This is a genomic window from Actinoallomurus sp. NBC_01490 (assembly GCF_036227085.1).
Classification (GTDB): domain Bacteria; phylum Actinomycetota; class Actinomycetes; order Streptosporangiales; family Streptosporangiaceae; genus Actinoallomurus; species Actinoallomurus oryzae.
On sequence record NZ_CP109433.1, the window covers coordinates 8924044 to 8980514 of the forward strand.

Genomic DNA, 56471 nt, shown 5'->3' on the forward strand with positions numbered 1-56471 from the left:
TGATCCACCCGGCGGTGCCGACGTCCGCCGGCCCGTAACCGGCCAGGGCCGCGATGACCCAGACGACCTTGACCAGCAGATAGAGCGACATGGTCAGTGCGGCCGAGTAACCGGCCACCCTGCGTGCCGTGCTCCACCGCGCGCCGATGATCCGCGCGGACGACCGCGCCTCCGGCTCAGCTGTCACCATTGGAACATCGCCCTTCCCGTGCCCGTCGACCCAGGCGATCCTCCCGCCGGCCGTCCGCGCCCGGATCCCCTCGGCGAGGGGCTTCTCGGCAGACCTCTCCCTCGGAAGGGTGGTTAGGCGATCATGCGCCGGGAGGAGCCATCCGTGGGCTGAGTTCAGTCCGTGCCGGCCTGGGCGGCCGCACGGCGCCGGAGCCACTCGGCGCGCAGTTCCTCGTACGGCCTGCGCAACGGGCGGGGCGTGTTGGGCGGCGCCACGTCGTAGCCGGAAAGGCCGGACAGCGGACGGGGGCCGACGGCCACGCCGGAGTTGACGGCGTTGGTCGGGCACAGGAGCGCCAGACGGCCCACCCCGTCGGCCCAGACGCGCACCCGCCAGACCCGGAATCCGGGATGGACGGTCACGCGTTCGATGTTCTTCCAGGGAATGCGGTGCCGCTTGAACGAGGTCACCAGCTCCACGCCGGAGTCATCCATGACCACGCGGCTGCGGAGCGCGGCGGCCATCAACACGGTCAGGCCGAGGAGCAGCAGCACGATGAGGAGTGCGCCAACGCGCCGGACGGCCGAATGGTCCGGCAGATCGTCGGTGACGAGGAGCCAGGCCGTCTTGCCGGACATCCCGGCGAACGCGGCGACTCCGAAGAGCAGCAGCCCGACCGTACGGCGACAGCGGAGCGTGCGATGCCCTGACATGTCGGTGGATGCTATCAATCGGTGCGGCGGTCGACCCGGTGCTGCCATGCCTGCTGTTTCAGCGGCGAGGGAAGGCGGCCAGTTCGGTGAGCGCCTGGTCCAGGTCGTCGCAGACGCCTTGACGGAGTAGCCGCGTGAACACCGGGTCTCCGGTCGCGGCGAGTTCGCGGACGCCGTCGGCGTGGGCTTCGACGCGTTCCCGCACCACCGTGAGGAAGTCCGCGGTGCCGCCCGGCCAGCCGTACGTGCCGAGGAACCGGTGGAGCCGGTGTGGCCGGGCCGCGAAGTCGGTGAATCCTTCGGCGGCGGCGACGTGGCGGGCGTGCAGTGGCACCCAGCTGAAGGCGGTGAAGGCCAGGTCCCATTCGGGCGTGACGGGGCCGGCGAGGTCCCAGTCGAAGAATCCGGCCAGCCGGCCGTCGTGCCAGGCGGCGTTGTAGGGGGCTGCGTCGTTGTGGCCGATGATCAAGCCCGGCGACCAACGGCCGCCGCCGCGCCAGACGGCGTCCGGTGCCGGGACGAAGTCGGCGACCGCCTCGTGGTAGCCGCGCGCCCAGCGCGCCACCTGGTCGAGCGCCTCCTCGGCGTGCACCCAGGCCGGCCACGGTCTGCGGGTGCCGACGGTCCGGCCTTCGAGGAAGGTGAGGACCTCCCGGCCCTGCTCATCGAAGCCGAGAGGGCGTGGAGCGGCGGTGAACCGTCTGCTCGCCAGGTGGGTGAGCAGCGCGTGCACCGCGGGCGTCCAGGGACCGGCGACACGGCGGACCGTGTCGCCCAGCCGGACGGCACCGCCGGTGTTCCCGCCATCGAGTCGTTCCTCGGCCACGAGGAGATCCTGACACGACCGCCCTCGGCGTGCCGGAGGCTCACCCACCGGCGCGCGACGGCGCGGACGTGAGCGTGTCCCATGCGGCCATCGCGCAGGTGATGACCGCCTCCAGCTCGGCGCGGGTGGCGCCGTCGCGAGCCTGTACGGAAAGGCCCTGCACCACGGTGGCGTAGTAGCGGGCGATGGCGTCGAGGCCGGCGGGCGGCACGGTGAGGTCGCCGTCAGTGACGCCGCGGGCGAGCCGGTCCTTGATGGTGGCGAGCATGTCGCGCCGGAGGTCGGCCAGGAACTCCCGGATCGCGTGGTTCTCCACGGCGCCGGTGGGCGCGGCGAGGACGAGCATGCAGTAGTGCGGGGTGTCGGGACGGGTGATCTCATCGGCGGTGGCGCGCAGCATGGCGTGGATCGCGGCGCGTGTGGTCGGCTGCTCGCGCAGCGCGCGCCTGGGCGGCTCGCCCGAGGTCGTGCCATAGAGCGCCATGACCTTGCGGAACAGCTCCTCCTTGCTGCCGAAGCAGGCGTAGATGCTGGCCGAGGCGATGCCCATGGCCTGGGCCAGATCGCTCAGCGAGGTGCCCTCGTAGCCCCGCTCCCAGAACAGCGCTGCCGGTGCCGGAAGGCTGGGCCGACGAGCAGGCGCTGGGCCTGGTCGTGAACTGGCCGACCGCGCTGGCGGCGCTCAAGGCACTGGGCGGCGTCACCGCCGGGCAGACCGTGCTGATCCACGCCGCGGCCGGCGGGACCGGCCAGGCCGCGGTCACCATGGCCGAACACTTCGGCGCGACGGTGATCGCCACGGCCTCACCGGGCAAGCACGAGGCGGTACGCGCGCTGGGCGCCGACCACGTCATCGACTCGCGCGGCGACGACATCGCCGCCGACGTCCTGCGGCTGACCGACGGCGCGGGCGCCGACCTGGTGCTGGAGTCGGTCGGCGGCGCCACCCTCGACGCCAGCCTCGCCGCGGCCAAACGGGTCACCGGCCGGGGCGTCGTCTACGGCATGGCCGCCGGCGAAGCGGCGATCACCAGCCGGGAGCTGGTCTACAAGCACCAGATCCACCTCATCGGCCTGAACATCGGCACCCTGATCCAGGCCGCACCGCAGATCTTCGGCGAGGTCATGGGCCAGTTGTTCGAGCTCCTCGCGGCCGGTGTGCTCGGCCCCGGCCGGCCCACCGCGTACGAGCTGGCCGAGGGGCCCAAGGCACTGGCGGAGCTCGAAGCGCGGGCCACCGTGGGCAAGCCGGCACTGCTGCCCTGAGCAGCCCCTGCCGCCGTACCGCCAGGCAGCGCGGCCCCCACCGGCGGTTGACGGTACGAAGAGGACCCGGAGACGTTCCCGGTCCCCTTCGACCGTCTTGCCGTGACTGGCCGTTCTGATGCGGGTGGCTGGGGGCCGGGGTCAGTCGATGAGGTTCGTGGCGTTGCGGAAGGCGGTGGCGGCGGTCTTCAGGTCCTCGATCGTGGTGCGCCAGTCGGTGGCCTCGGTCTCGTTCATGTCGACCCAGTTCTGGTCGCCGAACTCGCGGGCGAACTCCGCGATGTGCTCGGCGGTCTCGGCGAGCTTGTTCAGCACGGTGCCGACGCTCATCCCGCCGGCGGATGCCTACCCGCCGAACGATTCACATCGCCGGAACCCTCAACTGGACTCGCTGAGAGCCGGCCGGCCTTCGCTGTCGCGCGAGGCCGCGGCCCGTGCGTAGGCCAAGAAGGCCAGCGCCGTGCGGGTGGGTCGATGTCGGTGCCAGGCCAATACGGTGCGCCGGGCGAGTTTGGGTCGGTGCACGGGGAGGGCGACCAGGTCGGGCCGGGAGAGCACGAGGCCGGTGCCGGGGACGAGGGCGACGCCGAGGCGGCGGGCCGCCAAGTCGATCAGAAGGCTGATGTCGTCGGTCTCGGCGTGGATCAAAGGCGTGAATCCGGCGTTGGCGCAGGCGGTTTCCAGGACGGTTCGCAGGCCGCTGCCGTGGGTGAGGGTGGCCAGGGGCTGGTCTCGGAGTGCGGCCAGGGTGATGTGAGCCCGACTGGCGAGCGTGTGGTCGGGCGCGACGAGGGCCAAGAGCGGTTCGGTGGTGTAGGCGGCGGTGGCGACGGCGGCGGGCAGCGGCTGCCCGGTGACTCCCAGTAGGGCGGCGTCCAAAGTGCCCTTGGCGACCTGTTCAGCCAGGTGTTGCGGATTGGCGGTGCGTAGGGAGATCTCCACGAGCGGGTGGTCGTGGTGGAACGCGGCGAGCACATCCAGCAGGGAGGGCGGCGGAGACTGGATGGTGCCGGTCGAAAGGCGCCCGGCCAGAGCCCCGGCCAGGGAGGCTACAGCGTCGCGGCCGCGGGCGGCGGTATCCAGGGTCTCGCGGGCGAAGGGCAGGAGCATCTCTCCGGCCGCGGTCAGCCGGATCTGCCGTCCGGACCGGTCGAACAGTTCCTGGCCCAGTTCGTGTTCCAGCCGGGCGATCTGTTGGCTGATCGCGGGCTGCGCGACGTGAACCCGCGCCGCAGCGCGGGTGAAGTTCAAGTCCTCGGCCACCGCCACGAAGTACCGAAGTTGCCGCATCTCCATAGCGAAAACTTATCAGTGATCATCAAAATCATATCTTGGACTTTTCGTCGGCCCCGGGCAGATCCTAGAGGTGTCCGCGCCCGACCCGGCTGGCGGGCCTTTCCCGCCTGGCCGCAGTCATCCGGCGTGCCCGGGCGACGAACCGATGAGGAGAACCATGACTTCCCCCGCGACCCCTGGCCGGCGGCGTATGCCCTACATCCGCCGCTGGTGCACGTTCCGATCGGCGCGTCGATCACGGCGGCCGTCCTCGACGCAATCTCCGTGGCCACCGGGTCCGGCCACGGCTCGGCCCGCAACCTGTACGAGGCCGCGACGTGGGTTCTCGTGGTCGGCATGGGCGTGATGTTCGTGGCGGCCCTGGCCGGTCTGGCCGACCGGTCCCGTGTGCTGGAGCGCGGGCCCGCCGCGCGGCGCGGGGTGAATCAGCATGCGGCGATCATGGGAACCGTGATGGTGTTGACGATCGCCGAGCTCACCTTGCGTCGCCAGCAGTATCCCGACGCCGGAGCCACACCGGCGGTGGTGCTCGTGGTCGAGGCGATCACAGTCGCGCTCACGATCTTCGGCCTGCATGTGGGCGGCAAGCTCGTCTACGGGAGGGGCCAGGACCTCGCCGCGGGTGTCATGCCCGCTCCGGCACCGGCGGGCAGCGTCGAGGAACCGGCGGAGCGATGAGCTCGCCGACGCTCACGGGTCGACCGGGGGCGCGGCCGGGTGCCGCGCCCCGCGGCGCCGGGATCGTGTTGTTCATATGCTGTTTCAGCCTGTTTATGACCCAGGTCGACGCCACCGCCGTGAACGTCGCGCTGTCGGCCGTGGGCCGCGATCTCGGCGGCGGGATCAGCGCCCTGCAGTGGGTCGTCGACGGCTACGTGCTGGCGTTGGCCTGTCTGGGGGTGACCGGCGGCGGGCTCGGTGACCGCTTCGGCCGCCGCACCGTCTACCTCGTCGGCCTAGCGGCCTTCATCCTCGCCTCGCTCGCGTGCGGGGCCGCCCCCGATCTTCCGGCCCTGATCGCCGCGCGGGTCCTCCAGGGTGTGGGCGCGTCCATGCTCATGCCGGTGACCCTGGCCATCATCGCCCACACCTTCGACGACCCGGCAGCCCGGACCCGGGCGATCGGCGTGTGGGCCGGGTCCTCGGGGGTGGCGGCTGCGGCCGGGCCGTTGATCGGCGGCGCCTTGGTCGCCGCCGTCGACTGGCGTGCCATCTTCGTCTTGAATGTGCCGATCGGCGCGCTGGGCCTATTCCTGACCCGCCGCTACGTCCCCGAGTCCCGCGCCGGGCGCCCGCGACCGTTCGACGCCGCCGGGCAGGCGCTGTGGATCCTGACAACCGCCAGCCTGACCTACACCCTCATCCACGCCTCGTCCGCCGGCTGGCTGTCAACACCTGGCCTGCTGTTGTTCGGCACAGCGGCCGTCGCAGCAGTCTGCTTCGGTGTCGCCGAGACGCGGTCCCGACATCCTCTCATCGATCCGGCGCTGTACCGGGACCGGGCATTCGCCGGCGCGAGCCTGCTGGCCGTGCTGTTCTACCTGACGTTCAACGGCATCCTGTTCATCGGCTCTCTGCAACTGCAACAGGTCCAGGGCCTGTCCCCAATGCAGACCGGCCTCAGGCTGCTGCCCGCCCCGGCCGCATTGGCCTTGGGCGGCACCGCCGCCGGGCGTCTGGCACCGCGCCTCGGGGCGCGGCCGATCCTGCTGTCCGCCGCCGCAGCCCTGAGCGCCGGCTCAGTTCTGCTCGTCCTCACTGGACAGAACGCCGGTCTGCTGCCCGCCGAATCGGCCTTCCTGCTCCTCGGCACCGGTCTGGGCCTGGCCAACCCGCTACTCACCGACATCGCGATGGTCGCGATGCCCCCGGCCCGCGCCGGCGTGGCCTCCGCGACCGTGGGCACCTCGCGACAACTCGGGTCCGTCCTCGGCGTCGCCGTGATGGGATCGCTGGCCACCGTGCACGGCCCGCGGACCGGCCACATCGCGACGCACACCACCCAGGCGCTCGACCCCAGACCGGGATACCTCGCAGCCACCGCCGCAGCACTCGCCGCAGTACTCGTCACGACCTGGAGCACGCCTCAGCGAACCCAGCAGCAATCCCCATAGCCCACCAGCTACCCGAGCATCGGCCAGCACCCCAGGACTGACACGCGGCAGAAGAGATCATTGACGAACACACGACACGGCCCGCTGGTAATGCTGCTACGACCAGGCGTCATCTGTGTCGTCCCTGCAGGTGGATGAGGGAGCGGGGTAAATGTGGGCCCGGCCCCAGGCGGTGGGCGTGTCATCGGTGATTTGCCTGGGTGGCGGGCTCCGTCGGCAGTGATGGGGTGCCGGAGGAGTCGGACGGCTGGAACAGGGCGCACGCGGCGCTCGCCGCCAGCAGCAGCGTGCCGGTGAGTAGGCCGGCGCGCAGACCGTGCGGGCCGTCAGCCATGGCTCCGCTGATGAGCGGACCGGCGCACTGCCCGATCCCGAAGACGGCGGTGAGGCCGGCGATCGCGGGCGGCCACTGGGTGGGCGGCAGGCTCCGGCGGGCGGCGGCGGTGACGGTAGCGCTGACCGTAAAGAAGCTGCCGAACAGCGCCGCGGAGGCCAGCTCGGCCGCGCCGGTGCCCGAAAGAATAGGGAGGACCGACGCCAGCGCGGTCATGGCCACTGGCACGGCGACGCCGCCGCCTCCGCGGATCCGGCTCAGCGGCGCGGCCAGCGTCAGGCCGATCACGATGCCGACCGCACCGAGGGCGAACCAAAACCATACGAGCTGGTCCGGCGTGCGTCCGTTGCCGCGCAGATAGGCGACGGAGAAGGTCATGTAGGTGATGTAGCCCGCGCCGAACAGCCCGTATGAGGCGAGGAGCGCGCCGACGCGCCGGTGTTCCCACGGCCGCGGGCCGCCGCCCCGGACCGGCCGCGCGAGCGGCATCCGCGTTAGCACCGGGGCGACCAGCGCCAGGCACGCCGCGCAAAGTACGCCGTCCAGCAGCCAGCCCGTACGCCAGTGCCCGGTGACCGCGATGGGTGTGATGAGGAGAGCCGAGACCGCGATGCCCAGCCCGGGCCCGGCGAAGTACAGTCCCAGGGCGCGTGTCTCGCGCTCGGCGGTGAGCCGCGTCAGCACTGCGGCACCCGCTATGAAGGCGACGGCCCCCGCCGCTCCGGCGACCAGCCGGAGGACTAGCAGCGCCGCGACGTCGCCGGTCGCGCCGCACGCTAGGACGGCGAGCGTGGCTACGGCGAGCGGGCCGAGAACGGCGTCGCGCTCGCCGAATACCGTCAGGGCGCGGTCGGCGATGATCGCGCCGATCAGGTAGCCGGCAGAGTTGGCGGCGCTCAGCGAGCCGGAAGTGAGGCTGGACCAGCCGAGATGGTGCTGCATGGCCGGCACGAGGAGGCCGTACGCGAACCGCCCGAATCCGTTCGCGGCGGCCGGCACCAGCATCAGAGCGAGTATCCGCACCAAAGAGCTCTTCATTACCGCCGTTCTCCCCGGTCGATCGTCTGGGGAGGATGCTAGGAGGGTGATGGCCCGCGCTCATGGTCCAATCGGTATATGAATTCTTGGGCCAAGCAGGGTGTGGACTTGCACCTGCACGTGGAGCGGACCGGCGGTACCGGCCTGCGTGCCGGGCTGGAGTATGCGCTGCGCGCTGCGGTACGCGGCGGCCGGCTCGAGGCGGGGACGCGTCTGCCTTCCTCCCGTCAGTTCGCGGCCGAGCTCGGCGTCGCCCGCAACACCGTCGCCGACGTCTACACCCAGCTCGTCGCCGAGGGGTACCTGACGAGCCGCCGCGGCGGGGGCACGTACGTCGCGGGAACGCCGGGCCGCGCCATGGCACCGGTGGCACCGGACGACGAGGAGGCCGCACCGCGGTACGACCTGCGCCCCGGCCGGCCGGACCTCGGCATCTTTCCGCGGGGCGCATGGCTGGCCGCGACGCGGCGTGTGCTGGGCGCCGGGCCGTCCGACGCCCTCACCTACGGTGACCCGCGAGGCCCGTTGGCCGCGCGCCGTACGCTCGCCGCTTACCTGGCCCGCGTCCGCGGCGTGGACGCCGACCCGGACCGCGTGGTGCTGTGCACCGGATACCGGCAGGCGGTCGCGCTGGTGGGCGCCGCGCTCGCCCGGTCCGGCGCCGTGAAGGTCGCGGTCGAATCCCCCGGCCTGCCGGAGGTGTCCGAGGCACTGATCCGAACCGGCCTGGCCCCGGTGGAGTTGCCCGTCGACGACGACGGTGCCCGCACGGACCTGCTCGGCGCGCTCGAAGCGGAGATGGCGGTGCTCACGCCGGCGCACCAGTTCCCGACAGGGGCGCAGCTGTCCGCGGACCGACGCGCCGCCGTCCTCGAATGGTGCCGCCGTACCGATGGTCTCGTGCTCGAGGACGACTATGACGGCGAGTTCCGCTACGACCGCCAGCCCGTCGGTGCCCTGCAGGGCCTCGCTCCCGACCACGTCCTCTACGCCGGATCCGCCAGCAAGACCCTCGCACCGGGCCTGCGCCTGGGCTGGTTGGTCGTTCCGCCATGCCTGCTCGACACCATCCTGGCGGAGAAGCGCCTCGCCGACCGCCACTCCAACGTGCTCGACCACCTGGTCCTCGCCGAACTCATCGACCGCGGCGACTACGACCGACACGTACGCCGGGCCCGCTCGCACTACCGGCGGCGCCGCAACGAACTCGCCCGTGCGCTCACAGGTTGTAAGCCCCCGCGCCGGGCCGCTGGCGTCGCCGCCGGCCTGCACGCGGTGGTGCCGCTGCCCGAGGGCACCCGCGACGCACTCGCCCGCCTGGACCAGGCAAGCGTGGCGGTGAACGATATGAGCCGCTACACCGGCGCACCGAACCCGAACGCCCTCGTCATCGGCTACGCGACACCACCAGGCCACGCCTGGCCAGCCGCTTTGACCGCTCTCATCGCCGCCCTCGACTCGTGACCTAAACCAACACGGCCGACCGGGCGCGGGTCCGCCGGAGCCCGGGCTCGTTGGCGGCCAGCCCGAGCCGGATGGGGGTGATGCACAGCATCACGACCATTTCCAGGTTCAGCCTTCGCTGGGCGGCGGCGGGCCTCAAGGGCGAGGGCTGGGTTTGCACCGCGCGACCGATGCCCGCGGTGTACTCGACCGCCGTTGGCACAAGATCGGCCTCAGCGCGAACGAGCTCGCGCACGTCGGTGGACGACAGTCGGATGTCGACCACGGACCGTCGCCCGCACCGTACGAGGAAGCGATCGGTGCCGACCGGCGTGAATGCCGGCCCATCGTCGCTGCCGGTCAACGGCTCCGGCAGCCGCCAGCGTGACAGCTCCTCGCCATTACACCGGTCGACCAGCCGAACCTTCGTCTCGCCCGGTGCGCCGACCAGCACGCCCTCACCGGCGGGGACGGGCAGCACGGTGTCGAGGCGATCGTCCGTTTCCCGGCGGCGTGCCCCCGTCCGGAGATCAATCGCCATGAGCGGCGTGTAACCGCGCCAGCCACCGACGAGCACGGTGTCCACCGCGGTCACTACGTGCCCGCTCCAACGAGGCAGCTCACTGTTCCACAGCAGGGCCCCTGTCCGAACGTCCAGGCAGGACAACTGGTCGGAATTCTGGGCGATGATCAGGCACTGATCACCACCGTGACAACCGCGCGGGGGTATGTGCCGACGGACACGTCCCAGTGAAGCGGACCCGTCCATCGGTCCACGCCGACAAGCCGGGTGCGGCGCTCATGAACGACGACCTGATCAGACGTCAGCGACAGCCCTTCGGCGGAGCCTCCCTGATGCAGGCTCCGCTCCCACAGGGTCCGATGAAACACCCGGCCACTCCACCAGGCGGAGCATCGTCACCTCAAGGCCTTCAAGCCTCTACGGAACGCCCGGTGCCGGGGACAGCGGCATCGGCGGGAGCGGGTTCCAGGTCACCGAGACGTCGCGCATCAGCAAGGCGCAGTCGAACGTGACGCTGCCCGGCGGGAACCGGTCCTCGTCATCGAAGAACGAGGAACGCACGGCGCGGACCTCGACGGGGTCCACACGCCAGGAGCCGGTGTCCAGTTCCAGTCCGTCCAGGCACCTCTCGTCCCGGCCGGCGGAGAAGCCGACCGACCCGCGGCGGAAGAACTCCGACGCCTCCGTCAGGTCGGTGAACAGCGCGCTGCCCTGGAAGCTCTCGGCCACGCCGACGTCGACGCTCACGCGGGTTGTGCCGTCACGGCTGGTGTAGCCGACATGGAGGTCCCGCGACGTCTCCCGTACGTCGAACGAGGCGCGGTGATGCCTACCGGGGAACAGCCGCCCGCCCACCAGGACATTGACGATCGATCCGCTGTCCCGGCGCGGGATGTAGACCCCGGTCCGGAGCCCCTCCGGACCGTCCCATTCGACCGCGATGCGATGCGCGGCGTTCTCGCTGCGCAGACCGAGTCCGTACGGCACCGAGCGCGGGCGGACCTGACCCAGGCGGATGAGACAGATCCCGGCGACCGCGTGGCCGTCGACCTGCTGGGGTCGCAGCGGGGCCGGTAACAGCCCGGCGACGACCGTCGGGTCGACGCGATAGTTCACCAGGAGGCGGCGCTCGACGACACTCGACAGCCGTGGCCGCCTCATGCCGGTCCCCGTTCGATGGCACGCCGCCTGAGCCGTCGGGAGATGGCCTCCTCGGGACAGACCGCGCTCAGGAAGCGGCCGACACCCAGCGCCAGCCGCTCCTCGACGAGCGAATACATGATCCGGTTGGCGTCACGGCGTTCCCGTACCAGCCCGGCGGCCTTGAGCACCCCCAGATGCCTCGAGACGGACGGCCCGCTGATCGGGAACTTCGCCGCGATTTCACCGGCGGCCAGCTCCCCTGAGCGCAGCTCTTCCAGGATCTGCCGACGCGTTGAGTCCGCCAGCGCCCGGAAGACACTCGCCTCCTGCTCGAGCTCGTCCGTTTCCATACTTGCTATTTAGCACAGGAGCTAAGGAGCGACAAGCCCTAGGAGCATTGATCCAGCACCGGAAACGTCTCGCATCCCACGTTCTTCAGCGTCGCATGCAGTACAACGTCCACAAGGAAAGGCGAAGCGGGGAGCCGATGACTCGTCGGCTCCCCGCTTCGACCAGGCGGTTCATGCCCCTACGGGGCTCAGGATCAGCTGCAGCCGCTGGTGGAGCCGCAACCCTCGCAGACATAGCAGCTGCCCGCCGGGCGCATCTTCGTGCCGCACGTCAGGCACAGCGGGGCGTCGGCGGTGCGGCCCTGGTGGCTCTCGATCAGCTCGGTCGAGGAGTGGGCGCCGGCGGCGGCCTGGGAGGACTTCTCCGGCTTCGGGCGCTCGACCGGGGCCGACTGGGCCAGCGTCTCCGGGTCGACGTCGTCGTCGGTGTGCACCGACGCCGGGTCCTGGCCGGCCGCCTGGGCGGCGCGCTCCTCGGCGGAGAAGATGCCCAGCTCGGCCCGCGTCTCGTAGGGCAGGTGGTCCAGGGCGAGACGGCGGAAGATGTAGTCCATCATGGAGTTCGCCATGCGGATGTCCGGGTCGTCGGTCATGCCCGCCGGCTCGAACCGCATGTTGGTGAACTTCTCCACCCAGGTCTCCAGCGGCACGCCGTACTGGAGGCTGATGGAGATCGCCATGGAGAAGGCGTCCATGACCCCGGCCAGGGTGGAGCCCTGCTTGCCGAGCTTGAGGAACACCTCGCCGAGGCCGTTGTCCGGGTACGTCGAGGCGGTCATGTAGCCCTCGGCGCCGCCGACGGAGAAGCGCGTCACCGTGGCCGGGCGGCGCTTGGGCAGCCGCGTGCGCACCGGGCCGACCTCGACGGGGGCCGCGGCCGGCTCCGCCTTCTCCTCGGCCTTCTTCTTCGCCGCTGACAGCGGCTGGCCGACCTTGCAGTTGTCGCGGTAGATCGCGAGCGCCTTGAGGCCGAGCTTCCAGCCCTGGAGGTAGACCTCCTCGATGTCCTCGACCGTCGCGCTCTCGGGGACGTTGACCGTCTTGCTGATGGCGCCGGACAGGAACGGCTGCGTCGCGGCCATCATCCGGACGTGGCCCATCGGGCTGATCGCGCGCTCGCCCATCGCGCAGTCGAACACCTCGTAGTGCTCCGGCCGCAGGCCGGGGGCGTCGACGACGTGGCCGTGCTCGGCGATGTACTCCACGATCGCCTCGACCTGCTCGGGCTGGTAGCCGAGCTTCTTCAGCGCGCGCGGCACGGTGTTGTTCACGATCTGCATCGACCCGCCGCCGACGAGCTTCTTGAACTTCACCAGCGCGAGGTCGGGCTCGATGCCCGTCGTGTCGCAGTCCATCATCAGGCCGATCGTGCCGGTCGGCGCCAGCAGCGAGGCCTGGGCGTTGCGGTAGCCGTTCCTCTCGCCGACCTTGAGGCACTCCTGCCACTGCCGGGTCGCCTCGGTGTGGATGGCCTTGTCGATCTCGTCGAGCGTGCGGACCTGGTCGTTGGCCGCGGCGTGCTTGCGCATGACCCGCTTGTGGGCCTCGGCGTTGCGCCCGTAGCCGTCGTACGTGCCGACGACGCCGGCGATTTCGGCGGAGCGCCGGTAGGCGACGCCGGTCATCAGCGAGGTGATGGCCGCGGCGAGCGCACGGCCGCCCTCGGAGTCGTACGCGTGGCCGGTCGCCATCAGCAGCGCACCGAGGTTGGCGTAGCCGATGCCGAGCTGGCGGTACGCCCTCGTGGTCTCAGCGATCTTCTCGGTCGGGAAGTCGGCGAAGGTGATGGAGATGTCCATCGCCGTGATGATCAGCTCGGTGAGCTTGACGAAGTTGTCGACGTCGAAGGTGTTGTCGTCGTTCAGGAACTTCAACAAGTTGATACTCGCCAGATTGCACGACGAGTTATCAAGGCTCATGTATTCGGAACAAGGGTTACTTGCGGTGATGCGCCCGGTTTCCGGGTTGGTGTGCCAGTCGTTGATCGTGTCGTCGTACTGGATGCCGGGGTCGGCGCACTCCCAGGCCGCCTTGGCGATCTTGTTGAAGAGGCCCTTCGCGTCGACGGTGTCGATCACTTCGCCGGTCAGGCGGGCCCGCAGGCCGAAGGAGGAGCCGGACTCGACGGCGCGCATGAACTCGTCGCTGACCCGGACGGAGTTGTTGGCGTTCTGGTACTGGACGCTGACGATGTCCTTGCCGCCGAGGTCCATGTCATAGCCGGCGTCGCGGAGCGCGCGGATCTTGTCCTCCTCGCGCGCCTTCGTCTCGATGAACTCCTCGACGTCGGGGTGGTCGACGTCGAGCACCACCATCTTGGCCGCCCGCCGGGTGGCGCCACCGGACTTGATCGTGCCCGCCGAGGCGTCGGCGCCGCGCATGAACGAGACCGGGCCGCTCGCGGTGCCACCGGAGGAGAGCAGCTCCTTGCTGGACCGGATGCGGGAGAGGTTGACACCCGAGCCGGAACCGCCCTTGAAGATGACACCTTCTTCCTTGTACCAGTCCAGGATGGACTCCATCGTGTCGTCCACCGACAGGATGAAGCACGCGCTCACCTGCTGCGGCGACGAGGTGCCGACGTTGAACCACACCGGCGAGTTGAAGCTGAACACCTGGTGGACCAGTGCGTGCGTCAGCTCGTGCTCGAAGATCTCGGCGTCTTCGTCGCTCGCGAAGTAGCCGTGCTTGCGGCCGGTCTCGGCGTACACCCCGACGACCCGATCGACCAGCTGCTTCAGGCTCCACTCCCGCTGCGGCGTGCCGACGGCGCCCCGGAAGTACTTCGAGGTGACGATGTTGGTCGCGTTCACCGACCAGAACTCGGGGAACTCCACACCGCGCTGCTCGAAGTTGACCGAGCCGTCGCGCCAGTTGGTCATGACGACGTCGCGGCGCTCCCACCGGACCTCGTCGTACGGGTGAATGCCGGGCCGGGTGAAGATGCGGCGCATCTTCAACCCCTTGCGGCCGCCCCTCCCGCGCCGTGCCTGGCCGCTCACCGTCTCCGTCATGACCTCCCCCTTCTCAGGCCGAACCGGCCCATTCCAAGGATTACCTCGTACAACACGCAATCGGGCGCCGGTGTTACCGGTCGCGCTCCGCCGCGCGAAGAGTCTCGATTTCCTTCTCGAAGTCGTCGATCGACTCGAACCCCCGGTAGACGGAGGCGAACCGCAGATAGGCGACCTCGTCCAGCTCGCGCAGCGGCCCCAGGATGGCCAGCCCCACGTCGTGCGAGCGCATCTCGGCGGTGCCGGTGGCCCGGACGGCCTCCTCGACACGCTGTCCGAGCTGAGCCAGTGCGTCCTCCGTCACCGGGCGCCCCTGGCAGGCCCGGCGCACCCCGGCGACGATCTTGTCGCGGGAGAACGGCTCGGTGACTCCGCTGCGTTTGGCGACCATCAGGAGTACGGTCTCCTGGGTCGTGAAACGACGACCGCACTCGGAGCACGACCGGCGCCGCCGGATCGCCGCGCCGTCGTCGGTGGAGCGACTGTCGATCACCCTGCTGTCGGGGTTGCGGCAGAACGGGCAGTGCACGGTCGATCCCCCTCCCCCGGCGTTACGTCTCGATTACAGCGGCTTCACTGCGTAACCACAACCTGTGGTGAACTACATCCGTGTAACTACTAGATGTTGTGGTCTACCGTACGGCTCCGCAGAGGCCTCCGCAACCTCGTCGGCAACAGGAGCACGAAGAGCCCGCTCACGTCACGGCGACGTCGGCGTGTCGCGCCCTCGCCCGGCGAGGGGAACCGGCGAGCGGCGAGGCCGTCAGCGCGCGGGAATGTAGACCTTCTGGCCCGGATTGACGACGGCGCCGGACAGGGCGTTGAGGTCGATGATGCGCTGCACCGTGACGCGGGGGTCGACCTCCGGCCGGGCGCGTACGGCGATGCCCCACAACGTGTCGTGCGGCCCCACGACCACCGACTCACGGGCGACCGCCGGCCCTCTCTCTCCGCCCGACGTGGCACGGGCGCCGTGCCGCGCCCCCGTCCAGAAGCCGGCGAGGAGCACCAGGGCCACGGCACCGACCACGACGACCCGGCCGCGCCGGGTGAGCCGCACGGGCGCGGCGGGATGAGGCCGAGCGGATGAGTTCATGCCTCCCCCTTCGTCGGAGGAGAGACCCGACACACGTGTTCGTCGATTCGCTCGCTCATGTCGATCTCCCCTCGCCGAGTCGAAAGAGATTTCGATCGAACATCAGTACGAGTTGTACCGCGAGAGCCGACGAATTTCCAGGACATCTTCGAACAGGTGTTTGATCATTTAGCGCGAAGGCGCTAACGTCCGTGTACAGGAACGAAATACCGGCGACAGCGCGTCACCGGAGCACAGTCATCCAGCGGAGACATAGATGAGCAAGGTTCGGGAAATGCCCGACGGCCCGCGCGACGAGTCGGGGCTGACGGCACGCCAGCGCAAGGTTCTGGAGGTGATCCGCGACTCCGTCCAGCGCCGCGGTTACCCTCCGTCGATGCGCGAGATCGGCGAGTCGGTCGGGCTGACGAGCACCTCCAGCGTGTCGCACCAGCTGCGCGCGCTGCAGCGCAAGGGCTTCCTGCTGCGCGACCCCAACCGCCCGCGCGCCGTCGTGGTCCGCATGCCCGGCTCGGCCGCCGTACGGAGCGAGCCGGAGTCGTACGAGACGGCCTCGGGGCAGGAGACGGCGACCCGTCCCGCGCCCGCGTACGTGCCTCTCGTGGGCCGCATCGCCGCCGGTGGCCCGATCCTGGCCGAAGAGGCCGTGGAGGACGTCTTCGCACTGCCCAAGCAGCTCGTGGGCGAGGGCACGCACTTCCTGCTCAACGTCACCGGTGACTCGATGATCGAGGCCGCGATCGCCGATGGCGACTGGGTGGTCGTCCGCCAGCAGCCGGTGGCCGAGAACGGCGACATCGTCGCCGCCATGATCGACGGCGAGGCGACGGTCAAGACGCTGAAGCGCCGCGACGGCAAGGTGTGGCTGATGCCGCACAACCCGGCGTACGACCCGATTCCGGGCGATGACGCGACGATCCTCGGCCGGGTCGTCGCGGTGCTGCGCAAGATGTGATCGACGCGTCTCCGGACTGTGCACGGTGAGGGCGCCCCGCCATGGGGTGCCCTCACCGCATTTTGATGTCGCCTTTGCGGGCATTCGCCCCGCCACGGCGTGCGTCCGGTCTCGCAGCGCCGCCGACAGGCGGGGCTGCGAGACGGGCACTACGCCGGGACGATGTTGACGATCTTGGGAGCGCGGACGACGACCTTGCGGATGCCGCGGTCGCCGAGGGCGGCCTGGATCTTCTCCGACGCCAGCGCCAGCCGCTCCAGCTCCGTCTCGCCGATCTCCGGAGAGACCTCGAGCCGGTCGCGGACCTTGCCCGCCACCTGGACCACACAGGTCACCGACTCCTGGACCAGCAGGGCCGGCTCCGCCGTCGGCCAGCCGGCCTTGGCCACGGAGCCGTCGCGGCCCAGGCGCTCCCACATCTCCTCGGCGGTGTAGGGCGCCACCAGTGACAGCATCACCGCCAGCGTCTCGGCCGCCTCGCGTACGGCGGGGTCGGCCGGGCCCGCACCGGAGTCGATCGCCCGTCGGGAGGCGGTGGTCAGCTCCATCATGCGGGCCACCGCGACGTTGTAGCGGTGCGCCTCGACCAGCCGGGTGACCTCGTCGATCGTGCGGTGGGTCACCTTGCGCAGCTCGCCGTCGCCCGAGGCCGGGGCGGCGCCGGGCACCGAGGCGACGTCCGCGGCCACCCGGTGCGCGCGGGCCAGGAACTTCACCGCGCCGGACGGCGACACGTCGGCCCAGTCGATGTCGTCCTCGGGCGGCCCGGAGAAGATCATCGTCAGGCGCACCGCGTCGACGCCGTACTCGGCGATCTGCTCGCCCAGGTCGACCAGGTTGCCGGTCGTCTTGGACATCGCGGAGCCGTTGAGGATCACCTGGCCCTGGTTGACCAGCCGGGTGAACGGCTCGACGCAGTCCAGCATGCCCATGTCGTACAGCACCTTGGTGAAGAACCGGCTGTACAGCAGGTGCAGGATCGCGTGCTCGACCCCACCGGTGTACTGGTCGACCGGCATCCACCGGCGGACCTTCTCGACGTCGAACGGGCCCTCGGTGTAGTCCGGCGAGCAGTAGCGCAGGAAGTACCACGAGGAGTCGACGAAGGTGTCCATCGTGTCGGTGTCGCGCTTGGCCGCGCCGCCGCACTTGGGGCACGCGACGTTGACCCAGTCGGTGGCCGCCGCCAGCGGCGAGACGCCGCGCGGCGCCAGGTCCGCGCCGCGCAGGTTGTCCGGCAGGCGTACGGGCAGCTGCTCGTCGGGGACCGGGACCTCGCCGCACGCCTCGCAGTGGATGATCGGGATCGGCGTGCCCCAGAAGCGCTGCCGGGAGATCAGCCAGTCGCGCAGGCGGTAGTTGACGGCCGCCTTGCCCAGCCCGCGCTCCTCCAGGATCTCGGTGATCCGCGGGATCGCGGCGGACTTGGTCAGGCCGTCCAGCGGGCCGGAGTTGACCAGCTCGCCCTCGCCGGGGGTCGCGACACCGGACTCGGCGGGGTCGGCCTCGCCGGTGTGCACGACCACCCGCACCGGCAGGTCGAACCGGCGCGCGAAGTCCAGGTCGCGCTGGTCGTGCGCGGGCACCGCCATGATCGCGCCGTGGCCGTACTCCGCCAGGACGTAGTCCGAGGCCCACACGGGCATGCGCTCGCCGTTGACCGGGTTGATCGCGTAGCGGCCCAGGAAGACGCCGGTCTTCTCGCGGTCGGCGGCCAGCCGCTCGACCTCCGACTCGCGCGCCACCGTCTGGCGGTACGCCTCGAACTCGGCCCGCTGCGCGGGCGCGCAGATCTCGTCGGCCAGCGGGGCGTCGGCGGCCACCACGAAGAACGTCGCGCCGTACAGCGTGTCGGGCCGGGTCGTGTAGACGGTGACCGGCTCGTCGCGGCCCTCGATCTCGAACACGACGTCGGCGCCCTCGGACCGGCCGATCCAGTTGCGCTGCATCGTCAGCACGCGCTCGGGCCAGTCGAGGCCGTCCATGTCGGCCAGCAGCCGGTCGGCGTACTCAGTGATCTTGAAGTACCACTGGGTCAGCAGGCGCTTTTCCACCAGGGCGCCACAGCGTTCGCAGTGGCCGGCGATGACCTGCTCGTTGGCCAGCACGGTCTGGTCGTTGGGACACCAGTTGACCCGGCCGCCCCGGCGGTAGGCCAGGCCGCGCTCGTAGAAGCGCAGGAACAGCCACTGGTTCCAGCGGTAGTACTCCGGGTCGGAGGTGTGCAGCCGGCGCGACCAGTCGAAGGAGATCCCGTAGCGGTGGAACGACTCGGCCTGCGTGTCGATGTTGGCGTACGTCCACTCCGCCGGGTGGGAGTCGCGCTTGATCGCGGCGTTCTCGGCGGGCAGGCCGAAGGAGTCCCAGCCGATGGGGTGCAGGACGTTGAAGCCGTGCTGGTTCCAGTAGCGGGCGCTCACGTCGCCGATGGCGTACGCCTCGGCGTGGCCCATGTGGAGGTCGCCGGAGGGGTAGGGGAACATGTCCAGCGCATACTTGCGAGGCCGCTCATCACCGGGGTCCTCGCCGGCGGTGAAGGGTTTCAGCTCCTCCCACCGGGCCTGCCATTTCTCCTGAATCGCCCGTGGGTCAAAGTTCTCGTCGGCGCCAGTCATCGTTCCTCGTCTGATTCGCACGGCTTCGGCTCCACGAAACTGTGCCCCTTAGAAGGTCTCTCCGCATGAGAAGGCCCCTCGCACAGGAGGGGCTGCCGCGTCGACCGATCGGTTACGTCAACGCGGCCGGCTAAGGAGCAGCCGAGAGCGCATATCCCAAGACTAGCGCAGGCGCAAGCAAGAACCGTCGTGCTTTGACGCCACGGGTGACGCCGCCCTTCCTCACGGGCCAGCTTACTTTTAGGAAGGTTTCCAGTAAATTTCCGAGCAGGGTCCCCGCCAGGACTCCCCATCCGAGGAGGTCACCCATGCACGGAAAGCTCGCCCTGGCCGTCGCCGGCGCCGCGGCCGTGGCGGTACCCCTGCTCACCGCCACCCCCGCCTTCGCCCACGGCTACACCACCTCACCGCCCAGCCGCAGCTACCGCTGCGCCCAGCACCAGGTCACCGACTGCGGTCCGATCCAGTACGAGCCGCAGAGCGTCGAGGGCCCGAAGGGATTCCCCCAGGCCGGCCCGGCGGATGGTCAGATCTGCAGCGCGAACCACACGGAGTTCGCCCAGCTCGACGACCCGCGCGGCGGCGCCTGGCCGGCCGCCTCGATGACGAGCGGCGCCTCGTACGGCTTCTCGTGGACCTTCACCGCCATCCACGCGACCACGTCGTTCCGCTACTTCATCACCAAGACCACCTACGACCCGACCAAGCCGCTGACCCGGGCCGCCCTGGAGTCCACGCCGTTCCTGCAGGTGAACTACGGCGGTCAGCGGCCACCGAACCCGCTCACCCACACCGGCACGCTGCCGGCGCGGCACGGCCGCCAGCTGATCCTCGCCGTCTGGGACATCGCCGACACCGGAAACGCCTTCTACTCCTGCGCCGACGTCGTCTTCAGCTGACCGCTCCGCTGCGATATCAATGGGAACCTCCCCATTGATATCGCAGCAGGAGGCGCCGATGCTCAACCTCTCGGTCGTTCTGGACGACGCCGCACGCGACAACCCCGACCACGAGGCGCTGGTCTTCGGCGACATGCGTCTGTCCTACGCGTTCGTGAACCAGATCGCGAACCAGGTCGCGAACCTCCTGCGCGCCCGCGGTGTGCGGCCGGGCGACAAGATCGCACTCGCCTGCCCCAACCTGCCGTACTTCCCGATGGTCTACTTCGGGGCCCTCAAGGCCGGCGCCGTGGTCGTGCCGCTCAACGTCCTGCTGAAGCGCCGGGAGATCGCCTACCACCTGGAGGACTCCGAGGCGAAGGCCCTGTTCTGCTTCGAGGGCACGCCGGAGCTGCCGCTGGGCGAGGCGGGCTGGGGCGCGTTCGGCGACGTGCCGGGCTGCGAGCACTTCTTCCTGCTGCCCGCCACTCCCCTGGCGACCGAGGTGCCGTACGGCGAGTCGATCTGGGCCGCGCTCGCCGGGCAGTCGCAGGAGTTCGAGACCGCGCGGACGGACGCCAACGACACGGCGGTGATCCTCTACACGAGCGGCACGACCGGCCGGCCCAAGGGCGCCGAACTCACCCACCAGAACATGCTGCTCAACGCGATGGTCTGCGACAGCATGTTCGAGACGGCCGGCGACGACGTCTTCCTGGCCGCGCTCCCCCTCTTCCACGCGTTCGGCCAGTCCGTGGTCCTCAACACGGGCTTCCTGCGGCACGCCACGATCGTGCTGATGCCGCGCTTCGAGGCGGGCGCCGCGCTCGACCTCATGCTCGCGGAGAAGGTCACGTTCTTCGCCGGGGTCCCCACGATGTACTGGGGGCTGCTCACGCACGAGGGCGGGCACACGCAGGAGGACCTCGAGCGGATCGCCGCGTCCCTCTCGACGGCGTCGAGCGGCGGTGCCGCCCTGCCGCTGGAGGTCCTGAACCGGTTCGCCGAGCGCTTCGGGGTGAACATCCTCGAGGGGTACGGCCTGTCGGAGACCTCGCCCGTCGCCTCCTTCAACCGGCCCGACCGCCCGGCGCGCGCGGGCTCGATCGGACGGCCGATCTGGGGCGTGGAGATGAAGCTCGTCGACGAGGACTGGAAGGACGTGGGCGACGGGCCGGGCGAGATCGCCATCCGCGGGCACTGCGTCATGAAGGGGTACCACCGGCGCCCGGAGGCCACCGACGAGGTGCTGCGCGACGGCTGGTTCCGTACCGGCGACATCGCCCGGCGCGACGAGGACGGCTATTACTACATCATCGACCGCTCGAAGGACATGATCATCCGCGGCGGGTTCAACGTGTATCCGCGGGAGATCGAAGAGGTGCTGATGACGCATCCCGACGTCTCGCTCGCCGCCGTCGTCGGGATCCCGCACGACACCCACGGCGAGGAGGTCAAGGCGTACGTCATCCCGGTGCACGGCGCCACGATCAGCGAGGACGCGCTGGTCGCGTGGGCCCGGGAGAACCTCGCGAACTACAAGTACCCGCGCGTCGTGGAGTTCCGCGACGAGCTGCCGATGACCGCGACCGGGAAGATCCTCAAGCGCGAGCTTCGCTAATTCCGTACGCTTACGACCCGTGAAGACCTTGATTGCCGCCGCTGCCGTGTTCGTCCTAGTGGCGGCGGCGGCGACCGTCTTCCTGTTGAACCGCCACACCGACAGCGGCCCGGACGCCTTCGCCGGGGCCTACCCGTTGGTCACCGCCGACCCGACCGGCGTGCCCGCGCTGTCCTGGCGGCCCACCGGCACGCCGGCGGGCCCCCTGCCGACCTTCCGCGGCTCCGGATCGCCGGTGACCGGGACGATCACCGACCGGCAGAGCGGGATCTCCTACGCCCTGCTGGGGTCGCCCTGGAAGCGGCTCACCTCCCGGCTGAGCTCGGCCCACACCTCCGGCGAGGAGGTCGACAGCAGGCGCAAGGACTCCAAGCACTTCTGGTACGCCGCGGTCTACGTCGGCCCGCTCGACCCGAAGCTCGCCGTCGCCGGTCCGCAGCGGCTGCGCGCCGCCGCCGAGCTCACCGGGAAGGAATTCGTCGACGAGCTGTACAGCGACGACGGCCGGCGGCAGGAGCTGGCCGGCGCCGCGATGACGGTCGACCACCGGGCCGCCTGGGTCAGCGCGTTCCGGATGACCCACACGGCGGCCGGTGACCGCGTGGAGAAGGGCCAGACCGAGGTCGTCGTCGCGGTCGACACCGGCCGCCGGATGCCCGCGATCGTGGAGATCACCATCCCGAGCAACCAGCCGAACCTGCTGCCCGACATCAACCACGTGGTGCGCTCCCTCCACGTGGTGCGCTGAGTCCCCGGCCGGCCGAGTCCTACAGCTCGTACGGCAGGCGCTTGATGCCGTTGATGAAGCTCGACAGCAGGCGGTCCGGCGGCGCGGTCGAGCGGATGCCCGGCACGTGGCGGAACAGCTCGCGGAACATCACGCCGACCTCGCGGCGGGCCAGGTGGGCGCCCAGGCAGAAGTGCGGGCCGGGCCCGCCGAAGCCGATGTGGGGGTTCGGGTCGCGGGTGATGTCGAACACCTCGGGGTCGGTGAACACCGCCTCGTCGCGGTTGCCGGACCAGTAGTACAGCAGGAGCTTGTCGCCCGCCTTGAACTCGTGCCCGTTCAGCTCGGTGTCGCGCGTCGCCGTACGGCGCATCCAGATCACCGGCGAGGCGTAGCGGACGATCTCCTCGACCGCGCTGGGCAGGCGCGTCTCGAAGTCGGCCAGCAGCAGCTCCCGCTGGTGCGGGTGGACGGTGAACAGCTTGAGCCCGTGCGCGATCGCGTTGCGGGTCGTCTCGTTGCCCGCCACGACGAGCAGGATGAAGAAGGAGCCGAGCTCCTGGTCGGTCAGCGACTCGCCGTCGATGTTGGCGTTGACGAGCGCGGACACGAGGTCGTCGGAGGGGTTCTCGCGGCGGTGCCGCCCGAGGTCCTCGACCAGGTCCTTCAGCGTCTGGCCGGCCTGGAGCAGCTTGAGGGCGTACTCCTCGTCGTTCTCGGGGAGGAACTCCGCGTCGCCGCCGCCGAGGATGATGTTGGAGTTGTCGAAGACGGTCTTGTAGCCGCTCTCGGGGATCCCCATCATGTCGCAGATGATCTTGAGGGGGAGCCGCGCGGCCACGTCGGCGACGAAGTCGCCGGAGCCCTTCGCGACGATCTCCTCGATGATCTGGTCCGCGACCGCCTGGACCTGGTCCTCGAAGCGCTGGATCATGCGCGGCGAGAAGGCGCGGGAGACGATCCGGCGGATCTTGGCGTGCCGCGGGTCGTCCATGTTGATCATGGAGCCGAAGTACTCGTTGAGGTCCGGCGGCATGTCCGTGATGTTGATGGCGCCCTTGCCCGAGCAGAAGTCCTGCGGGCGCCGGGAGGCCTCCACGATGTCCGCGTGCCTCACGAGCGCGTAGTAGCCCGGGCCCGTCGGCATGATCGTCTGCTCCGGCTCGCGGAAGAACGCCGGGTGCGGCAGCTGTCGCAACGTGCGGAAGGCCTCGTGCCGCTCGCTCAGCGGACGGGCCCAGAAGGCCCAGTCGGTGAGGTCGATCTCCGACGGTTCGAGCGCGCCTGTGGTCACGGCCTGGTCAACTCCCCCAACTAGAATCCCGTTCGGGTCTCATCCTGCCAAGCCGGAACGAGTGGGGACAAGTGCCTCGCGAAGATCCGCCGCGGGGACGTTCGTACGGGCGCGTCCACGGGGACGGCCGGGCGGCCGCCGGCGGAGGGCCGGCGGCCGCCCGCGCTCAGCCCGCGAAGGGCGGCTCGAAGGAGGGGCGCAGCGGCATGCCCGAACGCCCGTCCTCGTGGAGCTTCACGCCGAGCACCTGGTGCAGCTGGATCCAGTTCAGGTCGAACCCGAGCCGCGAACCGGCCATGTAGAGCCGCCAGACCCGTGCCGTGCCCTCACCGACCTCGGCGACCGCCTCGTCCCAGTGGTCGTCGAGGTTGCGGCACCAGCCGGTGAGGGTCTTGGCGTAGTGCTCGCGGAGGTTCTCCTCGTGGCGTACCTCGAAGCCGGCGTCGTGCATCCGCGAGACCAGGTGGCCCGGGCCCTCCAGCTCCCCGTCGGGGAAGACGTACCGGTTGATGAAGCCGTCCTTCTTCATCGCCGGGCCCGTGTCGTCGGGCCGGGTGATGCAGTGGTTCAGCAGCCGGCCGCCGGGCTCGAGCTTGCCGTACAGGAAGGAGAAGTAGGACTCCAGGTTGTCCTTGCCGATGTGCTCGGTGAGGCCGATCGAGCTGACCGCGTCGAAGCCGGTCTCGGTCACGTCGCGGTAATCCAGGTGGCGGACCTCGGCGAGCTCGGACAGCCCGGCCTCGGCGATCGCCTTCTGCGCCCATTCGGCCTGCTGCTTGGACAGCGTGACGCCGAGCGCCTTGACGCCGTACTCGCGTGCGGCGTGCATGACCATGCCGCCCCAGCCGCAGCCGACGTCGAGCAGGCGCATGCCCTTCTTGAGGTCCAGCTTGCGCGCGACCAGGTCGAACTTGTGGAACTGCGCCTGTTCGAGCGTCGCGTCCTCGGTCGGGAAGCAGGCGCAGGTGTAGGCCATCGAGGGTCCGAGCACCCATTCGTAGAAGGTGTTGGACACGTCGTAGTGGTGGGAGATGGCCTTCGCGTCCCGGCGCTTGGAGTGCCGCAGCCCCGCGAGGAACGGCAGCCGCTCGACGCGCACCTCCTGCGGCGGCGGCTCCAGGCGCTTCAGGGCGGCGGCGCGCAGCAGCGGGTCGCCGAGGATGCCGCGCAGCAGTGTGCGCTTGTCCGCCCAGGTCAGATCGCCCATCGCCGACTGCATCCGGGACAGCGCCGTGTACATGTCGCCGTCGACGTCCAGGTAGCCGGAGACGTACGCGCGTGCCAGCCCGATCGCACCGGGGGCGTGGGTCAGATAGGAGACCGCGTACGGCGACGCGACGGTCACCGTCACGTCGGCGTCGGCCGGTCCGGCGCTGCTGTCGTCATAGGCCAGGAACCGTACCTGCGCGTCGCGGCCCACGACGCGCTCGAATACCTCCGCGAGCCTCATGTTCACCTGCCTCGTACCGTTTTGTCGTAAAGATCGAGCAACCGCCCGCCGGGGTCGTAGGTCTCCTTCAGCCGTCGGTAGGTGTCCCCGTCGTAGTGGCGCCAGAAGTCATCCCGCGTGTAGTACGCGGTGGAGTAGAGCGACTTGTGCCCCTCGAGACGGGCGACCTCGCGCTCGATCAGGCGGTTGTGGTGCTCGGGCAGGCGGCCGGGCGGGATCGGCACCGTGCCCCAGAAGCCAGCATTCACGTACGTTCGTCCCGGTTCGAGCGGATACAGCGGCCATGACTCCTGTGCCCGCAGCGGGCAGAGCCACACCGGGCTCATGCGGATCTCGCGGCCGAAGAAGTCCAGGAACTCCGGAAGCCGCTCGACCGGCACCTCGACGTCCTGGATGACGTCCTCGCGCGGAGGCCGGCCGAGCCAGCGGTCCACCCGGGCCGACATCTGCGTGCGCTTGTCGAGGGCGACGAGGCGGCGGTAGACGTCGGAGCGCTTCTTGGCGGCGGGCCAGACGCGGCGCACGAGCGGGTTCTGCACGCCCAGCGCCCGCGAGCACCAGAACCAGTCGGTGTCCCAGCGCCACAGGTAGCCGTGGGTGGTGAGCACGTCGGTGGGCGCGGTGGTGGCGTTCAGCCAGCGGGGCGTGATGCTGCGGTCCTGGATCGACCGGTAGTAGATCTTCTGCCCCGTGTAGTCGGAGACGTGGCGCGCCGTGTCGGCGAACCGGCCCAGCGTCAGGTAGAGCTCGTCGCCGCCGAAGACGACGCCGTCGACGAAGTCGTAGTCCGGCGCCAGCTTGTCGATGGCGTCCGTCAGCTCCCGCGCCGAGCCGAACCGCACGTGCCACAGCTCGACGAACGGCTTCACCGGCTGGAGCCGGATCGTGAGGCGCAGGGTGTAGCCGAGCGTGCCGTAGGAGTTGGGGAAGCCGTAGAACAGGTCGCGGTGCTCGTTGTCGCGCGTCGCGGTGACGATCTCCCCCGCGCCGGTGATGACCTCCATCTCCAGGACCGACTCGTGCGGCAGGCCGTGGTGGTAGGAGGAGGACTCGATGCCGAGCCCGGTGACCGCGCCGCCCAGCGTGATGGTCTTCAACTGCGGGACGACGAGCGGCATGAGCCCGTACGGCAGCGTCGCGTCGACCAGGTCCTCGTACGTCGTCATGCCCTGGACGTCGGCGGTGCGACGCTCCTGGTCGACGCTCAGCACCCGGTTGAACCCGCTGACGTCGAGCCCCGGCGCGCCCGCGTCGTCGCGGAAGCGGAACAGGTTGGAGGTGCGTTTCGCCAGGCGTACCGGGGTTCCTTCGGGAATCGACCGGTAGGACCCCAGGAGTTTTTCGGTTGCCGCACGGTGACCATTCACCGGACGATCGTCTCATCCCGCGCGCCGCGGTCGAAGACCGGCCGCGTGTGATGTCCCCGGTTCGCGTGTAATGTCCGGATCATCGGCACGCATGGGGGTGTGGCAGTGGCAAAGCTCTACGACGCCATCGACCAACGACTACGAGACTTCATCGAGGCTCAGCCGATGTTCTTCGTCGCGACCGCGCCTCGCGACGGCGGCCACGTCAACGTCTCTCCAAAGGGCTACCAGGACACCTTCGCGGTGATCGACGAGCGGACCGTGGCCTACCTCGACCTGTACGGCAGTGGCGCGGAGACCATCGCCCACCTGCGCGACGACGGGCGCGTCACCGTGATGTTCTGCTCGTTCGCCCGGCAGCCGAAGATCCTGCGGCTGTACGGCACGGGGCGCGTGGTCCGGCCGGACGCCGACGGGTGGGACGCCCTCATCGGCCGCTTCGGCGACGGCCACGCGGGCACCCGGGCGATCGTGGTCATCGACGTCGAGCGCGTGGCCGACTCCTGCGGGTACTCCGTGCCGTTCATGGAGGTCGTCGGTGAACGGCCCCTCCTCGACGACCAGCACCGACGCCGCCCGGCCGAGCAGTGGCCGCTCCGCGTGCGGCGCAACGCCGAGAGCATCGACGGGCTGCCCGCGCTCGAACCCGACCACCCGGCCCCCGGTCAGCGCACGATGCGGAGCGTGAACGGGTAGCGGAACGGCGTGCCGGCGAGCGCCAGGAACGCGGCGACCAGGCCGACCGCCCAGGCGACGGCGTAGGCGACCGCACCGATGCCGAGCGTCACCACGGTGACCGCCAGGAGGGTGAGCTGGAAGTTCAGCGCCGCGGCGATGTGGTGCCGCACGTACGGCGAGCGCCGGGCGCGCGTGCACATCATCACCAGCGGGCCGACGAACAGCGTCACGGTGCCCAGCACGTGGGCGAGCGCGGCGAGCAGGCGCTGCTCCGCGGTCGGGTCGGCCAGGTCGTCCGGCGCCGGCACCGGCGCGGGCGGCGGCGCCAGGTCCGACAGCACCGCGGCGAGGTCGTCGCGGGTCTTGGCGGTCATGGCGAGATGCAGCCGCAGGTCCAGCTCGGCGTTGTCGAGCCGCCCCTCGGCGTACGCCTGCTGGAGCCGTTCGACGACCGGATCGCGTTCGGCGTGGGAGACGCGCAGCGCTCCGGGGTGCACGGGAGTGGTCATGTCCCCGATCCTGCGCGCACCCGCGGGGGAAGACCATCGGGGATTCCCCCGACTCGCCCCTGAGGCCACCCCCAGCTCCCCTTAGGCTGGCGCCGGTGACCACCGAACGCCCCGACGTGCCGCTGATCGCCGACGAGCGCACGATGCTGCGCGCCCACCTCGACTACCACCGGGCCACCCTCGCCTGGAAGTGCGACGGCCTGGACGACGACGGGCTGCGCGCGCGGGCGTCGAAGCCCTCGGCGCTCTCGCTGCTCGGGCTGGTCCGCCACATGGCCGAGGTGGAGCGCACCTGGTTCCGCAAGACCGTGAACGGCGAGCACGACCTGCCCAACGTCTGGTCCCACGCCGACGACTACCAGACCGCCTACGACCCGTCCGGCTGCACCCGCGAGGAGGCCTTCGCGGCCTGGCGGGCCGAGGTGGAGCACGCCCGCCGCATCGAGCGCGCGGCCCCGTCGCTGGACCTGGTCGTCCGCCAGCCCCGCTGGGATGAGGACGTCTCGCTGCGCTTCGTCATGCTGCACCTGATCCACGAGTACGCGCGGCACAACGGCCACGCCGACCTCGTTCGCGAGGCCGTCGACGGCACCGTCGGCGCGTGACCTCGCGGACGAGCCTGACTCGTCAGTGCCCGCGGAAGTAGACCCTGCCGGGTTTCGGCGGGTGCGCGGCGAGGAGTTCGGGCACGGTCACGAACGTGAAGCCGCGCTTGGCGAGGCCGCGCAGGATCTTCGGCACGGCCCGCACCGTCGTCGGGTGGATGTCGTGCATGAGGATGATGTCCCCCCGGTGCGCCCGCGAGATGGCGCGGTGGGCGACGATCGCCGAGTTCCGGTCGCGCCAGTCGTCCGTGTCGACGTCCCAGATGATCTGGGCGAGGCCGAGCCGGCGGGCGACCTTGCCGACGTGCCGGTCGGTCGCCCCGTACGGCGGGCGCATGAGGTGGATCGGCTGCCCGGTCGTCCGGGTGATCGCGCTCAGCGTCCGGGTGAGCTGCGTGCGGATCCGCTTCTCCGGCAGCGTGCTGAGGTCGGGGTGGCTCCACGTGTGGTCGCCGATGGCGTGTCCCTGGGCCAGTTCCTGGCGTACGACCGCCTCCCGGCCGCGGATGTTCCCGCCGATGAGGAAGAACGTGACCTTGGCGTGACGGGCGGCGAGCATGCGCAGCAGCCGGGCCGTGTACGGACCGGGCCCGTCGTCGAAGGTCAGGGCGACGCACTTCACCTTGCGGCAGTCGACGGGCGGCCGGCTGGGCACGGGCCGCGCGTGCCGGGCGGGAGGACGGCGGGCGTTCGGCGGTGGACCGCTCGCCGCGGCGGGTACCCGGGTGGCGTTCGCGTGGACGGGGCCGAGGCCGCTGAGCCAGCCGAGGAGCAGAACCCCGGCGACCGCGCCGGCGATGAGCCGCGCACGGCCTGCAGGAATGACAAACCGCATCAGAGCCCCCGTAAGCGCTTTTGTCGCAACAGCGCACTGATTATCGCTGGCATCCATTACTAATGGCGAGTTGCGCGGGTCTCAGCCATTACGCCGCCGGGAACCGCGACGGCGGCAGCGACGTTGAAGACGTGACCGATGACGGGTACGGGGGCAATGGCTTTTGAGGAGGGCCTCGATGAAGTGGGGCGATCGCTTCGGGATTCGCCGCCGGCGAGGTGCCGGCAAGGTGACCACCCTCGACCGTGAGGCGACCGACGCCGACATCGAGTCGCTGATCGCCTTCGCCCGCAGCCGTACGGGGGTGGAGTTCTACGTCGAGCCCGAGACGTTCGCGACCGACACGACGGCGATGGCGATCGCGGCCGACGGCGAATGGACCCGCCGCCGCGTGGGCTCGCCGAGCGTGATCCAGAAGGTCGCCCGCGATCTCCGTCTGCCGGTCTACGACGTGCAGATCACCGGCTATCCGCAGCGGATGCGCGACTTCAACGAACGCCGCCGTCGCCAGGGCGGCGCGTCACTGTGACGGTGAGACGCAACGGGGACGTGCGGCGGTAATGGGCGTCCGGGGTCCGCGGCAGCGGTAGCGTCTGTCGTCGTGCCCGACGACCTCCTCGACTCCGCTTCCGGCGAGACCGACCTGCCTGATCTGCCCGATGTCTCCGCCCTGCTGGCCGCCGCGGTCTCCGGCGTCGGCGGCGCCGAACGGCCCGGCCAGGTGAAGATGGCCGACGCGGTCGCGCACGCGATCGAGTCCGGCGAGCACCTCGCCGTCCAGGCGGGCACGGGAACGGGCAAGTCCCTCGCCTACCTCGTGCCGGCGGTGCGCCACGCGGTCGCCGGCAACGCGTGCGTGGTCGTGTCCACCGCGACGATCGCCCTCCAGCGCCAGCTCATCGACCGTGACCTGCCCCGGCTCGCCGAGTCGCTGAAACCGCTGCTCGGCCGCGAGCCGGTCTTCGCCATCCTCAAGGGCCGCCGCAACTACCTGTGCCGGCACCGGCTGCAGGTCGACGCGCCGGAGGACCCGGAGGAGATCCTGTTCGACCCGCAGACCGTGTCGGCGGCCGGGCGGCAGGTGCAGCGCATCCACGAGTGGGCCGAGACCACCGACACCGGCGACCGCGACGAGCTGGTGCCGGGCGTGAACGAGCACGCGTGGCGGCAGGTCTCGGTGAGCGCCCGCGAGTGCCTCGGCGCGCAGCGGTGCCCGTTCGGCACCGAGTGCTACGCCGAGCTGGCCCGCGACCGGGCCGGCGACGCCGACATCGTGGTCACCAACCACGCGCTGCTCGCCATCGACGCCCTGGAGGACTTCCAGGTGCTGCCCGAACACGACGTCGTCATCGTCGACGAGGCGCACGAGCTGGTCGACCGGGTCACGTCGGTGGCCACCGCGGAGCTGTCCGCGCAGGCCGTGGAGATCACCGCGCGCCGCTGCGGACGGCTCATCGAGGAGGACCTCGCCGACCGGCTCAAGGAGACCGGCGAGGCGCTGGCACCGGTGCTGGCCGACCTGCACCCCGGCCGCATGGACGTGCTGCCGCAGGCGGCGGGCCTGTCGCTCGCGGCGGTCCGCGACGCCGCCCACGCCTGCGCCACGGCGCTCCGTACGACGCTGCAGGGGGCCGGCGACGACGCCGAGCGGATCGGCGCGGGCCGCGCCGCGCTGAGCTCGCTGGAGGAGATCCACGACACGGCCGTGCGCCTCCTGGAGTCGTTCGCGGGCGACATCGCCTCGCGGCACGACGTGGTCTGGCTCGACAAGCCGTTCACCGACGACTCCCGGCGGCCGGTCGCCCTGCGCGTCGCGCCGCTCGGCGTCGGCGCGCTGCTGCGCGAGCGGCTCTTCCGCCGGCGCACGACGGTGCTGACCTCGGCGACGCTGTCGCTCGGCGGGTCGTTCGAGCCGCTCGCCCGCCAGTGGGGGCTGCCGGCCACGCCGGAGGAGTCCACCGGTGAGGACAAGCCGATCGTCTGGTCCGGCCTCGACGTCGGCTCGCCGTTCGACCACGCCCGCAGCGGCATCCTCTACATCGCCCGCGGGCTGCCCTCGCCGGGCCGCGACGGCCTGCCGGAGGCGTACCTCACGGAGCTGAGCGAGCTGATCGAGGCGGCCGGCGGCCGCACGCTCGGCCTGTTCTCCTCGATGCGCGCGGCCAAGCAGGCCGCCGAGGAGTTGAAGGGCCGCATCGCGCAGCCGCTGCTGTGCCAGGGCGAGGACGCGACGTCGCAGCTGGTCAAGCGCTTCGCGGACGACGACGCCACATGCCTGTTCGGCACGCTGTCGCTGTGGCAGGGCGTGGACGTTCCGGGCCCGTCGCTGCGTCTCGTGGTGATCGACCGGATCCCGTTCCCACGCCCGGACGACCCGCTGTCCTCGGCGCGGCAGCGGGCCATCGCGGCGCGCGGCGGAAACGGCTTCATGGCGGTCGCCGCGACGAACGCCGCGCTGCTGCTCGCCCAGGGCGCCGGGCGCCTGCTGCGCAGCATGGACGACCGCGGCGTGGTCGCGATCCTCGACCCACGCCTGGCGACCGCGCGGTACGGCTCCTTCCTGCGCGCCTCGCTGCCCCCGTTCTGGACGACGTTCGACTCGGCGACGGTGAAGGCCGCCCTGCGCCGTCTCGACGCCTCGTAGGGCGGGCTCCCCCGGCGCCGGCGCGAGGCGTTGGGTCAGAACCGTGTGTGCTTGTCGGTCTTGGCCGTTCGCCTGATCAGCTCGGGGGTGTTCGTTCCCAGGTCCGCACCGGTCAGATCGGCGCCGCGCAGGTCCGCACCGGTCAGGTCGGCACCGCGCAGGTCGGCGCCGGTCAGGTGCGCTCCCTTGAGGTTCGCGCCCGACGGCTGAAGGGCGCCCGACGTGAACTTGGCGCCCGTCAGGTCCGCGTCGTTCAGGAGCGCGTCCGTGAGATCGGCGTCCGTCAGGGTCGCGCCCGTCAGATCCGCGCCGATCAGGTGGGCACGGGTCAGGTTCGCGTCGTGCAGGTTCACCCGGGGCAGGCTCATCCGATCGAGGTTCTTGGCGTGCAGGTCGGCGGAGGTCAGGTCCACCGTCTCGGTCAGGCCCGGGAAGCGGTTACGGCCGATCACGGTGAGGGCGGCCTGGACGTCGACGGCCAGGCGCAGCGAGGGCGACCCCGCGGGCGGGTGGTCCTGCGCGTGGGTGCGCACGTACGCGGCCAGCACGTCGATGATGGTGCGACGGTCGCGCGACGAGTCGGTCATCAGCCGCTCCAGCGCGTAGATGCCGCCCAGCCTGACCTCGGGCTTGTCGGATCCCAGCTGCTCGATGGTCTTGGTGTAGCGGTCGGTGATCTGGCCTTGCTCGGTGACCCGGAGCGTGCGCGATGTGTACACCAGGCCGGCCGCGGTGAAGACCACACCGGCGATCACGACGACGCCGGCCGCGGACCGCATCAGCGTCTCACGCGCCGAGTTCACCGCCCTCACGCGGTCCTTGGCGGACAGCACCTCTTCTTCCCCGTCGGGCAGGAGGAAGCGCTCGTTCGCGAGCCAGCGCGACACGGGTCCGAGCAACAGCACGGCGGACACCAGCACGACGGTCATACCGACGCCGACGATGAGTTCCGAACGCGCCACCCAGTGGTCCGTGACGTCCAGCCGCAGCGCCACCCACCGGGTCGCCACGACCGCCACGACCACAACCGCCGCGATGACCAGCCCTGGCCGTACGACGCGCCACAGGCGGGACCGCCGGGGTACAAGACGGGCTATAACCTCCCACACCTTCCGCATGCCACCATTGCACCGGTCCACTACGTATCGCATGCGCCTTTACACGGAGCATGACCGGTTGTGGTCGTTCGGCACCGGCCGCCCGTCAGGGCACCGCGTGCTCCTCGCGGAGGACGCGGCGCAGGACCTTGCCGAGCATGTTGCGCGGCAGGGTGGGGCGCAGCTCGATGAACGCGGGCACCTTGTAGCCGGCGAGGTGCCGGGCGGCGTACGCCCGGATCTCCTCCGGGCTCGGCGCGGGCTCGCGCGGGATGATGTACGCGGTGACCACCTCGCCGTGCGCGGAGTCGGGCACGCCGACGACGGCGGCCTCGGCGACGCCCGGGTGGGCGGTCAGAACCTTCTCGATCTCGGACGGGTAGACGTTGAAGCCGTCGACGATGACGACGTCGCGCTTGCGGTCGATGAGGGTGAAGTAGCCGTCCGGGCTCATCACGGCGATGTCGCCCGTACGGAACCAGCCGTCGCGGGAGAGGGTCTCGGCGGTCTCGGCGGGCTGGTTCCAGTAACCGGCGAAGATCTGCGGGCCACGTACGATCAGCTCGCCCGGGTAGCCGACGGGCAGCACGCGCTGCGGGTCGCGCTCGTCCACGATGCGCGCCTCGGTGCCGGGGAGCGGCGCCCCGACGGAGATGTGGCGGGCGTTCCCGTCGAGCGGGTTGGCCATGACGACCGGGGACGTCTCGGTCATTCCGTAGCCTTGGACGACCTGGCCGCCCGTCCCGGCGCGGAACGCGTCGACGGTCGTACGGGCGAGCGCCATGGCACCGGACACGCACGTGCGGATGTTGCCGACGCCCGCCTTCTTCGACTCGGGCGCGGCGGCGAGCTGCTGGTAGATCGGCGGAACGCCCGGGAAGAGCGTGGGCTTGTGCTTGCGTACGGCGTCCAGCACCAGGTCCAGGTCGAACCTGGGGATCAGCACGACCATTCCGCCGATGAGCATCGTGCAGGTCAGGCAGAACGTCAGGCCGAAGACGTGGAACAGCGGGATGACGGCGAGGTTCACGTCGTGGCCGGGGCGGATCGCCGGATCCCACGAGACGGTCTGGTGGGCGTTGGCGACGAGGTTGCGGTGGGTGAGCATCGCGCCCTTGGGGCGGCCGGTGGTGCCGCCGGTGTACTGCAGGACCGCCAGGTCGCGGATCGGGTCGACCGGTGTCTGCTGGGGGTTGTCCGGCCCCTCGCTCAGCAGGTCGTCGAACCTCAGGACCTCGGCGTTCTCCGGCACCTCGGTGCTCAGCTCGGCGAGGAGCCTGCGCGCCTTGGCGATGGGCAGCTTCAGCAGCTCACGCTTGACGAACGGCAGGTAGTCGGTGAGCGAGGTGACCACGACCTGCTGGACGTTGGTGCCGGGCATGGCCTCGACCAGCGTCTCGTACGCCTTGTCGAAGACGATCACGACGCGTGCCCCGGAGTCGGCGAGCTGGTGGCGCAGCTCGGACGCCGTGTAGAGGGGGTTGGTGGGGACGACGATGGCACCGATTCTCAGGACCGCGTAGAACGCGATGACCTCCTGGGGGCAGTTCGGAAGGATCACCGCGACGCGCTCGCCCTTGCGGAGCCCGATCCGCCGCAGCGCTCCGGCGAGCCGGTTGACCGCGTCCAGCAGCTTGGCGTACGTCATGCCGCGCCCGAAGAACATGAGTGCCTTGCGGTTCGGGAACCGCTCGGCCGACGCGTCGAGCAGGTGCGTCAGCGGGACGTCCGGCACCTGGACGTTCGCCGGCACGCCCTCGGCGTAGAACCGAAGCCACGGCCGTTCATCGTAGGGAGTGCTCATTCGTCGACCATTACTCCCGGGGACAGGCGAAACATTCCCGTTACCTTGGCACTAAGCACACTCTCATGCACAGTCATTGCCCGACCCCGCATACGGGTCATTTCGCACGTCAGGTCCGTCGCCGAGGTGCGCCACATGGCTCTGACCTGCGCTTTCTCGAAGTTATCCACAGGGGTACCTCGGGGCTGTCCGTTCGCTTCCCGCCACGGCACGCTCGTTCCCATGAACCCGAACACCCTCCGTCTCCGCTCCCCCGCCGACGTCGTCTGCGCGATCCCCTATCTCGTGGGCTTCCACCCGTCCGACAGCGTGGTGGTGCTGGCGTGCGACGGCACCGCCGGCGCGTGCGCCGTGCGGCTCGACCTGACCGCGGCCGATGAGTTACTCGAGCACGTCGCCGGCCTCATCGCCCGCCGGGGGCCCGACGGCGTGATCCTGGCCGGCTACGGCCCGCCCGGCCGGGTCACGCCGATGGTCGAGCGCGTCCGCGACCGCCTGCACGACCAGGGCGTCCGGGTGCGCGACGCGCTGCGCGTGGAGGACGGCAGGTTCTGGTCCTACCTGTGCACCGACACCGGGTGCTGCCCGCCGGAGGGCACGTTCGTGGACGTGACGGCGAGCCCGGTCGCCGCGGCCGCCATCGCGGGCGGCCTGGTCGCCCTGCCCGACCGGGGTGAGCTGGAGCGCATGCTGGCCCCGGCGGGCGGCCCCGCGGCGCGCGCGGCCACGGTGCGCGCCGAGCAGCGGCTGAAGGGCTGGGCCGAGTTCGAGCGCGGCGCCGAGCGGGTCGCGGCCCGCATGGCCCGCGAGGGCGTGCCCCTGGTCCGCGACGTCATCGACCGCGCCTGCGCGGACGGGAGGATGCCGGGAGACGAAGAGACGGCCTGGCTCGGTCTGCTCCTGGCCGGCACGCGCGTCCGCGACGAGGCGTGGGTCCGGATGACCGAGCCGCACCTGCGGACCCACATGATGCTCTGGCGGCACGTCCTGACGAGGGTCGCCGAGCCCTACGCCGCCGCCCCGGCGAGCCTGCTGTCCTTCGCCGCCTGGCGGGCCGGCGAGGGAGCCCTGGCCAACATCGCCCTCGACCGCGCCCTGTCGGCCGACCCGGCGTACTCCATGGCCCTGCTCCTGCGGGAGCTGTTCCTCAGCGGCCTGCCCCCGTCGTCCGTCCCCCTGAACCTCACCCCGGACGACCTCGACGCCCCTGCCTGACGGCCCACCGCGCCGGGCCGGCGAGGAGGCCGAACGTAACGCGAAACGGAAATATGCCTGGTCCAGGCCTGCTTACTGCGGGCCTGACGACAGCGACACGGCGAAATGAACTCTTCGTGGGTGAGGCCTTTCTGGCTCGGCGCGGACCGCGACGTCCACACCGGCCAGAAAGGCCCTCGCACCGAACGTGAGGCCTCCAGACCGAAACCGGGCGTCCGCCACTGCACCCGGCGGCGCCGAGGCCGGCCGGCGTCGCAGCGAGCCGCCGAGGGCAGGCGTCGCGACCAGCCGCCGAAGGCAGGCGTCCCGACCAGCCACCGACGGCAGGCGTCGCGACCAGCCACCGACGGCAGGCGTCGCGACCAGCCACCGACGGCAGGCATCCCGACCAGCCACCGACGGCAGGCATCCCGACCAGCCACCGACGGCAGGCATCCCGACCAGCCACCGACGGCAGGCATCCCGACCAGCCACCGACGGCAGGCATCCCGACCAGCCACCGACGGCAGGCATCCCGACCAGCCACCGACGGCAGGCATCCCGACCAGCCACCGACGGCAGGCATCCCGACCAGCCACCGACGGCAGGCATCCCGACCAGCCACCGACGGCAGGCGTCGCGGCGAGCCGCCGACGGACCGCCTTGAACCGAGCGGCGGCCGACGCCCAGCAGGCCCGCCGGTCCACGCCCTTCGCCCGGCCATCACCCGATCACGCCGCCGGTCAGCACAGCACGCTGCCGGCAGACCGACCCGGCCACGAACGGCGGCCGGCACCGACCCGGTCCACGCCATTCACTCCGACCGTGCGTTCGGTCCGGCGGCGTTCCACCGAGCCGTTCAACCGGCGGACCGGCGGACGCCGAGACACCACAGCCGGCTGGAAGGGTGGAAGAAAGACCTTGGGTCCATCGCCAGAAATCGCCACCGTGCCGGCTCCCGGGCCCTTCGCCAGTGGCCCGTCGGCCGCCGCGCCTCGCCGACGGCGGGCAGTCGGTCCCGGCTTGCACGCGTCAACGCGTATGGAGACATGCACTCGAACTCGCCCGTGGCTTTGTGCCGCGCGTCGAGCGGCAGGTCACGCATCCAGACCTGCCTCAAAGGACCGTGCGTAGCGAGCGGTGTCCGCGCCACGAGGCAGGGGCAGAAGCCTGGTCTCGGTCGTCGCCCAGTGAGAAGGCGGCGACGGACCACCCAGGCACCGCGCAGTAGCCGGGAACGCGCCCATGGCACGCCGGTCCGACCACGGCGACCCCGCGAACATCCCAGCGCACGCATCGGCAGATCACCCACACCCGCCGCAGATGATGCCGCGCACCGACCGCTCACCCGCGCACGGCTTCTCAGCGGTCGGTGTCGAGGAGGTCGGCCGCCAGACCGCGTGCGTAGGCCTCGTCGGTGTCGGGGATGGAGAAGACCACGCGAAAGTAGATGGGGGCGACGATCCGGTCGAGCACCTGTTGCAACGACGGTGGCGTCTCGCCCCGCTCACGGGCCGCGTCGAGGATCGGCTCGAAACGGCCGCTGACCCGTTGCAGGCATTCGCGTAGGCCGGCGCGGCGCTCGTCGACGTCGGCGGCCACCTCGGCACGGAAGAACGCGACTCCCCCCGGGCGGGACAGGTCCGCCAGCGTCCACGCCGCGTGGTTCGCCAGGTCCTCACGCAAATCCCCGGCGGACCCCGGGGCGGCGCTGGCCCGTTGTGCGGCGATGTCGGCCAGGAGCGCGGGGAGCGTGCCCCAGCGCCGGTAGATCGTGCTCGGGTTGACCCCGGCATGCTCGGCCACCGCCGGGATGGTCAGCTGGTCGGCGCCGCGCTGGGCGACCAGCTCGGCCGCGGCCCGGTGCACGGCCGTCCGTACGCGGGCACTGCGGCCCCCCGGCCGCCTCGCTCGGGCGTCGGCGTTCACGTCGGCCATGTTAACGCACATCGCTTTGCTTTAGTGCCTGCCTCCTTGATAGCCTCGGCCTTAAAGCATTGATCTTTGCTTTAACGGCCTGACCGTGAGGAGACACCCATGACCGGCGACACCGCCTACGCCCTCGGCAAGCAGTTCCACGCCGCCCTCGCCGCGGGCGACTGGGCGGCGATCCGGTCGCTGCTGCACCCCGACGCCACCTGGACCCTGCCCGGCGACAACGCCGTCTCCGGCACCGTCGCCGGCGCCGACGCGGTCGTGCGGCACGCGCAGAAGATCGCCGGCTACGGTCTCAACTTCGAACTGCTGCACGTCCTGGTCAGCCGCGAGAACGTCGCCCTGTCCCTGCACAACACCGCCCGCCGCGACGACGCGGTGCTCGATGAGTACCTGTCCACGGTCTGCCGTCTGCGCGACGGCAAGATCGCCGGCATCGAGACCTACCTGTCCGACGTTCCCGGCATGAACGCCTTCTTCGTCTGACCCGCACGCCCACGAGGCGACCCGACCGGCGGTTCGCCGGGCATGTCCGATGCGTCCCTGGCGAGTTTCCTGAAGACTCGGGAACGGAGCCGAAAAAGGCTTTGATTCGAGCCTCGGCCGGAGCCGACACTGGCCCAATGACCGAGCGGAGCGAGGGAATCGAAGACGCGCCCCTGTGGTCACCCTCCCCGACGAAGGAGGGCTCATGACCGTACCGATCTACCCGCCCAAGCCGCGGCCCGGCGACAGGGTGGCGATCGTGTCGCCGTCGGCGGGTCTGCCGGAGATCCTTCCGATGCCGTACGAGCTGGGGCTGCGGCGGCTGCGGGAGGACTTCCGGCTCGAGCCGGTCGAGTACCCGACCACCCGGCGGATGGGCGCCTCGCCGGTGGAGCGGGCGGCCGACCTGCACGCGGCCTTCGTCGATCCGGACATCAAGGCCGTCATCGCCAGCATCGGCGGCGACGACCAGATCACCGTCCTGCGGCACCTCGACGCCGACCTGATCAGGGCGAACCCGAAGCCGTTCTTCGGCTACAGCGACAACACGAACCTTCTCACCTACATCGCCGGTCTCGGCATCGTCGCCTACCACGGCGGCTCCGTCATGGGCGAGTTCGGGCGGCCCGGTGCGATGCACTCGCTGACGACGGTCTCGCTGCAGGCGGCGCTGTTCACCTCCGGCGAGTACGAACTGCGCGAGAGCACGGTGTACGGCGACGTCCAGCGCGACTGGGCGGACCCCGCGACGTTCGAGTCGCCCCCGGTGATGCAGGCCTGCGACGGCTGGCGGTGGCACAACGCCGACCAGGTCGTCGAGGGGCTGACCTGGGGCGGCAACCTGGAGATCCTGTCCTGGCTGATGATGGCCGACCGCGGGATCAGACCGCCCGAGGCGTACGACGGCATGATCCTGCTGATCGAGACGAGCGAGGAGCTCCCGTCCGCCACCGAGGTGTACCGGATCCTGCGCAACATGGGTGAGCGCGGCATCCTCGGCCGGTTCGCCGGTGTCCTCGTCGGACGCGCGAAGGCATGGTCCTTCGAACGCCCGAACACACCCGACGAGAAGGCCGTGTACGCCAAGGAGCAGCGCGAGGCGATCCTGCGCGCGACGGCCGAGTACAACCCCGAGGCGCTGATCGTCTTCGACGTCGACTTCGGCCACACCGACCCCCAGGTCATCATCCCGGTCGGCGGCTGGGCCCGCGTGGACGGCCCGGCCCGCAGAATCACCGTCCGCTACTGAGCACACCTCTTCAACGAACCGACGGCCCGGCGCGCCGGTCCCCGCCGAGAATCGACCCGCTCGACCCGTCCCGCGGCCCCACCCACCGGCGAGCTCCGGTGGTCGTACCACCCGCACCCATGTACGCCGTCAGGCGCGCCTGGTCTGCAGGAACTCTCCCAGCCGGCCGATGGCCTCCTCCAGGTCGTCGGCGTGTTGCAGCGTGACGACACGGAGGTGGTCGGGGGTGGGCCAGTTGAACCCGGTTCCCTGGACGACGAGGATCTGCTGGCTCTCCAGCAGGTCGAGGACGAAGCGCTCGTCGTCCTCGATCGGGTAGACGTCCGGGTCGAGCCGGGGGAAGACGTACAGGGCGCCGGCCGGCTTCACGCAGCTCACGCCCGGGATCTCGTTGAGCAGGCGGCAGGCGCGGTCGCGCTGTTCGCGGAGGCGTCCGCCGGGCAGGACCAGGTCGTTGATGCTCTGGTAGCCGCCGAGGGCCGCCTGGATCGCGTGCTGGCCCGGGACGTTCGGGCACAGGCGCATGTTGGCCAGCATGTTGAGGCCCTCGATGTAGGACTCGGCATGCTCCTTGGGGCCCGAGACCACCATCCAGCCGGAGCGGAAGCCGCAGACCCGGTACGCCTTGGACAGCCCGGAGAAGGTCAGCGACGGCAGGTCGGGCGCGAGCGGCGCGATCGAGACGTGCTCGGCGTCGTCGAACAGGATGCGGTCGTAGATCTCGTCGGCGAGGATCAGCAGCCCTTCGCGGCGCGCGAGCTCGGCGACTCCTTCGAGCAGCTCACGCGAGTAGACGGCGCCGGTCGGGTTGTTCGGGTTGATGATGACGATGGCCTTGGTGGCCGGGGTGATCTTCGCCTCGATGTCGGCGAGGTCGGGCATCCAGCCGTTGCCCTCGTCGCAGAGGTAGTGGACGGGCGTACCGCCGCTGAGCGACACGGCCGCCGTCCACAGCGGGTAGTCCGGCGCCGGGATGAGCACCTGGTCGCCGTTGTTGAGCAGGGCCTGCATCGCCATCACGATCAGCTCGGACACGCCGTTGCCGAGGTAGACGTCCTCGACGTCGAGGCCGGCGAACCCCTGCTGCTCGTAGTGCTGTACGACCGCTCGCCGGGCGGGCAGGATCCCCTTCGAGTCGCTGTACCCGTGGGCCACCGGCAGGTTGCGGATGACATCCTGAAGGATCTCGTCCGGAGCCTCGAACCCGAACGGAGCCGGGTTCCCGATGTGCAGCTTGAGAATCTGGTGCCCCTCGGCCTCCATCTGCATGGCGCGCTTGAGCACCGGTCCACGGATGTCGTAGAGGACGTTGGCGAGCTTGTCCGACTGGCTGACCTGCATGGCGACCACCCTAACGGGCTCCCACCGACAGGCGGCAGCGAATTACCGCCGGCCCCCTTCACGGAGGAATCCGCCGGTCAGCACGCCGCCACGGTCGAGGCGGTGGCCGGCACGAGTGGGCCGTACGGGCGAGCGGGCCCGTCCGTACCCCGTCCTCACCATCGGACCGCTGTGCGGCGGTTCACGCGGTGCGCAAGGCGTCCGTGGGTGACAGGCGGGCCGCGCGCCGGGCGGGGTAGAGTCCGGCGATCGCGCCGACCACCAGTGCGATCCCCGCGCCGCCCCACAGTGCCTGTGCCGGGACGGCCATGTCCCAGCCGTGCGCGTACGCCATCCCGGCGGTCACGCCGACGCCGATGGCCAGGCCGGCGAGGCCGCCCAGTGTGGACAGCACCAGCGACTCGGTGAGGAACTGCGCGGCGATGTGCGTTCGCGTCGCCCCGAGCGCCCGGCGCAGGCCGATCTCCGAACGCCGCTCCAGCACCGCGATCACCATCACGTTCGCGATGCCGATCGCGCCGACGAGCAGGGCGATCCCGCCGAGGCCGAGGAACAGGGAGTTGTCGGCCTGCTTGACGGCGAGCCGGGCGGTGAGCGCGTCGGACGGCCGGGAGACGTTCACCTGGTACGGCTGCGCCGGGTCGGCGGTGGCGGCGAGCAGACCGGCCGCCTCGGGCACGTGCTCCGGGTCCGTCCGTACGTAGATCCGGCTCGGGTGGCCGTCGTAGCCGAGCAGCCGGGCGGCCGCCGCGAAGGACACCAGCGCCGACCGGTCGATCTCCGGGGCGAGCGGGAAGGGCCGCAGGATCCCGGCGACGGTGAACCAGTGGCCGCCCAGCCAGACCCGGCTGCCAGGGCCGACGTCCGTGACCCCCAGAGTGGCGGCGGCATCGTGGCCCAGGACGGTGACCGGATAGGGGCCGCCGTCCAGGAACCGCCCGGCCAGCACGGTGCCGCCGAGCGTGACCGGCAGGGTCCGGTCGCAGGCGCGTACCGCGAGGCCGCCGGTCTGCCCGGCCGGCACATGGTCGTTACGGAACACGTCGGCGCCGGTGAGCTGGGCGGTGGGCGCGACGCTCTCCACGTACCGGATCTGGCGGATCATGGGGGACGCGGTGGCCGGCAGCGCCGCCTCACCGCCGCTCAGGCCCTGCCCGTTCGCCACGGTGAGCAGGTTGGTGCCGAGCCGGTCGATCTGGGCCAGCAGGGCGGACTGGCTGGAGCGGGTGACGCCGAGCACGGCGACCAGGGAAGCGATGCCGATCGAGATGCCGAGCGCGGACAGGACCGCCCGCATCCGCCGGGATCGCAGCCCCAGCGTGCTGGTCGGCAGCAGGTCCCGGGGGCGCAGGACGCTCCGGTCGGCCGTCGCGGCGCCGCCTGTGCGTGCGCGGTTCACCGCACCACCCGGCCGTCGCGGATCTCGATCGAGCGGCGGCACGCCGCGGCGACCTCCTCGTCGTGCGTGACAACGACGAGGGTGGTGCCGTCGTCGTTCAGCTCGCGCAACAAGTCCATGATCTCCTTCTCGGTGCCCGAATCGAGGTTGCCGGTCGGCTCGTCGGCGAACACGATCGCGGGACGTCCGACGACGGCGCGGGCGATGGCGACGCGCTGGCGTTCCCCGCCGGACATCCTGGTGACGCGGTGCCGCATCCGGTGGGCCAGGCCGACCCGGGTGAGCGCCTCGGCCGCGGCCCGCCTCCTGCGGGCGACCGGGACGCCCCGGTACAGCAGCCCGGCGGCGACGTTGTCCAGCGCGGTCAGCGCTTCCAGCAGGAAGAACTGCTGGAACACCACGCCGACCCGATGCGCCCGCAGCCCGGCGAGCCGCCGGTCGCCCAGGCCCTCGACCGGGCGTCCGTCGATGCGCACCGAGCCGCTGGTCGGCCGGTCCAGGCCCGCCATCAGGTGCAGGAGCGTCGACTTTCCCGAGCCGGACGCGCCCCGTACCGCGAGCATCTCCCCCGGCTCGACGGTCAGGTCGATGCCCTTCACGGATTCGACGGGCGGCTCGCCCGGATAGGTCTTGCGCACCTCGCGCAGCTCAAGAACCGGCACCGGGCACCTCCACGTGCGCGCCCTCGGTCAGCCCCGCGCCGGAGACCTCGACCACTCCGTTCGTCTCGTCGAACAGGCCGGTCTCGACCGGCACGTGGCGACGCGTCGCGCCGTCCACCACGACGACCTCGTACCGGCCGCCGGGCAGCGCGCGCAACGCGACGATCGGCACCGCGAGGACGTTCTTGTGCTCGTCCGAGGTGATCTCCACCTGTACCTGCGCCTGGTCGAGGTAACCGTGCAACGCGCCGTCGACGGTGACCGTCGCCGGCACCACCGACTGTGAGCCGCCGCCGGACGAACCGCCGGACGAGCCGCCGCCCGGCGAACCGCCGGACGCCCCGGAGTCGCCGTTGCCGGACGAGGACGCGACCGCGCTGACGGCGGTGACCGTGCCCCGGCGTGAGGTGCCGTCCGGAAGCGTGACGATGGCGTCGTCGCCGACGTGGACCTTGGGGGTGTCGGCGGGGGACAGCTGGACGGTCACCACCCGGCGGTCGCTGCTGCCGTGCACGACGAGCAGCCCGGGATGCACCGGAGTCCCGGCCTTGACGTCCCGCCCGGTGATCCGCACGGCGCCGGGGGCGAACGCGATCTGGCCGAGCGGCACGGTCCCGGTCACCGGCAGGTGTGCGTCGTCCTGCCAACGGCGTACGGCCCAGTACGTCGCGTACGAGAAGTGTCCGTCCACGGTCAGCGCGTCTCCGTAACCGAGGGCCGCGAGGTTGGTCTCCAGTTGCCGGACGTCCGAACCGTCGCTCATCCCCAGCCGGAAGGTCCGCCACACGGCCCGTGTCCCGTACAGCAGCGGTACCCGTCGCCCGTCGACCTCGTACGCGGCGTCGCCCCGCCTGACCACCTGGCCGACCGCCGGTAGCCGGGTGATCGTGCCCTGCCCGGCCGCGACGAGGTCGTAGGCGCCCGCGTGGCCCAGCGTGCCGTTGGCCGGACTGCGCTGGGCCACATCGGTACGGGTGACCGGGGCGGCGGCCGTGGCCGGGGCGGTCGCCGCCGGCTCCGGGCCGGCGGCGGACCCGTCGAACAGCGCCCGGCCCGACACGGCCGCCACGCCGATCAGCACGAGCCCCCCGGCGACCGCCGCCTGGCGTCTCCGCTTCACCTCAGCCGCCCGAGATGATGATCTGTCCGCCGGCCATGTACTGCCGGCAGGCCGCCAGCTGTGTCTTGAAGACCTGCTTGCCCGCCCGCAGCCGCTGCGGCAGGTCGAAGCTGCCGTCCGCCTTCGGGTCGGGCCAGTCGGACAAGCCGTGCGCGCGCATGCACTGGGCGAACCGCCGCAGCTTCGTCATGTCCGCCGCGGAGGCCGCGGGGCGGCGGCCCGGCAGCCGGTTCGCGATCGACTTGCAGGCGGTCATCGCCGACTGGGGCGGTTTGCGGGTGTTCGCCGGCGGGCCCCAGCTGCCGCTGGGATCCTGGACCGGGTCGGGAAAGTCCGGCACACCGTGCCGGCGCAGGCAGGCGGCGAGCTGCCGCCAGAGCGCCGCGTCGTTCCCGCGTGCGCCCCCCTGCGTGCCGGACGTGGCGGGGGTGGACGAGGCGGAGTGGGCGTGGCCGCCGCCGCATCCGGTGAGCAGCGACGCCAGTGCCAGACCGGCGAGAGCCATCCGAAGTGTCATGCCGTTGATGGTCGGGCGGACGCCCTGCTCCGGGCTCCCCCCGAATGTGGCGACTCGCACCACCACTTTCGGGGGCACCGTGACCGCGTCCCGGCCTGAAAGCATTCGGCCGGCGGGCCGGTCGACGCGTGGTTTCATGGTCCGGTTCGCGGCGGACGTTCAGGCGGTGGAGATGTTCTCTCGGTCAGGTCTGCGCTTCCGGATGGCCGTCTCGTACGTGGCCCTGTCCACGGTGGTCGTACTCGCGGTCGAGGCGGTGCTCCTCGCGATCTTCGTGCCCCGGCTGCGGTCGGCGGACCGGAAGGTGAAGTTCGTCGTCGGCCAGTCGGCGACCGACGCGGTCATGCAGCGGGCCGAGACCGAGGGAGCGACGCTGAGCGCGGCGGCGGAGCGGCTCGCCGGCCGGTCCCGGCTCGGCGATCGGAAACTGCTCGTCATGGTGGCGCGGCAGCGGTTCGCCTCCTCCCGCGCCGGCGTGGCGGGTGAGACGGAACTGGTGGCCACGCCGGGCGGCGAGGTCGTGGGCGGCTCGGCCTCGCCTCGCCCCGGCTCCACGTTGCCGGTGAGCATCGCCGGGGCGACGCCCCGCTCGGGCACCACCAAGGACCCGCACCGGCCCGTCGACTGGGCGATCGCGCCGATCACGGCATACCGTCCCGACGGGTCGCAGCATGTCGGCGCCCAGGTCATCGGCGTCGTCTACCTCCAGCGTCCGCTCTCCGGCACCGTCGTGAAGAGCGGGCGTGATCCGGCGGCCGCGGTCGACACCACGTTCGGCGGCGTGGGCGGCGTGCTGTTGCCCGGTTTGATCATTCTGGGGTTGCTCGTGCCGATGGGCGCGCTGTTCGGGCTGTTGAGCACCGGACGGCTGATCCAGCGGATCCGGCGGCTCGTGGCCGGGATCACGTCGATGGCCGACGGCGACCTGTCGGCCCGGATCCCGGTGTCCGGCGGCGACGAGGTCGGCCGGCTGGAGGACGGGTTCAACCGGATGGCCGAGCGGCTGGCCGCGGCCGTACGCGCGGAACGGGCCGCGGCCCGGCAGGCGGAGCGCACCCGCATCGCGCGTGAGCTGCACGATTCGGTGTCACAGGACCTGTTCTCGGTCAACCTGCTGGCGGGCGGGCTGCGTGAGGCGATCGCCGACGGCGAGTTGCGCTGCCAGGCGGAGTCGCTGGAGCGCACCGTCGGGCGCACCATGCGGGAGATGCGGGCCATGCTCCTCGAACTGCGGCCGATCGACCTGGAGGACGCCGGGCTCGTGCCCGCGCTCGAACAGCTCTGCCGGGCGTACGAGGCGCGGCTCGGCGTCCGCGTCACCACCGACGTCGGGCCGGTGCGACTGCGGCCGGAGGCCGAGCACGCGGTCCTGCGGCTGGTGCAGGAGGCCCTCGGCAACGCCACCCGGCACGGCGACGCCGAGACGATCGAGCTGAGCCTGACCGGCGACGGCGGCCGGGTGGAGGTCGTGGTCCGCGACGACGGCCGCGGCTTCGACCCGGCGCGGGCCGGCGAGCGGCACGGCATGGGGCTCGGGCTGATGCGCGACCGGGTGACCGAGCTCGGCGGCACGTTCCAGGTGGTGAGCGCACCGGGGCAGGGCACGGTGGTACGGGCGCGGATACCGGAGGTGGCGGCGTGATCCGGGTGCTCATCGTGGACGACCACGAGGTGGTCCGGCAGGGGCTGCGCTTCGTGCTCGACCAGAAACCGGACATCGAAGTCGTCGGGGAGTGCGCCGACGGTCGTTCGGCGGTCACCGCGGTCCGGCGCCTCGACCCGGACGTGGTGCTGCTCGACCTGGTCATGCCGGGTCTGGACGGCCTGGGCGTACTGCGCGCACTGCGAGAGCCGCCGGTGCGCGCCGCGGTGATCGTGCTCACCTCGTTCCTGGCGGAGGACCGGGCGCTGGAGGCGGTACGGGCCGGGGCGCTGTCCTACCTGTCCAAGACCGCGGCGACCGGCCAGGTGGTGGAGGCGGTACGGGCCGCCGCGACGGGCGGGAGCGTGCTGGACCCGGGAGTCGCGGCCTCGCTGGTGCAGCGCGTCCGCGAAGGCCCGGACGACGGGCCGCTGGGCGTGTTGTCCCGCCGGGAGCGCGAGGTGCTCGCGAAGCTGGCGCGCGGGCGGTCCAACCGGGAGATCGCCCGCAGCATGTCGATCAGCGAGGAGACGGTGAAGTCCTACGTCTCGGCCGTGCTGACCAAGCTCCGCCTCCAGGACCGCACCCAGGCGGCGATCTTCGGTCTCCAGCAGGGCGTCGTGTCACTGGACGACGCCCTGCTGGACGACGGCGCTTGAACCGGGCGGTCTCCGCGGACGTTCTGTCTCAGTCGCGCTCCTGCCAGGTGCACAGGCAGACCCGGTTGCCTTCGGGATCGGCGAGTACCCAGTAGCTCGGCGCCTCCGCGTCGCTGACCAGCGTGCCGCCGGCGGCGAGCGCCGCGTCGATGCGCGGCCGGGCCTGCGCGGGATCCACCCACACGTCCGGATGCCAGCGCTGGCGGGGCTCCTCGCTGCCGGACTCCTGGAACCAGACGGCCGGCAGGCCATCGGACGGATCGCGGAGTTCGTCACCGAAACCGGGCCCGGACAGGTGCTCCATCGCCAGCACCGCCGCCCAGAACGGGAGGATCTTCTCGCGGGCCGGGGTGTCGAGGGCGAGTTCGAGCCGCGAGACGTCCACGGACTCCACTCGCGCGCCCGCGCCGGCCGCGATCGAGGAGATCGTCCGGGCCAGCCGAACGTCGCGGCCGGTGACCCCACGCGCGTCGTGGCTCGTCAGGCGGACGTCGACGTGGCTGTAGCGCAGGTCGAGGTCGGGGTGATGGTTCATCTCCTCGGCCGCCGCACCGATGGCGTTGACCACCGCCAGCCCGGTCGCGAAGTCACCGGTGTGAATGCGTGCCTGCAGGCCACCGAGCAGATAGGCCCACCCGGCAAGCTCCTCGTCGGCGATCTGCCGCCCGGTCAGCCTCGTCATCCGCGCGCCGTCGCAGGCGAGTCAGAAGGGGAGAGACGCGACGGGCGCTCCACGGGGACGCTCTCGCCACGACTGAGCCGCATCGTTTCGGACACCCACGCCACCTCGACGCACGCCTGGTCACTGATGCCGCCGCTACGGGAACTCTTACGCCATTGGGGGATCATGTGTATCTCTCCAGATACTGCTCGATGATGGCGCGCGAACCATCCTCAGATGCGGCTTTCGCGCCGATACAGTCGAACTTTACTGCGAACTCCTTGACCTCGCCGGTCCCCTCGATCAGGCGTCCACCGTTCTGAGCTCCGGAGTAGGCCACGTCCCGCGCTTCCAAGCTGATGACCTGGAACGGGCCATCGATGCCGAGGTGCGGCCCGGATGACGTGGAGATGACCCGCACGCTCACGTAAGGCGAGCGGGAAAGCTGGAGGAGGTGCTCCAGTTGCGCCTTCATTACCTTCGCTCCGCCCACGGGAAGGGCCAAGACGCTCTCGTCCATCAGCGCCCAGACATACGGTGGATCCTCACGGCCGAAGATGCCCTCCTTACGAGCGATCCGTTCGGCCACCGCCGTGTCGAAGTTCTTCGGGTCGATCATCGCCAGCAGCGCGCGGATGTACTCGTCTGTCTGCAACGGGCCGGGGATCGCCTGGCCGTGGTAGATCTTGATCGCGAGAGCCTCGGCTTCATAGTTGCTGTACTGACGGAACCAGTCGGGATTGTGGGCCGTGCGGGCGTACCAGAGCAGGAGTTGGAAGAGATAGCCGGATTCCCACGTACGGTCGAGGGTGTAGGCCTGCCTGTCGTCGATCTTCCGGCGGCCGGCCTCGATGTTGGACACCGTCGAGGGGGCGGCGCTGATGATCCTCCCCATCTGGTTGAGCGAGAGACCGCGCCGCTGGCGCTCGTACCGTAGCTCGTAGGCCAGGAAGTGCCAGAGGGAGTGTTTCGGATTTACAAGATCTCTGCTGACCAGCATGGCGACCTCCATCGTTATCGACCACTTTCGACTCGATCGAATGTAGACCGAAAAATGCGCTCCCGATCGAGCAATCGACAGCTCCGGAGACCTTTCTTATTGCACATGATCCGCCAATTGCGATACTAGCGATTTATCACCAAGGCGGATGGAGCGATTCCGAAGGTGCGGGAGAAGGCGGCGGTGAACGACGCCGGTGAGGAATAGCCGAGCCGGACCGCGACCTGGGTGACCGTGTGTTCGCGTAGGAGGGGTATCGCGGCCACGAGCCTGGCGCGGGTCCGCCAGGCGGCCGGGCTGGTTCCCAGCTCGCGGTGGAAGCGCCGGGTGAAGGCGCGTTCGCTCATCGCGAGGCGGCGTGCCCAATCCCGGTTGGTCAGCCGGACGTCGGGACGGGCGAGGTATTCGCGGCACAGCTCGGCGAGCGCCGGCGTCGAGGGCAGGTCGACGTGGAGCGGCAACGACCCCAGCGACGCGATCTCATGCAGCAGGAGTGCTGCGATCGTGCCCTCGCGGCCCGCGAGATCGTAGTCGGCGTCGAAGTCCACCGCGGCGAGCAGGAGTTCGCGCAACAGCGGCGTGACCTCGACGACCGTGCACGCCCGCGGCCACCATGGCACGGCGTCCGGCTCGATGTAGAGGCTCCGGGTGCTCACCTCCAGCATGCGGACGCGGTGTCGGGTCCGGGCCGGGATGAGGACGGCGCGCTCGGTCGGCACCGTCCACGTCCCGTCGGCGGTCTCCACGATCATCACGCCCGTCGCGCCGTACAGGAACTGCGCCCGCCGATGCTCATGCCAGTCCAGGAGGTGCCCCGGGACGTAGTCCGTTCCGATGGGCAACACGGTTCGCGCGGCTCCGTCGACGGAGTCGATCGGCACGTTCCTCACGCATCGAGCCTAAAGGCCGAGTCTCGAAGGAAGATGGTCGGGCTTCGATTGCCTGCCCAAGCGAGGCCCTGCTGGACTGATGGACCGTGAACGTCTTCGTGCTGGTGGTGATCGGGCTCGTCACGGGTCTGACCACGGTGTTGTTCGGTTTCGGCGGCGGCTTCGTGACCGTCCCGGTGATCGTGTGGGCCGACGCGGGCCTCGGGGCCGACGCGGCCCACGTCGCCGTCGCCACGTCCACCGTGGTGATGGTCGTCAACGCGGGAGTCGCGACAGCGGCGACCGACCGGGGCACCGTGGGATTGCTGCGCCGCAGCAAGGCACTCCTGCTCCTCCTCTTCGTCGGCGGCGTCGGCGGAGCGCTGGCCGCTCGATGGGCTTCCGGCCCGGCCGTCCACTGGGTGTTCGTGGCGTACCTCGCCGCCACGATCATCGATCTGCTCGCGCGCCCCGGGTTCCTCCGTCGGTACGCGACCGCACGGTCGGGTCAGCGAGGCGCGGCCGCCGGCATCCCCGCCGCGCTCGGCATGCCCATCGGCGCGATCGCGGCGTTCGTCGGCGTCGGCGGCAGCGTCATGACGGTCCCGTTGCTACGCCGCTCCGGGCACGGCATGCGCACGGCGACATCCCTGGCCAACCCGCTCACGTTCGCCATCGCGGCACCCGCGCTGGGCGTCTTCCTCCTCGAGGGCACGCGGCTCGACGCCTCCGCGGCGGTCTTCCTCCTCGGCTCGGTCGACCTCGGCGCCGCGGCCGCTCTTCTCATCGGCGCGCTTCCGATCATCCTCGTCCTGCGCCGCCGGCCACCACGGATTCCCGACGGCCTGCACGCCTGGAGCTATCTCACGCTTCTGATCATCGTCACCGCCGCGATGGTCGCCGCGCCGTGAGATCCGGGCTGGTCCGGCCACCGCCCATGTCTCTGAACCGCATGGGACACGACCGCGATCTGACAGCCGCGGCCCTCCGTTGGGCATGAGACTGCTGGACTCTGTGTCCAATTGTGATCCGGGCAACATACAAGCAGGCTTGATTGCATGTTTTGTCGCGCCTACCGTCGGAGGCGTGTCAGTAAGCAGTCGCCGACGTCACGGCCAGCACCGGCACGCGGCTTCCCGTACGCAGGAGGAGCGGCGCGCCGAGACCCAGGGGCGGTTGCTCGACGCCACCATGGAGTGTCTCGCCGAGCTGGGCTGGTCGGGCACGTCGACCACCGAGGTCGCCCGGCGCGCGGGTGTGTCGCGCGGGGCGCAGCAGCACCACTACCCCACCAAGATGCTGCTGGTCGCCGCCGCCCTCGAGCATCTCCTCGAACGCCAGCGCCTCGCGTACGAGCGCGCGTTCGCCGAGCTGCCCGACGGCCGGCGCAACGTCGAAGGGGCGCTCGACCTGCTCTGGGAGACCTTCCGGCAGGCGCCCTCGCTCGCACTCATGGAGCTCGCCATGGCCGCGCGGACCGACGAGACCCTGCGGGAGCTCAGCCTCGACATCAACGAGCGCGTGGTGCAGGTGATCCTCGAGACGTTCAACCGGCTGTTCCCCACGTCGCTGGACGCGCAGGCCGCGAACACGGTGATCCGCACGCTGTTCGCCACGATGATCGGCCTGACGCTGCAGAACTCCCTGGACGACGACGCCCACGGACACCAGGCGGCGGTACTGACACAGCTCAAGAGCTTCGCCCGTCTGCTCATCCCGGCCGACTCAGGGGAGTGACAATGCCCAATCCGACGAGCACGACGCTGGACGAGGAAGTCCGCGAGAAGGTCCAGGACCGCAAGGCCTACGTCGGCGTCATCCAGCGCCTGTCGAAGGCCTCCGTGGACAAGCACTGGGAGGCGTACGCCGACATCCCGTGGGAGGACCCCGACTTCAAGGTCGACCCGGACGACCCCCGCTGGATCCTGCCGCCGATCGACCGGCTCGGCGCCACCGAGTGGTACCGCGGCCAGCCGGAGCACATCCAGGCCCAGATCGGGCTGTGGCGCGTCGCGACGATGATGAAGATCGGCCTGCAGTTCGAGAACCTGCTCAAGCGCGGCCTGCTCGCCTACGCGTACAAGCTGCCGAACGGCTCCCCCGAGTTCCGGTACGTCCTGCACGAGACGACCGAGGAATGCCATCACGCGATGATGTTCCAGGAGTTCGTCAACCGTACGGGAATGCCGATCAAAGGCATGCCGCGCAGCCTCGACATCCTCGCGCAGGTCGCGCCGCACATCCCGCGGATCTCCACCGAGCTGTTCTTCGTGTTCGTGCTCGGCGGTGAGGATCCGATCGACTACTTCCAGCGGCAGAGCATCAAGGGCGGTCACATCAGGCACCCGCTGCAGGACAAGATCCTGCGCATCCACATCGCGGAGGAGGCGCGGCACATCTCCTTCGCCCGGCACTACCTCAAGCACCGGGTGCCGCGCATCAACCCGGTACGCCGCAAGGCGCTCGGCGTTATGTCCCCGCTGATCCTCGGCCTCATGGCGCGCATCATGCTCGCGCCACCCGGCACGATGGTGCGCCACTTCGGCATTCCCAAGGACGTCATCCGCGAGGCGTACGGCAAGAACGACGCCTGGAAGGGCGAGATGAAGAACTGCGTCGCCAAGGTCCGCGAACTCGCCGCCGAGATCGGCATGGTCGACGGCGTCAGCCGCCGGCTCTGGCAGGCCGTCGGCCTCTGGGACGAACCGCAGCAGAAGAAGACGAGAAAGGCGGCGAAGTGACCCGCATCGCCGTCATCACGGGTGGCGCCTCCGGCATCGGCCGCGCCATCGCGACCGCTCTCGTCCTGCGGGGTGACAGCGTCGTCGTCGCCGACCTCGACAAGGAACGCGCGGAGAAGGTCGCCGCGCGCCTGTCCGAACGGGGCAAGGCCGAGGCCGCCGCGCTCGACGTGACCGACGCCGAGCAGGTCGCCGCGCTGTACGGCGACGTCGCCGAGCGGCACGGACGGCTCGACCTGGTCTTCAACAACGCCGGCATCGCGGTCGGCGGCCGTACCGACGAGCTCACCCTCGACCACTGGAACAAGACCCTGGACGTGAACCTGCGCGGCGTCATCCACGGGGTGCACGCGGCGTACCCGATCCTGCTGAAGCAGGGGCACGGGCACATCGTCAACACCGCCTCGCTCGCGGGCCTGGTGCCGGCGCCGCTGATGCTGCCCTACACCACGACCAAGCACGCGGTGGTCGGCCTGAGCCTCGCCCTGCGCGCCGAGGCGGCGGCCTCGGGCGTACGGGTGAGCGTGATCTGCCCCGGCTTCGTGGACACCCCCCTGCTCGACAACGCCAACCCGGACCTGCCGGCCACCGAGGCGGGAACCCACGCACGCGAGGCGGCGCTGAAGGTGCAGCGGCGCCTGTACACCCCCGAGGCGCTGGCCCGCGACGTGCTGCGCGGCGTGGAGAAGAACCAGGCGCTGATCGTCGCCCCGGCCTCGGCCCGCGCCGCCTGGCGTGGTGTCCGCATGTCGCCCGAAGGCGCCGTACGGATCGCGGGCCGCAGCATCGGCCGCCTCGGCCCGGCGGGCAACGGCACGCAGAGTCACTGACCGACGGCCCGCGCCCTTCTGCCACCTGGTTCACGCCGCCGCGTCGCCGGGGCCGCGGCGGCGTTAGCCGCACCTGGCAGATCGGCGTGGCCGGGCGAGAAGTCACGGACGAGGAACCATCGGTTCCGTTCCGTCAATCGATATGGCGAAAAAATGACCCAATCTCCCCGTGCTCAAGCTCACACCGAGATGTCCACTTCTGGCCCTCAGTTCCCGATTTTTGCATCTTTTTCATAACGACTATTGCTTCACGTTAAGAGCACCGAAATCCTCTCGTCGCGGCCTTATGCGCCGCTGACGAAAGGACTGGTGGATGTCACGAGACGGACGACGCCGTCGCGCTCTGACAGCCGCAGCCGTGGCACTGCCGCTCGTGGCAGCGACTCTCTCGGCTACCGGCACAGCGCAGGCGAGCGACCGGCATACGGTGGCGGGGACCAAGCCCACGTGGGCTGCCTCTTCCGTCGACCGCGGCAAGACCGACAGCAAGCAGCGGGTCGACGTGAAGGTCTGGCTGACCGGCCGCGACCCCAAGGGACTCGACGCCTACGCTCTGGCCGTCTCCACGCCGGGTAACGCGCTGTACGGCAAGTACCTCACCCCGCAGCAGTTCAACCAGCGCTTCGGGGCGAGCCGGCAGCAGATCAACGCTGTCACCTCGTGGATCCGCAGCTCGGGCCTGTACGTCGACCTCGCCGGCTCCAACAGCCACTACCTCCACGTGACCGGTCACGTGGACAAGGCGACGAAGGCGTTCGGCACCGAGTTCCGCAACTACGCGGCTCAGGGCACGGTCGCCCGCGCGCCGGAGAGCAACGCCACCGTCCCCGACTCGGTGGCGTCCTCGGTTCTCACGGTGACCGGTCTGGACACCGGCAAGCACCTGCGCACGCACGGCGACACGCTGCCCCCGCCGGAGCCGAACTACAACGTCGCCGAGCCCTGCGCCCAGTACTGGAACCAGAAGGTCGCGACGGACAAGCCGACCGCGTACGGCAAGCACCAGTCGCGGGCGATGTGCGGCCTCCTCCCCCAGCAGCTGCGCGGCGCGTACGGCTCCACCGCGAGCGGGCTGACCGGCAAGGGCGTGACGGTCGCGATCGTCGACGCCTACGCCGCGCCGAAGATGGAGGAGGTCTCCAACCAGTTCTCCAAGAAGTACGGCAGCCCGGCGTTCGCCAAGGGCCAGTACCGTGAGGTGCTGCCGTCGACCTTCGACCTCGTCGACGAGTGCGGCGCGGCCGGCTGGTACGGCGAGGAGGCGCTGGACGTCACCGCCGTGCACGCCATGGCGCCCAAGGCCAACGTCGTCTACGTCGGCGGCCAGAACTGCGCCGACGGCCTGGACGACGCGCTCACGAACATCGTCGACAACCACCTGGCCGACATCGTCAGCAACTCGTGGGGCGACCTCGCCGAGCACTACACCCAGGCGATGATCAACGCGGAAGAGTCGATCTTCAAGCAGGGCGCGATCGAGGGCATCGGCTTCTACTTCTCCACCGGTGACTGCGGCTACGAGGTGCCCGGCACCCCGTGCCAGGCCCGGTACGGCGACGCGGCCTCGACGAGGCGTCAGGCCGACCTGCCCGTCTCCGACCCGTGGGTGACCGCGGTCGGCGGCACGACCCTCGCGGTCGGCAAGCACAACGACTACGAGTTCGAGACGCACTGGAACGTCCAGTACGACAGCCTCGCGGCGAACGGCAAGAGCTGGAGCTACCCGCCGCCCGGCAGCTACCCGACGACCTACTCGGCCGGCGGCGGTGGCGGTACGAGCGACCTGTTCACCCAGCCGGGCTACCAGCGCGGCGTCGTGCCCCGGTCGCAGAGCACCAACCTGCCGGACGGCACGACGGCCAAGCAGCCGATGCGCACCATTCCGGACATCTCCGCGGTGGGCGACTCCGGCACCGGCATCCGGTACCCGGAGTGGAACCAGCGTTCGGACGGTTCGTTCGGCTACACCGAGAGCCGTGTCGGCGGCACGAGCCTGTCCTGCCCGATCATCGCCGGTCTGCAGGCGCTGGCCCAGCAGGCCCAGGGCCGTCAGCCGATCGGCTTCGCCAACCCGGCGATCTACCTCCGGGCGGGCACGAAGGCGTACCACGACGTGACCGACACGCCGCTCGGCGAGAACAGCCCGGTCGCGTACGTCCGTACGAACTACACCGACCCGTACGCGGCGACCGGTCCGCTGCAGTACATCCTCGTCACCTCCGGGAACAAGGGCATTCCGGCGCAGGACGCGCTGAACGCCGTCCGGGGCTATGACCGAGGCACCGGTGTGGGCAGCCCGACCGCCGCGTACATGCGGTCCTTCCGGTAGGGAACAGCCCGTTCCATCGAACGGCGCGGGGCCGGGTGCGACGACCTGTCGCATCCGGCCCCGCGCCTTTTCGTTCGCGCCTTTTCTCGCGGTGTCACTCCGGCAGGCCGATGAAGCGGCCGAGGCCCCGCATCGCGTAGTCGAAGGTCGCGGTCAGGTCGGAGAGGACGTTGTTGTACTGCCCGAACAGCTCGAAGCTCACCGCGCCGAACAGCCCCGGCCAGGCCGTGGCCGCGCGGGCGACGACGTCGTCGGGCACGCCGGGCATGACCGCCTCTCTGATCCTGGCGGCGTCGGCGGCGAACGACGCCGGCGCCGGCGGGTAGCCGCCCGGCGGGTCCAGTACGCCCGCGCGGAAGGCGTCGCCGACCAGCCGCCCGAAGACCTCCGCGGACGTCGACGCCGGGGCGATGGTGTCCTCCGGCGCGCGGTAGCCGGGCACGGGCGAGCCGTACAGCAGCGCGTACTCGTGGGGATGCGCGAGGGCCCAGTCGCGCAGGCCGTGGCAGAGCGCGAGCCAGCGCCCCAGGAAGTCCGCGCGGTCGCGGGCGGCCTCGGCCTCCTTCACCGCACTGCCCGCGGCGTTGTAACCGTCGATGATCAGTGCGGTCAGCAGATCGTCGCGGCTCGGGTAGTAGCGGTAGATCGCCGAGGAGACCATCCCCATCTCCCGGGCGACGGCCCGCAACGACAGGCCGGCCGCGCCGTCCTTGGCCAGGTGCCTGCGGGCGATGTCGGTGATCTCCGCCATGAGCTCGGCGCGCACCCGTTCCCGTGCCGTACGGCTCGCGTTCATGCCTCGACCATAACAGAGCATCGCAACGAAACGAGAGCGCCGCTCTTGGTCATGGCGGCCGGTGGCGTCCGGTCCACGACCGCTCGGCCGATGATCGAACGCGCTCGTTCCGGGTAGGGCCGGACGCGAGGAACGACGACGCACGAGGAGGCAGTCCGATGGAGACCGAGGGCCGGCGCGACGACCAGGCGCCCGAGGAGCAGAAAGACCGGAACGACCGTGGCGCCGCATCGGAACTGTCCGACCGCGCCGCCGAGTCGGTCGGCCGGCGCTACGACGCCACCAAGGAGATTCACCACGAGCCGCGCGACGACTACACCGACGACGACGCCTCCGCCGGCTGATCGGACTACACCGTCAGTGCGCGACGCGTCCCGTGGCGGGGCCGCACCACCGGCGTAGCGCCGTGCGTACGCCGGTCCGTGCGCCGGGTCCGTCCGCGGCCCAGGCGATGTAGCCGTCGGGGCGTACGAGGACGGTCGTGCGGGTCGGGCCGCCCGCGGTGGCCAGGTCGACCCGATCGCGCCAGGCGGCGATCGCCGAGCCGTCGGTGCCGGGTGGGACGACCAGCAGGAAGCGGCCGGGGCGCAGCGCGCGGTACAGCCTGCGGGGGGCGTCGCCCGCCAGCGGGATG

56 protein-coding genes (2 of these 56 only partly in view) are annotated in these 56471 nt (G+C 70.7%); 23 read left to right on the forward strand and 33 right to left on the reverse strand.

Annotated features, from left to right (window positions below; all coding sequences use genetic code 11):
* From OG417_RS41150 to OG417_RS41165, 4 genes are all read right to left on the reverse strand, one after another.
* Positions 1–187 carry the 5' end (the start) of a hypothetical protein gene (locus OG417_RS41150; RefSeq protein ID WP_329240857.1) on the reverse strand. The gene continues 803 nt to the left of window position 1, outside the view, so 187 of the gene's 990 nt are visible here — the first part of the coding sequence; the start codon lies at positions 185–187; the stop codon falls past the left edge of the window.
* A gap of 158 nt (positions 188–345) precedes the next feature.
* On the reverse strand, positions 346–885 hold the full coding sequence (locus OG417_RS41155; RefSeq protein ID WP_329240860.1) for a PH domain-containing protein: 540 nt from the start codon (positions 883–885) through the stop codon (positions 346–348).
* Between the two features lie 58 nt (positions 886–943).
* Positions 944–1711: a phosphotransferase gene (locus OG417_RS41160; protein ID WP_329240862.1), complete on the reverse strand. Its 768-nt coding sequence runs from the start codon at positions 1709–1711 to the stop codon at positions 944–946.
* Between the two features lie 40 nt (positions 1712–1751).
* Positions 1752–2315: a TetR/AcrR family transcriptional regulator gene (locus OG417_RS41165; protein ID WP_329262976.1), complete on the reverse strand. Its 564-nt coding sequence runs from the start codon at positions 2313–2315 to the stop codon at positions 1752–1754.
* Between the two features lie 8 nt (positions 2316–2323).
* Here OG417_RS41165 and OG417_RS41170 point away from each other — a divergent pair, with 8 nt between their 5' ends.
* A complete protein-coding gene (locus OG417_RS41170; RefSeq protein ID WP_329240866.1) occupies positions 2324–2977 on the forward strand; it encodes a zinc-binding dehydrogenase in 654 nt (217 codons plus the stop codon).
* Positions 2978–3118: 141 nt separating this feature from the next.
* On the opposite strand, the gene OG417_RS41175 is transcribed toward OG417_RS41170, so the two are convergent.
* Complete coding sequence (locus OG417_RS41175) at positions 3119–3307, reverse strand: hypothetical protein (protein ID WP_329240869.1); 189 nt, start codon at positions 3305–3307, stop codon at positions 3119–3121.
* Positions 3308–3355: 48 nt separating this feature from the next.
* The gene (locus OG417_RS41180; protein WP_329240872.1) at positions 3356–4273 is read right to left on the reverse strand and encodes a LysR family transcriptional regulator; all 918 of its coding nucleotides are present in this window, start codon (positions 4271–4273) and stop codon (positions 3356–3358) included.
* A 126-nt stretch (positions 4274–4399) separates the two neighbouring features.
* On the opposite strand from OG417_RS41180, the gene OG417_RS41185 reads away from it, so the two are divergent.
* Together OG417_RS41185 and OG417_RS41190 are read left to right on the forward strand one after the other, a co-directional pair.
* On the forward strand, positions 4400–4951 hold the full coding sequence (locus OG417_RS41185) for a DUF2231 domain-containing protein (protein ID WP_329240875.1): 552 nt from the start codon (positions 4400–4402) through the stop codon (positions 4949–4951).
* Positions 4948–6387, forward strand: coding sequence for an MFS transporter (locus OG417_RS41190; protein ID WP_329240878.1), 1440 nt, complete (start codon positions 4948–4950; stop codon positions 6385–6387). Before OG417_RS41185 ends, OG417_RS41190 begins: the two co-directional genes overlap by 4 nt.
* A gap of 181 nt (positions 6388–6568) precedes the next feature.
* On the opposite strand, the gene OG417_RS41195 is transcribed toward OG417_RS41190, so the two are convergent.
* Positions 6569–7759, reverse strand: a complete 1191-nt coding sequence (locus OG417_RS41195) for a YbfB/YjiJ family MFS transporter (RefSeq protein ID WP_329240881.1) — start codon at positions 7757–7759, stop codon at positions 6569–6571.
* Between the two features lie 78 nt (positions 7760–7837).
* Between OG417_RS41195 and pdxR the strand changes: the two genes are divergently transcribed.
* Positions 7838–9223: a MocR-like pyridoxine biosynthesis transcription factor PdxR gene (pdxR, locus tag OG417_RS41200; protein ID WP_329240885.1), complete on the forward strand. Its 1386-nt coding sequence runs from the start codon at positions 7838–7840 to the stop codon at positions 9221–9223.
* A gap of 1 nt (position 9224) precedes the next feature.
* Here the strand turns inward: pdxR and OG417_RS41205 are convergent, their stop codons facing one another.
* The 6 genes from OG417_RS41205 to OG417_RS41230 all read right to left on the reverse strand — a co-directional run bounded on the left by OG417_RS41205 (position 9225) and on the right by OG417_RS41230 (position 15328).
* Positions 9225–9788: a hypothetical protein gene (locus tag OG417_RS41205; protein ID WP_329240887.1), complete on the reverse strand. Its 564-nt coding sequence runs from the start codon at positions 9786–9788 to the stop codon at positions 9225–9227.
* A gap of 354 nt (positions 9789–10142) precedes the next feature.
* A complete protein-coding gene (locus OG417_RS41210) occupies positions 10143–10886 on the reverse strand; it encodes a DUF2071 domain-containing protein (RefSeq protein ID WP_329240890.1) in 744 nt (247 codons plus the stop codon).
* The gene (locus OG417_RS41215; RefSeq protein ID WP_329240892.1) at positions 10883–11218 is read right to left on the reverse strand and encodes a metalloregulator ArsR/SmtB family transcription factor; all 336 of its coding nucleotides are present in this window, start codon (positions 11216–11218) and stop codon (positions 10883–10885) included. Before OG417_RS41215 ends, OG417_RS41210 begins: the two co-directional genes overlap by 4 nt.
* Positions 11219–11412: 194 nt before the next feature.
* A complete protein-coding gene (locus OG417_RS41220) occupies positions 11413–14232 on the reverse strand; it encodes a vitamin B12-dependent ribonucleotide reductase (RefSeq protein WP_329240895.1) in 2820 nt (939 codons plus the stop codon).
* Between the two features lie 73 nt (positions 14233–14305).
* Positions 14306–14761 carry a transcriptional regulator NrdR gene (gene nrdR / locus OG417_RS41225; RefSeq protein ID WP_329240898.1) on the reverse strand — a complete coding sequence of 152 codons (456 nt, stop codon included), beginning with the start codon at positions 14759–14761 and terminating at the stop codon, positions 14306–14308.
* 234 nt (positions 14762–14995) lie between these two features.
* A complete protein-coding gene (locus OG417_RS41230) occupies positions 14996–15328 on the reverse strand; it encodes a LysM peptidoglycan-binding domain-containing protein (protein ID WP_329240901.1) in 333 nt (110 codons plus the stop codon).
* Positions 15329–15584: 256 nt separating this feature from the next.
* On the opposite strand from OG417_RS41230, the gene lexA reads away from it, so the two are divergent.
* On the forward strand, positions 15585–16283 hold the full coding sequence (gene lexA / locus OG417_RS41235; RefSeq protein WP_329240905.1) for a transcriptional repressor LexA: 699 nt from the start codon (positions 15585–15587) through the stop codon (positions 16281–16283).
* Between the two features lie 149 nt (positions 16284–16432).
* On the opposite strand, the gene leuS is transcribed toward lexA, so the two are convergent.
* The gene (gene leuS, locus OG417_RS41240; RefSeq protein ID WP_329240908.1) at positions 16433–18898 is read right to left on the reverse strand and encodes a leucine--tRNA ligase; all 2466 of its coding nucleotides are present in this window, start codon (positions 18896–18898) and stop codon (positions 16433–16435) included.
* A gap of 308 nt (positions 18899–19206) precedes the next feature.
* Between leuS and OG417_RS41245 the strand changes: the two genes are divergently transcribed.
* From OG417_RS41245 to OG417_RS41255, 3 genes are read left to right on the forward strand one after another with little or no spacing between them, the layout of a single operon-like run.
* Positions 19207–19797 (forward strand): lytic polysaccharide monooxygenase auxiliary activity family 9 protein, encoded by a 591-nt coding sequence (locus OG417_RS41245; protein ID WP_329240911.1) that lies wholly within the window; start codon positions 19207–19209, stop codon positions 19795–19797.
* Positions 19798–19855: 58 nt separating this feature from the next.
* Entirely contained in the window at positions 19856–21397 is a 1542-nt protein-coding gene (locus OG417_RS41250; RefSeq protein ID WP_329240914.1) for a long-chain-fatty-acid--CoA ligase, read from the forward strand.
* A gap of 19 nt (positions 21398–21416) precedes the next feature.
* Complete coding sequence (locus OG417_RS41255; RefSeq protein ID WP_329240916.1) at positions 21417–22145, forward strand: hypothetical protein; 729 nt, start codon at positions 21417–21419, stop codon at positions 22143–22145.
* Positions 22146–22164: 19 nt separating this feature from the next.
* Here the strand turns inward: OG417_RS41255 and OG417_RS41260 are convergent, their stop codons facing one another.
* The 3 genes from OG417_RS41260 to OG417_RS41270 all read right to left on the reverse strand — a co-directional run bounded on the left by OG417_RS41260 (position 22165) and on the right by OG417_RS41270 (position 26235).
* Positions 22165–23418, reverse strand: coding sequence for a cytochrome P450 (locus OG417_RS41260; RefSeq protein ID WP_329240919.1), 1254 nt, complete (start codon positions 23416–23418; stop codon positions 22165–22167).
* A 166-nt stretch (positions 23419–23584) separates the two neighbouring features.
* Positions 23585–24868 carry a class I SAM-dependent methyltransferase gene (locus tag OG417_RS41265; protein WP_329240922.1) on the reverse strand — a complete coding sequence of 428 codons (1284 nt, stop codon included), beginning with the start codon at positions 24866–24868 and terminating at the stop codon, positions 23585–23587.
* A gap of 2 nt (positions 24869–24870) precedes the next feature.
* On the reverse strand, positions 24871–26235 hold the full coding sequence (locus OG417_RS41270; RefSeq protein ID WP_329240924.1) for an FAD-binding oxidoreductase: 1365 nt from the start codon (positions 26233–26235) through the stop codon (positions 24871–24873).
* 105 nt (positions 26236–26340) lie between these two features.
* On the opposite strand from OG417_RS41270, the gene OG417_RS41275 reads away from it, so the two are divergent.
* Positions 26341–26931, forward strand: coding sequence for a pyridoxamine 5'-phosphate oxidase family protein (locus OG417_RS41275; protein WP_329240926.1), 591 nt, complete (start codon positions 26341–26343; stop codon positions 26929–26931).
* Here OG417_RS41275 and OG417_RS41280 read toward each other — a convergent pair.
* Positions 26901–27422, reverse strand: coding sequence for a DUF1707 and DUF4870 domain-containing protein (locus OG417_RS41280; protein ID WP_329240929.1), 522 nt, complete (start codon positions 27420–27422; stop codon positions 26901–26903). The genes OG417_RS41275 and OG417_RS41280 overlap by 31 nt on opposite strands.
* Positions 27423–27517: 95 nt before the next feature.
* Between OG417_RS41280 and OG417_RS41285 the strand changes: the two genes are divergently transcribed.
* Positions 27518–28027 carry a DinB family protein gene (locus tag OG417_RS41285; protein WP_329240932.1) on the forward strand — a complete coding sequence of 170 codons (510 nt, stop codon included), beginning with the start codon at positions 27518–27520 and terminating at the stop codon, positions 28025–28027.
* A gap of 22 nt (positions 28028–28049) precedes the next feature.
* Here OG417_RS41285 and OG417_RS41290 read toward each other — a convergent pair whose 3' ends face one another.
* Positions 28050–28862: a polysaccharide deacetylase family protein gene (locus OG417_RS41290; RefSeq protein ID WP_329240935.1), complete on the reverse strand. Its 813-nt coding sequence runs from the start codon at positions 28860–28862 to the stop codon at positions 28050–28052.
* Positions 28863–29040: 178 nt separating this feature from the next.
* Here OG417_RS41290 and OG417_RS41295 point away from each other — a divergent pair, with 178 nt between their 5' ends.
* Both OG417_RS41295 and OG417_RS41300 read left to right on the forward strand, forming a co-directional pair.
* Positions 29041–29391: a hypothetical protein gene (locus OG417_RS41295; RefSeq protein ID WP_329240939.1), complete on the forward strand. Its 351-nt coding sequence runs from the start codon at positions 29041–29043 to the stop codon at positions 29389–29391.
* 114 nt (positions 29392–29505) lie between these two features.
* On the forward strand, positions 29506–31506 hold the full coding sequence (locus tag OG417_RS41300; RefSeq protein ID WP_329262979.1) for an ATP-dependent DNA helicase: 2001 nt from the start codon (positions 29506–29508) through the stop codon (positions 31504–31506).
* Between the two features lie 35 nt (positions 31507–31541).
* On the opposite strand, the gene OG417_RS41305 is transcribed toward OG417_RS41300, so the two are convergent.
* Together OG417_RS41305 and OG417_RS41310 are read right to left on the reverse strand one after the other, a co-directional pair.
* Positions 31542–32615, reverse strand: a complete 1074-nt coding sequence (locus OG417_RS41305) for a pentapeptide repeat-containing protein (protein ID WP_329240942.1) — start codon at positions 32613–32615, stop codon at positions 31542–31544.
* Positions 32616–32709: 94 nt separating this feature from the next.
* On the reverse strand, positions 32710–34407 hold the full coding sequence (locus OG417_RS41310) for an AMP-binding protein (RefSeq protein WP_329240946.1): 1698 nt from the start codon (positions 34405–34407) through the stop codon (positions 32710–32712).
* Positions 34408–34629: 222 nt separating this feature from the next.
* On the opposite strand from OG417_RS41310, the gene OG417_RS41315 reads away from it, so the two are divergent.
* Positions 34630–35622: a DUF4192 domain-containing protein gene (locus tag OG417_RS41315; RefSeq protein ID WP_329240949.1), complete on the forward strand. Its 993-nt coding sequence runs from the start codon at positions 34630–34632 to the stop codon at positions 35620–35622.
* Positions 35623–36963: 1341 nt separating this feature from the next.
* Here OG417_RS41315 and OG417_RS41320 read toward each other — a convergent pair.
* Positions 36964–37539 carry a TetR/AcrR family transcriptional regulator gene (locus OG417_RS41320; RefSeq protein ID WP_329240951.1) on the reverse strand — a complete coding sequence of 192 codons (576 nt, stop codon included), beginning with the start codon at positions 37537–37539 and terminating at the stop codon, positions 36964–36966.
* Positions 37540–37638: 99 nt separating this feature from the next.
* Between OG417_RS41320 and OG417_RS41325 the strand changes: the two genes are divergently transcribed.
* The gene (locus OG417_RS41325) at positions 37639–38022 is read left to right on the forward strand and encodes a nuclear transport factor 2 family protein (protein ID WP_329240955.1); all 384 of its coding nucleotides are present in this window, start codon (positions 37639–37641) and stop codon (positions 38020–38022) included.
* A gap of 205 nt (positions 38023–38227) precedes the next feature.
* Positions 38228–39271, forward strand: coding sequence for a S66 family peptidase (locus tag OG417_RS41330; protein WP_329240958.1), 1044 nt, complete (start codon positions 38228–38230; stop codon positions 39269–39271).
* Between the two features lie 129 nt (positions 39272–39400).
* Here the strand turns inward: OG417_RS41330 and OG417_RS41335 are convergent, their stop codons facing one another.
* From OG417_RS41335 to OG417_RS41355, 5 genes are all read right to left on the reverse strand, one after another.
* Positions 39401–40612, reverse strand: coding sequence for a pyridoxal phosphate-dependent aminotransferase (locus OG417_RS41335; RefSeq protein WP_329240961.1), 1212 nt, complete (start codon positions 40610–40612; stop codon positions 39401–39403).
* 181 nt (positions 40613–40793) lie between these two features.
* Positions 40794–42011 (reverse strand): ABC transporter permease, encoded by a 1218-nt coding sequence (locus tag OG417_RS41340; RefSeq protein ID WP_329240964.1) that lies wholly within the window; start codon positions 42009–42011, stop codon positions 40794–40796.
* Positions 42008–42673, reverse strand: a complete 666-nt coding sequence (locus tag OG417_RS41345; protein ID WP_329240967.1) for an ABC transporter ATP-binding protein — start codon at positions 42671–42673, stop codon at positions 42008–42010. The genes OG417_RS41340 and OG417_RS41345 overlap by 4 nt, the downstream gene beginning before the upstream one ends.
* Complete coding sequence (locus OG417_RS41350) at positions 42660–43793, reverse strand: peptidoglycan-binding domain-containing protein (RefSeq protein WP_329240969.1); 1134 nt, start codon at positions 43791–43793, stop codon at positions 42660–42662. Before OG417_RS41350 ends, OG417_RS41345 begins: the two co-directional genes overlap by 14 nt.
* Before the next feature lies 1 nt (position 43794).
* A complete protein-coding gene (locus OG417_RS41355) occupies positions 43795–44310 on the reverse strand; it encodes a hypothetical protein (RefSeq protein WP_329240971.1) in 516 nt (171 codons plus the stop codon).
* 172 nt (positions 44311–44482) lie between these two features.
* On the opposite strand from OG417_RS41355, the gene OG417_RS41360 reads away from it, so the two are divergent.
* Both OG417_RS41360 and OG417_RS41365 read left to right on the forward strand, forming a co-directional pair.
* On the forward strand, positions 44483–45952 hold the full coding sequence (locus OG417_RS41360; RefSeq protein WP_329240973.1) for a sensor histidine kinase: 1470 nt from the start codon (positions 44483–44485) through the stop codon (positions 45950–45952).
* On the forward strand, positions 45949–46611 hold the full coding sequence (locus tag OG417_RS41365; RefSeq protein WP_329240977.1) for a response regulator transcription factor: 663 nt from the start codon (positions 45949–45951) through the stop codon (positions 46609–46611). The genes OG417_RS41360 and OG417_RS41365 overlap by 4 nt, the downstream gene beginning before the upstream one ends.
* Before the next feature lie 28 nt (positions 46612–46639).
* Here the strand turns inward: OG417_RS41365 and OG417_RS41370 are convergent, their stop codons facing one another.
* The 4 genes from OG417_RS41370 to OG417_RS41380 form a co-directional block, all read right to left on the reverse strand.
* On the reverse strand, positions 46640–47293 hold the full coding sequence (locus OG417_RS41370; protein ID WP_329240980.1) for a 4a-hydroxytetrahydrobiopterin dehydratase: 654 nt from the start codon (positions 47291–47293) through the stop codon (positions 46640–46642).
* Positions 47290–47460, reverse strand: coding sequence for a DUF397 domain-containing protein (locus OG417_RS54635; RefSeq protein ID WP_442875608.1), 171 nt, complete (start codon positions 47458–47460; stop codon positions 47290–47292). The genes OG417_RS41370 and OG417_RS54635 overlap by 4 nt, the downstream gene beginning before the upstream one ends.
* On the reverse strand, positions 47457–48272 hold the full coding sequence (locus tag OG417_RS41375) for a helix-turn-helix domain-containing protein (protein ID WP_329240983.1): 816 nt from the start codon (positions 48270–48272) through the stop codon (positions 47457–47459). Before OG417_RS41375 ends, OG417_RS54635 begins: the two co-directional genes overlap by 4 nt.
* 125 nt (positions 48273–48397) lie before the next feature.
* Entirely contained in the window at positions 48398–49162 is a 765-nt protein-coding gene (locus tag OG417_RS41380; RefSeq protein ID WP_329240985.1) for an AraC family transcriptional regulator, read from the reverse strand.
* Between the two features lie 86 nt (positions 49163–49248).
* Between OG417_RS41380 and OG417_RS41385 the strand changes: the two genes are divergently transcribed.
* The 5 genes from OG417_RS41385 to OG417_RS41405 all read left to right on the forward strand — a co-directional run bounded on the left by OG417_RS41385 (position 49249) and on the right by OG417_RS41405 (position 55041).
* The gene (locus OG417_RS41385) at positions 49249–50052 is read left to right on the forward strand and encodes a sulfite exporter TauE/SafE family protein (RefSeq protein ID WP_329240987.1); all 804 of its coding nucleotides are present in this window, start codon (positions 49249–49251) and stop codon (positions 50050–50052) included.
* 175 nt (positions 50053–50227) lie between these two features.
* On the forward strand, positions 50228–50878 hold the full coding sequence (locus OG417_RS41390) for a TetR/AcrR family transcriptional regulator (protein ID WP_329240990.1): 651 nt from the start codon (positions 50228–50230) through the stop codon (positions 50876–50878).
* A gap of 2 nt (positions 50879–50880) precedes the next feature.
* A complete protein-coding gene (locus tag OG417_RS41395; RefSeq protein ID WP_329240992.1) occupies positions 50881–51882 on the forward strand; it encodes an AurF N-oxygenase family protein in 1002 nt (333 codons plus the stop codon).
* Positions 51879–52712, forward strand: a complete 834-nt coding sequence (locus tag OG417_RS41400; RefSeq protein WP_329240995.1) for an SDR family NAD(P)-dependent oxidoreductase — start codon at positions 51879–51881, stop codon at positions 52710–52712. The genes OG417_RS41395 and OG417_RS41400 overlap by 4 nt, the downstream gene beginning before the upstream one ends.
* A gap of 373 nt (positions 52713–53085) precedes the next feature.
* Positions 53086–55041: a S53 family peptidase gene (locus OG417_RS41405; RefSeq protein ID WP_329240998.1), complete on the forward strand. Its 1956-nt coding sequence runs from the start codon at positions 53086–53088 to the stop codon at positions 55039–55041.
* 94 nt (positions 55042–55135) lie between these two features.
* On the opposite strand, the gene OG417_RS41410 is transcribed toward OG417_RS41405, so the two are convergent.
* Positions 55136–55837: a TetR/AcrR family transcriptional regulator gene (locus tag OG417_RS41410; protein WP_329241000.1), complete on the reverse strand. Its 702-nt coding sequence runs from the start codon at positions 55835–55837 to the stop codon at positions 55136–55138.
* Positions 55838–55995: 158 nt separating this feature from the next.
* On the opposite strand from OG417_RS41410, the gene OG417_RS41415 reads away from it, so the two are divergent.
* Positions 55996–56181, forward strand: a complete 186-nt coding sequence (locus tag OG417_RS41415; RefSeq protein WP_329241002.1) for a hypothetical protein — start codon at positions 55996–55998, stop codon at positions 56179–56181.
* Positions 56182–56194: 13 nt separating this feature from the next.
* Here the strand turns inward: OG417_RS41415 and OG417_RS41420 are convergent, their stop codons facing one another.
* Positions 56195–56471 carry the 3' end of an FAD-dependent monooxygenase gene (locus OG417_RS41420; RefSeq protein WP_329241003.1) on the reverse strand. The gene runs 1190 nt beyond the window's last position, so the window shows 277 of its 1467 coding nt (coding positions 1191–1467); the start codon falls outside the window, past its right edge; it ends in the stop codon at positions 56195–56197.

Coding starts and splice junctions, on each gene's coding strand:
- OG417_RS41155 (WP_329240860.1), bottom strand. CDS start 885: ATGTCAGGGCATCGCACGCTCCGCTGTCGCCGTACGGTCGGGCTGCTG.
- OG417_RS41175 (WP_329240869.1), bottom strand. CDS start 3,307: ATGAGCGTCGGCACCGTGCTGAACAAGCTCGCCGAGACCGCCGAGCAC.
- OG417_RS41180 (WP_329240872.1), bottom strand. CDS start 4,273: ATGGAGATGCGGCAACTTCGGTACTTCGTGGCGGTGGCCGAGGACTTG.
- OG417_RS41190 (WP_329240878.1), top strand. CDS start 4,948: ATGAGCTCGCCGACGCTCACGGGTCGACCGGGGGCGCGGCCGGGTGCC.
- OG417_RS41195 (WP_329240881.1), bottom strand. CDS start 7,759: ATGAAGAGCTCTTTGGTGCGGATACTCGCTCTGATGCTGGTGCCGGCC.
- pdxR (WP_329240885.1), top strand. CDS start 7,838: ATGAATTCTTGGGCCAAGCAGGGTGTGGACTTGCACCTGCACGTGGAG.
- OG417_RS41210 (WP_329240890.1), bottom strand. CDS start 10,886: ATGAGGCGGCCACGGCTGTCGAGTGTCGTCGAGCGCCGCCTCCTGGTG.
- OG417_RS41215 (WP_329240892.1), bottom strand. CDS start 11,218: ATGGAAACGGACGAGCTCGAGCAGGAGGCGAGTGTCTTCCGGGCGCTG.
- OG417_RS41220 (WP_329240895.1), bottom strand. CDS start 14,232: ATGACGGAGACGGTGAGCGGCCAGGCACGGCGCGGGAGGGGCGGCCGC.
- OG417_RS41230 (WP_329240901.1), bottom strand. CDS start 15,328: ATGAACTCATCCGCTCGGCCTCATCCCGCCGCGCCCGTGCGGCTCACC.
- lexA (WP_329240905.1), top strand. CDS start 15,585: ATGAGCAAGGTTCGGGAAATGCCCGACGGCCCGCGCGACGAGTCGGGG.
- leuS (WP_329240908.1), bottom strand. CDS start 18,898: ATGACTGGCGCCGACGAGAACTTTGACCCACGGGCGATTCAGGAGAAA.
- OG417_RS41245 (WP_329240911.1), top strand. CDS start 19,207: ATGCACGGAAAGCTCGCCCTGGCCGTCGCCGGCGCCGCGGCCGTGGCG.
- OG417_RS41250 (WP_329240914.1), top strand. CDS start 19,856: ATGCTCAACCTCTCGGTCGTTCTGGACGACGCCGCACGCGACAACCCC.
- OG417_RS41265 (WP_329240922.1), bottom strand. CDS start 24,868: ATGAGGCTCGCGGAGGTATTCGAGCGCGTCGTGGGCCGCGACGCGCAG.
- OG417_RS41280 (WP_329240929.1), bottom strand. CDS start 27,422: ATGACCACTCCCGTGCACCCCGGAGCGCTGCGCGTCTCCCACGCCGAA.
- OG417_RS41290 (WP_329240935.1), bottom strand. CDS start 28,862: ATGCGGTTTGTCATTCCTGCAGGCCGTGCGCGGCTCATCGCCGGCGCG.
- OG417_RS41295 (WP_329240939.1), top strand. CDS start 29,041: ATGAAGTGGGGCGATCGCTTCGGGATTCGCCGCCGGCGAGGTGCCGGC.
- OG417_RS41310 (WP_329240946.1), bottom strand. CDS start 34,407: ATGAGCACTCCCTACGATGAACGGCCGTGGCTTCGGTTCTACGCCGAG.
- OG417_RS41315 (WP_329240949.1), top strand. CDS start 34,630: ATGAACCCGAACACCCTCCGTCTCCGCTCCCCCGCCGACGTCGTCTGC.
- OG417_RS41320 (WP_329240951.1), bottom strand. CDS start 37,539: ATGGCCGACGTGAACGCCGACGCCCGAGCGAGGCGGCCGGGGGGCCGC.
- OG417_RS41325 (WP_329240955.1), top strand. CDS start 37,639: ATGACCGGCGACACCGCCTACGCCCTCGGCAAGCAGTTCCACGCCGCC.
- OG417_RS41330 (WP_329240958.1), top strand. CDS start 38,228: ATGACCGTACCGATCTACCCGCCCAAGCCGCGGCCCGGCGACAGGGTG.
- OG417_RS41335 (WP_329240961.1), bottom strand. CDS start 40,612: ATGCAGGTCAGCCAGTCGGACAAGCTCGCCAACGTCCTCTACGACATC.
- OG417_RS41355 (WP_329240971.1), bottom strand. CDS start 44,310: ATGACACTTCGGATGGCTCTCGCCGGTCTGGCACTGGCGTCGCTGCTC.
- OG417_RS41360 (WP_329240973.1), top strand. CDS start 44,483: ATGTTCTCTCGGTCAGGTCTGCGCTTCCGGATGGCCGTCTCGTACGTG.
- OG417_RS41370 (WP_329240980.1), bottom strand. CDS start 47,293: ATGACGAGGCTGACCGGGCGGCAGATCGCCGACGAGGAGCTTGCCGGG.
- OG417_RS54635 (WP_442875608.1), bottom strand. CDS start 47,460: ATGATCCCCCAATGGCGTAAGAGTTCCCGTAGCGGCGGCATCAGTGAC.
- OG417_RS41375 (WP_329240983.1), bottom strand. CDS start 48,272: ATGCTGGTCAGCAGAGATCTTGTAAATCCGAAACACTCCCTCTGGCAC.
- OG417_RS41395 (WP_329240992.1), top strand. CDS start 50,881: ATGCCCAATCCGACGAGCACGACGCTGGACGAGGAAGTCCGCGAGAAG.
- OG417_RS41410 (WP_329241000.1), bottom strand. CDS start 55,837: ATGAACGCGAGCCGTACGGCACGGGAACGGGTGCGCGCCGAGCTCATG.
- OG417_RS41415 (WP_329241002.1), top strand. CDS start 55,996: ATGGAGACCGAGGGCCGGCGCGACGACCAGGCGCCCGAGGAGCAGAAA.